This is a genomic window from Rhizobium halophilum (assembly GCF_021648825.1).
GTDB lineage: Bacteria > Pseudomonadota > Alphaproteobacteria > Rhizobiales > Rhizobiaceae > Neorhizobium > Neorhizobium halophilum.
Genome location: NZ_JAKJHS010000013.1, coordinates 1 through 54,891, shown reverse-complemented (window position 1 = coordinate 54,891; position 54,891 = coordinate 1). Strand labels below are relative to the sequence as shown.

57 protein-coding genes and 2 pseudogenes are annotated in these 54,891 nt (G+C 59.4%); 32 read left to right on the top strand and 27 right to left on the bottom strand.

The genetic code is table 11. The annotated features are described in order from the left end of the window. The first annotated feature begins 245 nt into the window (after window positions 1–245). From LXM96_RS19125 to LXM96_RS19100, 6 genes are all read left to right on the top strand, one after another. Complete coding sequence (locus LXM96_RS19125; protein ID WP_240000164.1) at window positions 246–725, top strand: Hsp20 family protein; 480 nt, start codon at window positions 246–248, stop codon at window positions 723–725. Window positions 726–813: 88 nt separating this feature from the next. After that, window positions 814–1,320, top strand: coding sequence for an Hsp20/alpha crystallin family protein (locus LXM96_RS19120; RefSeq protein WP_240000163.1), 507 nt, complete (start codon window positions 814–816; stop codon window positions 1,318–1,320). 132 nt (window positions 1,321–1,452) lie between these two features. Beyond that, window positions 1,453–1,974, top strand: coding sequence for a PDZ domain-containing protein (locus LXM96_RS19115; protein WP_240000162.1), 522 nt, complete (start codon window positions 1,453–1,455; stop codon window positions 1,972–1,974). Between the two features lie 132 nt (window positions 1,975–2,106). Continuing rightward, the gene (locus LXM96_RS19110) at window positions 2,107–2,397 is read left to right on the top strand and encodes a DUF982 domain-containing protein (protein WP_240000161.1); all 291 of its coding nucleotides are present in this window, start codon (window positions 2,107–2,109) and stop codon (window positions 2,395–2,397) included. A gap of 281 nt (window positions 2,398–2,678) precedes the next feature. After that, the gene (locus tag LXM96_RS19105) at window positions 2,679–3,764 is read left to right on the top strand and encodes a glycosyltransferase family 4 protein (RefSeq protein ID WP_240000160.1); all 1,086 of its coding nucleotides are present in this window, start codon (window positions 2,679–2,681) and stop codon (window positions 3,762–3,764) included. Between the two features lie 16 nt (window positions 3,765–3,780). Further along, window positions 3,781–5,988 carry an amylo-alpha-1,6-glucosidase gene (locus LXM96_RS19100; RefSeq protein ID WP_240000159.1) on the top strand — a complete coding sequence of 736 codons (2,208 nt, stop codon included), beginning with the start codon at window positions 3,781–3,783 and terminating at the stop codon, window positions 5,986–5,988. A gap of 418 nt (window positions 5,989–6,406) precedes the next feature. On the opposite strand, the gene LXM96_RS19095 is transcribed toward LXM96_RS19100, so the two are convergent. The 6 genes from LXM96_RS19095 to LXM96_RS19070 all read right to left on the bottom strand — a co-directional run bounded on the left by LXM96_RS19095 (window position 6,407) and on the right by LXM96_RS19070 (window position 13,318). Further along, window positions 6,407–7,237, bottom strand: coding sequence for a DUF3313 domain-containing protein (locus LXM96_RS19095; protein WP_240000158.1), 831 nt, complete (start codon window positions 7,235–7,237; stop codon window positions 6,407–6,409). A 214-nt stretch (window positions 7,238–7,451) separates the two neighbouring features. Continuing rightward, window positions 7,452–8,792 carry a sensor histidine kinase gene (locus LXM96_RS19090; RefSeq protein ID WP_240000157.1) on the bottom strand — a complete coding sequence of 447 codons (1,341 nt, stop codon included), beginning with the start codon at window positions 8,790–8,792 and terminating at the stop codon, window positions 7,452–7,454. Beyond that, entirely contained in the window at window positions 8,789–9,460 is a 672-nt protein-coding gene (locus LXM96_RS19085; RefSeq protein WP_240000156.1) for a response regulator transcription factor, read from the bottom strand. Before LXM96_RS19085 ends, LXM96_RS19090 begins: the two co-directional genes overlap by 4 nt. Window positions 9,461–10,572: 1,112 nt before the next feature. Continuing rightward, window positions 10,573–10,764, bottom strand: a complete 192-nt coding sequence (locus tag LXM96_RS19080; protein ID WP_240000155.1) for a DUF2783 domain-containing protein — start codon at window positions 10,762–10,764, stop codon at window positions 10,573–10,575. Continuing rightward, entirely contained in the window at window positions 10,752–12,338 is a 1,587-nt protein-coding gene (locus LXM96_RS19075; protein ID WP_240000154.1) for an FAD-dependent oxidoreductase, read from the bottom strand. The genes LXM96_RS19080 and LXM96_RS19075 overlap by 13 nt, the downstream gene beginning before the upstream one ends. Window positions 12,339–12,358: 20 nt before the next feature. Continuing rightward, window positions 12,359–13,318, bottom strand: a complete 960-nt coding sequence (locus LXM96_RS19070; RefSeq protein WP_240000153.1) for an MBL fold metallo-hydrolase — start codon at window positions 13,316–13,318, stop codon at window positions 12,359–12,361. Between the two features lie 117 nt (window positions 13,319–13,435). Here LXM96_RS19070 and LXM96_RS19065 point away from each other — a divergent pair, with 117 nt between their 5' ends. Continuing rightward, complete coding sequence (locus LXM96_RS19065) at window positions 13,436–14,164, top strand: helix-turn-helix transcriptional regulator (protein WP_240000152.1); 729 nt, start codon at window positions 13,436–13,438, stop codon at window positions 14,162–14,164. Between the two features lie 505 nt (window positions 14,165–14,669). Here LXM96_RS19065 and LXM96_RS19060 read toward each other — a convergent pair. Next, entirely contained in the window at window positions 14,670–15,098 is a 429-nt protein-coding gene (locus tag LXM96_RS19060; protein ID WP_240000151.1) for a MarR family winged helix-turn-helix transcriptional regulator, read from the bottom strand. Between the two features lie 143 nt (window positions 15,099–15,241). On the opposite strand from LXM96_RS19060, the gene hmgA reads away from it, so the two are divergent. The 8 genes and pseudogenes from hmgA to LXM96_RS21920 form a co-directional block, all read left to right on the top strand. Continuing rightward, complete coding sequence (gene hmgA, locus LXM96_RS19055; RefSeq protein ID WP_240000175.1) at window positions 15,242–16,576, top strand: homogentisate 1,2-dioxygenase; 1,335 nt, start codon at window positions 15,242–15,244, stop codon at window positions 16,574–16,576. 299 nt (window positions 16,577–16,875) lie between these two features. Continuing rightward, complete coding sequence (gene fahA / locus LXM96_RS19050) at window positions 16,876–18,087, top strand: fumarylacetoacetase (RefSeq protein WP_240000150.1); 1,212 nt, start codon at window positions 16,876–16,878, stop codon at window positions 18,085–18,087. 7 nt (window positions 18,088–18,094) lie between these two features. Further along, on the top strand, window positions 18,095–18,778 hold the full coding sequence (gene maiA, locus LXM96_RS19045; protein WP_240000149.1) for a maleylacetoacetate isomerase: 684 nt from the start codon (window positions 18,095–18,097) through the stop codon (window positions 18,776–18,778). Beyond that, the gene (locus LXM96_RS19040; protein ID WP_240000148.1) at window positions 18,775–19,776 is read left to right on the top strand and encodes a TRAP transporter substrate-binding protein; all 1,002 of its coding nucleotides are present in this window, start codon (window positions 18,775–18,777) and stop codon (window positions 19,774–19,776) included. Before maiA ends, LXM96_RS19040 begins: the two co-directional genes overlap by 4 nt. After that, entirely contained in the window at window positions 19,773–20,288 is a 516-nt protein-coding gene (locus LXM96_RS19035; protein WP_240000147.1) for a TRAP transporter small permease, read from the top strand. Before LXM96_RS19040 ends, LXM96_RS19035 begins: the two co-directional genes overlap by 4 nt. Beyond that, window positions 20,285–21,595, top strand: a complete 1,311-nt coding sequence (locus tag LXM96_RS19030) for a TRAP transporter large permease (protein ID WP_240000146.1) — start codon at window positions 20,285–20,287, stop codon at window positions 21,593–21,595. The genes LXM96_RS19035 and LXM96_RS19030 overlap by 4 nt, the downstream gene beginning before the upstream one ends. A gap of 72 nt (window positions 21,596–21,667) precedes the next feature. Beyond that, window positions 21,668–22,150, top strand: coding sequence for a MarR family winged helix-turn-helix transcriptional regulator (locus LXM96_RS19025; protein WP_240000145.1), 483 nt, complete (start codon window positions 21,668–21,670; stop codon window positions 22,148–22,150). Between the two features lie 40 nt (window positions 22,151–22,190). Further along, window positions 22,191–22,315, top strand: a pseudogene (locus tag LXM96_RS21920) (IS3 family transposase); the annotation flags it as partial. Between the two features lie 51 nt (window positions 22,316–22,366). Here the strand turns inward: LXM96_RS21920 and LXM96_RS19020 are convergent. From LXM96_RS19020 to LXM96_RS19005, 4 genes are all read right to left on the bottom strand, one after another. Next, a complete protein-coding gene (locus LXM96_RS19020; RefSeq protein WP_240000144.1) occupies window positions 22,367–23,878 on the bottom strand; it encodes a tripartite tricarboxylate transporter permease in 1,512 nt (503 codons plus the stop codon). A 3-nt stretch (window positions 23,879–23,881) separates the two neighbouring features. Beyond that, window positions 23,882–24,313 carry a tripartite tricarboxylate transporter TctB family protein gene (locus LXM96_RS19015; RefSeq protein WP_240000143.1) on the bottom strand — a complete coding sequence of 144 codons (432 nt, stop codon included), beginning with the start codon at window positions 24,311–24,313 and terminating at the stop codon, window positions 23,882–23,884. Continuing rightward, window positions 24,310–25,278 carry a Bug family tripartite tricarboxylate transporter substrate binding protein gene (locus LXM96_RS19010; protein WP_240000142.1) on the bottom strand — a complete coding sequence of 323 codons (969 nt, stop codon included), beginning with the start codon at window positions 25,276–25,278 and terminating at the stop codon, window positions 24,310–24,312. The genes LXM96_RS19015 and LXM96_RS19010 overlap by 4 nt, the downstream gene beginning before the upstream one ends. A 98-nt stretch (window positions 25,279–25,376) precedes the next feature. Next, the gene (locus LXM96_RS19005) at window positions 25,377–26,108 is read right to left on the bottom strand and encodes a GntR family transcriptional regulator (RefSeq protein WP_240000141.1); all 732 of its coding nucleotides are present in this window, start codon (window positions 26,106–26,108) and stop codon (window positions 25,377–25,379) included. A gap of 98 nt (window positions 26,109–26,206) precedes the next feature. On the opposite strand from LXM96_RS19005, the gene LXM96_RS19000 reads away from it, so the two are divergent. Further along, entirely contained in the window at window positions 26,207–27,172 is a 966-nt protein-coding gene (locus LXM96_RS19000) for a hydroxymethylglutaryl-CoA lyase (RefSeq protein WP_240000140.1), read from the top strand. Continuing rightward, window positions 27,165–28,400: a CaiB/BaiF CoA transferase family protein gene (locus LXM96_RS18995; RefSeq protein WP_240000139.1), complete on the top strand. Its 1,236-nt coding sequence runs from the start codon at window positions 27,165–27,167 to the stop codon at window positions 28,398–28,400. Before LXM96_RS19000 ends, LXM96_RS18995 begins: the two co-directional genes overlap by 8 nt. A 155-nt stretch (window positions 28,401–28,555) precedes the next feature. Here LXM96_RS18995 and LXM96_RS18990 read toward each other — a convergent pair whose 3' ends face one another. Both LXM96_RS18990 and LXM96_RS18985 read right to left on the bottom strand, forming a co-directional pair. Beyond that, entirely contained in the window at window positions 28,556–28,786 is a 231-nt protein-coding gene (locus tag LXM96_RS18990) for a hypothetical protein (RefSeq protein ID WP_240000138.1), read from the bottom strand. 141 nt (window positions 28,787–28,927) lie between these two features. After that, window positions 28,928–29,851: a LysR family transcriptional regulator gene (locus LXM96_RS18985; RefSeq protein WP_240000137.1), complete on the bottom strand. Its 924-nt coding sequence runs from the start codon at window positions 29,849–29,851 to the stop codon at window positions 28,928–28,930. 108 nt (window positions 29,852–29,959) lie between these two features. Here LXM96_RS18985 and LXM96_RS18980 point away from each other — a divergent pair, with 108 nt between their 5' ends. Next, window positions 29,960–30,229 (top strand): helix-turn-helix transcriptional regulator, encoded by a 270-nt coding sequence (locus tag LXM96_RS18980; protein WP_240000136.1) that lies wholly within the window; start codon window positions 29,960–29,962, stop codon window positions 30,227–30,229. Window positions 30,230–30,527: 298 nt separating this feature from the next. Here the strand turns inward: LXM96_RS18980 and LXM96_RS18975 are convergent, their stop codons facing one another. Both LXM96_RS18975 and LXM96_RS18970 read right to left on the bottom strand, forming a co-directional pair. Further along, entirely contained in the window at window positions 30,528–30,899 is a 372-nt protein-coding gene (locus LXM96_RS18975) for a response regulator (protein ID WP_240000135.1), read from the bottom strand. A 33-nt stretch (window positions 30,900–30,932) separates the two neighbouring features. Continuing rightward, entirely contained in the window at window positions 30,933–32,375 is a 1,443-nt protein-coding gene (locus tag LXM96_RS18970; RefSeq protein WP_240000134.1) for an ATPase domain-containing protein, read from the bottom strand. A 133-nt stretch (window positions 32,376–32,508) separates the two neighbouring features. Between LXM96_RS18970 and LXM96_RS18965 the strand changes: the two genes are divergently transcribed. Beyond that, entirely contained in the window at window positions 32,509–33,606 is a 1,098-nt protein-coding gene (locus LXM96_RS18965) for a sensor histidine kinase (RefSeq protein ID WP_240000133.1), read from the top strand. Between the two features lie 316 nt (window positions 33,607–33,922). Here LXM96_RS18965 and LXM96_RS18960 read toward each other — a convergent pair. Further along, a pseudogene (locus tag LXM96_RS18960) lies at window positions 33,923–34,340 on the bottom strand (DUF421 domain-containing protein). Window positions 34,341–34,467: 127 nt separating this feature from the next. Here LXM96_RS18960 and LXM96_RS18955 point away from each other — a divergent pair. Further along, the gene (locus LXM96_RS18955) at window positions 34,468–34,686 is read left to right on the top strand and encodes a hypothetical protein (RefSeq protein ID WP_240000132.1); all 219 of its coding nucleotides are present in this window, start codon (window positions 34,468–34,470) and stop codon (window positions 34,684–34,686) included. 478 nt (window positions 34,687–35,164) lie between these two features. Continuing rightward, a complete protein-coding gene (locus LXM96_RS18950; RefSeq protein ID WP_240000131.1) occupies window positions 35,165–35,353 on the top strand; it encodes a hypothetical protein in 189 nt (62 codons plus the stop codon). Here LXM96_RS18950 and LXM96_RS18945 read toward each other — a convergent pair. The 4 genes from LXM96_RS18945 to LXM96_RS21915 form a co-directional block, all read right to left on the bottom strand. After that, window positions 35,350–35,859, bottom strand: a complete 510-nt coding sequence (locus LXM96_RS18945; protein WP_240000130.1) for an HD domain-containing protein — start codon at window positions 35,857–35,859, stop codon at window positions 35,350–35,352. The two genes, LXM96_RS18950 and LXM96_RS18945, sit on opposite strands and share 4 nt — an antisense overlap. Window positions 35,860–35,876: 17 nt before the next feature. After that, window positions 35,877–36,506, bottom strand: a complete 630-nt coding sequence (locus LXM96_RS18940) for an SGNH/GDSL hydrolase family protein (RefSeq protein ID WP_240000129.1) — start codon at window positions 36,504–36,506, stop codon at window positions 35,877–35,879. A gap of 251 nt (window positions 36,507–36,757) precedes the next feature. Beyond that, entirely contained in the window at window positions 36,758–37,759 is a 1,002-nt protein-coding gene (gene pip, locus LXM96_RS18935) for a prolyl aminopeptidase (RefSeq protein WP_262913765.1), read from the bottom strand. A 94-nt stretch (window positions 37,760–37,853) separates the two neighbouring features. Then, window positions 37,854–38,129 (bottom strand): DUF982 domain-containing protein, encoded by a 276-nt coding sequence (locus LXM96_RS21915; protein ID WP_394802001.1) that lies wholly within the window; start codon window positions 38,127–38,129, stop codon window positions 37,854–37,856. A gap of 1,136 nt (window positions 38,130–39,265) precedes the next feature. Between LXM96_RS21915 and LXM96_RS18930 the strand changes: the two genes are divergently transcribed. Then, window positions 39,266–40,555 (top strand): SDR family oxidoreductase, encoded by a 1,290-nt coding sequence (locus tag LXM96_RS18930; RefSeq protein WP_240000127.1) that lies wholly within the window; start codon window positions 39,266–39,268, stop codon window positions 40,553–40,555. Then, window positions 40,555–41,046 carry a DUF2269 family protein gene (locus tag LXM96_RS18925; RefSeq protein ID WP_240000173.1) on the top strand — a complete coding sequence of 164 codons (492 nt, stop codon included), beginning with the start codon at window positions 40,555–40,557 and terminating at the stop codon, window positions 41,044–41,046. The genes LXM96_RS18930 and LXM96_RS18925 overlap by 1 nt, the downstream gene beginning before the upstream one ends. A 14-nt stretch (window positions 41,047–41,060) precedes the next feature. On the opposite strand, the gene LXM96_RS18920 is transcribed toward LXM96_RS18925, so the two are convergent. Further along, on the bottom strand, window positions 41,061–41,561 hold the full coding sequence (locus tag LXM96_RS18920) for a sigma-70 family RNA polymerase sigma factor (protein ID WP_240000126.1): 501 nt from the start codon (window positions 41,559–41,561) through the stop codon (window positions 41,061–41,063). Between the two features lie 272 nt (window positions 41,562–41,833). Next, a complete protein-coding gene (locus LXM96_RS18915) occupies window positions 41,834–42,118 on the bottom strand; it encodes a hypothetical protein (protein ID WP_240000125.1) in 285 nt (94 codons plus the stop codon). Window positions 42,119–42,329: 211 nt separating this feature from the next. Here LXM96_RS18915 and LXM96_RS18910 point away from each other — a divergent pair, with 211 nt between their 5' ends. The 4 genes from LXM96_RS18910 (at window position 42,330) to LXM96_RS18895 (ending at window position 45,326) form a co-directional block, all read left to right on the top strand. Further along, on the top strand, window positions 42,330–42,674 hold the full coding sequence (locus LXM96_RS18910) for a hypothetical protein (protein WP_240000124.1): 345 nt from the start codon (window positions 42,330–42,332) through the stop codon (window positions 42,672–42,674). A 106-nt stretch (window positions 42,675–42,780) separates the two neighbouring features. Continuing rightward, a complete protein-coding gene (locus tag LXM96_RS18905; RefSeq protein WP_240000123.1) occupies window positions 42,781–44,121 on the top strand; it encodes an NAD(P)/FAD-dependent oxidoreductase in 1,341 nt (446 codons plus the stop codon). Then, window positions 44,121–44,408 carry a hypothetical protein gene (locus LXM96_RS18900; RefSeq protein WP_240000122.1) on the top strand — a complete coding sequence of 96 codons (288 nt, stop codon included), beginning with the start codon at window positions 44,121–44,123 and terminating at the stop codon, window positions 44,406–44,408. The genes LXM96_RS18905 and LXM96_RS18900 overlap by 1 nt, the downstream gene beginning before the upstream one ends. Before the next feature lie 48 nt (window positions 44,409–44,456). Then, complete coding sequence (locus LXM96_RS18895) at window positions 44,457–45,326, top strand: SIR2 family protein (protein ID WP_240000121.1); 870 nt, start codon at window positions 44,457–44,459, stop codon at window positions 45,324–45,326. A gap of 171 nt (window positions 45,327–45,497) precedes the next feature. On the opposite strand, the gene LXM96_RS18890 is transcribed toward LXM96_RS18895, so the two are convergent. From LXM96_RS18890 to LXM96_RS18875, 4 genes are all read right to left on the bottom strand, one after another. After that, window positions 45,498–45,986, bottom strand: a complete 489-nt coding sequence (locus LXM96_RS18890; RefSeq protein WP_240000120.1) for a hypothetical protein — start codon at window positions 45,984–45,986, stop codon at window positions 45,498–45,500. 53 nt (window positions 45,987–46,039) lie between these two features. After that, on the bottom strand, window positions 46,040–46,531 hold the full coding sequence (locus tag LXM96_RS18885; RefSeq protein ID WP_240000119.1) for a DUF4142 domain-containing protein: 492 nt from the start codon (window positions 46,529–46,531) through the stop codon (window positions 46,040–46,042). A 111-nt stretch (window positions 46,532–46,642) separates the two neighbouring features. Further along, a complete protein-coding gene (locus tag LXM96_RS18880; protein WP_240000118.1) occupies window positions 46,643–46,963 on the bottom strand; it encodes a hypothetical protein in 321 nt (106 codons plus the stop codon). A 265-nt stretch (window positions 46,964–47,228) separates the two neighbouring features. Further along, window positions 47,229–48,101 carry a manganese catalase family protein gene (locus tag LXM96_RS18875; protein WP_240000117.1) on the bottom strand — a complete coding sequence of 291 codons (873 nt, stop codon included), beginning with the start codon at window positions 48,099–48,101 and terminating at the stop codon, window positions 47,229–47,231. 139 nt (window positions 48,102–48,240) lie between these two features. On the opposite strand from LXM96_RS18875, the gene LXM96_RS18870 reads away from it, so the two are divergent. The 4 genes from LXM96_RS18870 (at window position 48,241) to LXM96_RS18855 (ending at window position 51,826) form a co-directional block, all read left to right on the top strand. After that, window positions 48,241–49,659, top strand: coding sequence for a DUF2254 domain-containing protein (locus LXM96_RS18870; protein ID WP_240000116.1), 1,419 nt, complete (start codon window positions 48,241–48,243; stop codon window positions 49,657–49,659). Between the two features lie 81 nt (window positions 49,660–49,740). After that, window positions 49,741–50,241, top strand: a complete 501-nt coding sequence (locus tag LXM96_RS18865; protein ID WP_240000115.1) for a YciE/YciF ferroxidase family protein — start codon at window positions 49,741–49,743, stop codon at window positions 50,239–50,241. Between the two features lie 114 nt (window positions 50,242–50,355). Beyond that, window positions 50,356–51,168: an SDR family oxidoreductase gene (locus LXM96_RS18860; protein WP_317208277.1), complete on the top strand. Its 813-nt coding sequence runs from the start codon at window positions 50,356–50,358 to the stop codon at window positions 51,166–51,168. A gap of 463 nt (window positions 51,169–51,631) precedes the next feature. After that, entirely contained in the window at window positions 51,632–51,826 is a 195-nt protein-coding gene (locus LXM96_RS18855) for a hypothetical protein (protein ID WP_240000114.1), read from the top strand. Between the two features lie 232 nt (window positions 51,827–52,058). On the opposite strand, the gene ngg is transcribed toward LXM96_RS18855, so the two are convergent. Further along, the gene (ngg, locus tag LXM96_RS18850; protein ID WP_240000113.1) at window positions 52,059–53,867 is read right to left on the bottom strand and encodes an N-acetylglutaminylglutamine synthetase; all 1,809 of its coding nucleotides are present in this window, start codon (window positions 53,865–53,867) and stop codon (window positions 52,059–52,061) included. A gap of 336 nt (window positions 53,868–54,203) precedes the next feature. Between ngg and LXM96_RS18845 the strand changes: the two genes are divergently transcribed. Continuing rightward, the gene (locus LXM96_RS18845) at window positions 54,204–54,461 is read left to right on the top strand and encodes a hypothetical protein (protein WP_240000112.1); all 258 of its coding nucleotides are present in this window, start codon (window positions 54,204–54,206) and stop codon (window positions 54,459–54,461) included. Window positions 54,462–54,891 lie beyond the last annotated feature (430 nt).

The following is a 54,891-nucleotide window of genomic DNA, read 5'->3' as shown; positions in this document are numbered from 1 at the left end:
TGGAAGTGAGACCGTGGGCTTTGTCGGACTGGCCGGCACCACCTGTCTGAGTACCTGAAGCCAAGTAATGGTCCTTCTGTCGCCAAGCCGGCCGCACGCGACGCCCTTGAACGTAAAAAGCCGCTTTACTAGATAGTTTTCAGCCGGATGCACAATGGTGATCCGGTAATGCTGAGCTGGCGTCGAGGACGCTTCGGCCTTGGCGCTTGTCTTGTACCCATGTTGCTTCAAAGGAGGATGTGGCTATGAGAACCACGACTTTTGACTTCTCTCCCCTGTTCCGGTCGAGCGTTGGGTTCGATCGGCTGCTTGGCGCTCTCGAAGCGGCAAGCCGTATCGAAACGATCGACAACTGGCCTCCCTATGACATCGTCAAGACCGGCGATGACGACTATCGCATCACCATGGCGGTCGCCGGCTTCTCTCAGGACGAGTTGAGCATCACACAGGAGCAGAACATGCTCCTTGTGTCGGGCCAGAAGGAGAACGACCAGGGCGGCGAATATCTGCACCGCGGGATCGCGGGGCGATCGTTCCAACGTCGCTTCGAGCTCGCTGACCATGTGAAGGTGACAGGCGCCAACCTCGCCGATGGCCTGCTGACGGTCGATCTCAAGCGTGAGGTTCCCGAAGAAATGAAGCCTCGCCTGATCGAAATCAAGAGCGATCTGGCTCTTCCTGGGAACGACACGAAGCAGATCGAAGGCGACAAGGTCGCAGCCTAACCAACAACATCAGAGACGACGGCAGGCGCCGGGTGACACCCGGCGCCTAGGTCGGCGTCTGGGTTGAAGGAACAGAAAGGAGGAACTTATGACCATTCGTGATCTGATCCCCTGGGGCCGCAATAACGGCCACTCGACACCCACGGCTTTCAATGAAGGCCGCGACCCGTTCCTCTCCCTGCACAGGGACGTCAACCGGTTGTTCGACGACGTTTTCCGCGGCTTCGGTGCCGGCCTTACATTACCGAACGGCGGCTCTAGTCTCGGCAGGGCATGGCCAAGCGTCGAGATCTCCGACCAGGACAAGGAGATCAAGGTGACGGCTGAGGTGCCGGGTCTGGACGAGAAGGACATCGAGGTGCTGCTCAATGACGGTGTCCTGACACTGAGAGGCGAGAAGCGCTCGGAAACCGAAGACAAGGAACGGCAGTTCTCCGAGCGCTATTATGGGCGCTTTGAGCGAAGAGTTCCTCTCGGCTACGAGGTTGAGGAGGACAAGGTCGATGCTCAATTCAAGAACGGCGTTCTGACCGTCGTGCTGCCGAAGTCGGAGAAGGCGCAGTCGAGGATGAAGCGCATCACCATCAGGCACTGAACCCACACGCGGGCGGCCGCGCATCAGGCGGCCGTCCAGGTCCTTCGCCATCGCGGGAGGGATGAACCATGGAGAAAATCGTAAAGGAATACGCTACCCCTACTAAGTTGTTCGCCGGGCTGGGCCACTCAAATGATAATTGCCGAAGCCCTCCAATTGAGCGGCTTGCGAGGTGCCCTTATCGCAAATGTTGAGGCTGGTTCATCTGCGGAAAAGGCCGGACTGCAATCTGGCGACGTCGTGACGGCTGTGAATGGGCGCACCATCCAGAGTGCACGGGATCTCAGGAACCACATCGGCCTGACGCCTATAAACAGCAAAGTGGCTCTGGCTGTGAGGCGGGGAGATGAGCAGCTTGTCATAGACGTTGTGATCGCAGCCGAAGAGCTGCCGTCCATAGACGCAGCAGGGACGCCGTTGGATGGCGTCACTTTTGGCGCCGCGGCAGACGGGGCCGGGGTGATGATCGAGCGAATTGCTTCAGGTAGCCCCGCGGACCGCGCTGGATTGCGACAGGGCGACATCCTGGTTAGCGTCAACCGCAGCCGGGTGCGATCCGTAGAGGACCTGCAAAAGGCGCTTGATGCCCGGCCCGCCATTCTTGCTCTGGAGCTCATCCGAGACGGGAGGAACCTGCTCCTGATTGCCAAATGATGTCTTGGAGGGACCCACCGAAACCGGAAGGAGCCGCACCGGATCAGGCTGCGGAGCACCGGCTGGCTCTATGCGGATACACAAGAGGACTCATCTAGCTGATTTGCCGCTTCAAGAAACGGAGGTGATGGCATGTTGCTGTTCAATGAACCGATCTTTATCGACAGGGGTCGATATGTTCAGGAGATAGCGACGCTGGAAGATGCGCTGGACTTCCTGGAGGATTGGCCGAAGAGCAAGCGTGACCTTGCATATGAGACTCTGGCAAGCGCTTGCCTGAAGGCCTATGCTGGCGTCTTTCCGCAAGAAGCAGCTGAGACCGCGTTCCGTAAGTTCGCGCGAAGAAATGACATTCTCACCAGTGGGGCTCTGCTGCCTCTCCTTTCGCGCCGTGCCCACGGGCATAGTATCGGGGGACGCTAACTGGTGCCAGCGTGGAAGGGGGGCACCATCAACATCTTGATGCTTGGCCCCCGCTTTCCTAGATCAGAACTGCTTCCGCATCCCGGCAAGCTTCAAGGCATCTTGGTCCTGCTGAACAGGTGAAGGCACATGTCTTTGTCTCCTTGGCGCGACAAGTCGTGCGTCTCTTCTTCCTCATGCCGCACCAGCCCGTGGGCGTTCAACAGCGACCGGTGTGCTTCAGACACGGCCTGCGCGGGTTACTACTGATCCACCTTGCTTGTTGAAGGAGGTTGTTCATCATGAAGATCGCCCAAATCGCTCCGCTCGCTGAACGTGTTCCGCCCAAGCTTTACGGGGGAACTGAGCGGATTGTGTCATACCTGACCGAGGAGCTTGTTCGGCAGGGCCATGAGGTGACACTCTTTGCCAGCGGTGACTCGATCACCGCGGCTGAACTTGTTGCCACTTCTCCCACCGCGCTGAGGCTTGATCCCGCGGTACAGGATCCATTGCCACATCACATGATCATGCTGGAAGAGGTCCGCAGACAGGCGTTCAAGTTCGATATCCTGCACTTCCACGTCGACCTTCTGCATTACCCGATGCTGGCTCAGCTCGAAGTTCCGGCACTTACGACCCTCCATGGGCGGCTTGACCTTCCGGATCTGCAGCCGTTCTACGCTTACTTCCCCGACCGACCGCTGGTTTCAATCTCCGACGACCAGCGCAAGCCAATGCCGCCTGTACGCTGGGCAGGCACAGTTTATCACGGGCTACCGCGCGACATACTACCGTTCACAGAAAATCCAGATGACGACTACGTGGCCTTCCTTGGCAGGATTTCGCCGGAGAAACGTCCCGACCGAGCCATCGAAATCGCCAAACGTGCCGGCGTAAAGCTGAAGATGGCAGCCAAGGTGGACGGCGCCGACCGCGACTACTGGACTTCAGTGATCGAGCCATTGGTGCGCCAGAGCCCAAATGTCGAATTCATCGGCGAGATCGGCGAGCACGAAAAAGCAAGCTTCCTCGGCAATGCCAGGGCTCTAGTCTTTCCAATCGACTGGCCGGAGCCGTTTGGACTGGTGATGATCGAGGCAATGGCATGCGGCACGCCAGTGATAGCATTCCGCAACGGGTCGGTACCGGAAATCATCGACCACGGCATCTCGGGACTAATTGTAAGCGACATCCAGTCGGCGGTCTCTGCTGTGGAACTGGTTGATGAACTTCCGAGACGGGATGTTCGTGGCGCGTTTGAGCGACGGTTCACGGTGGAGCGGATGGCGAAAGACTACCTCTCGATCTACGAGCGCCTGGCATCGGGAACCCACTCGCATCAGGCCCCGACGAACGATAACGTCGACCTGCAAGGTGTTGCCTGAGGAAAGAGGTGGCTCCATGGACGTCGCAAACATTCAGCCCGATCCGGTGAACCTTCCCGGACTTCAGCTTAGCTCTGTTGGCCAGTTCTTCATTCCTGCCTCGGCGTCCTTGCAGGAACGCCGACCACGCACACTAAAACACGGCGATACCTTCGCCGTGTTTGATCACAACGGCGACGTAATATCCGGCCCCGGAAGCCCGGAAGGCATCTTCCACCGCGACACCCGCTATCTCTCGCATTTCTACATGACGATCGGCGGTGCGCGACCGATGCTCCTCAGCTCCACTCTGAGAGACGACAACGCCACACTGACATGCGACCTGACAAATCCTGATCTGTTCGATGGAACCGGCAAAATGGTTCTTGAGCATGATCTGGTTCACATCAGGCGGACTCGCTTTCTGTGGCAAGGCCGCTGCCTAGAACGTCTGGTAGTGAGGAACTTCGATGATCAGCCTCGCGAGATCTCGATCGAACTGGCCGTTGACGCCGATTTCGCGGATCTTTTCGAGGTGCGTGGAACGGAGCGTGGGAAGCGGGGGACACGACATCCGTCTATCACGACCAATGATGGGGTAGAGCTTTCATACACGGGACTCGATGAATGCCGGCGAAGCACATCGATCCGCTTTGAACCTGCACCAGAGATGGTGACCGCCCAACAGGCGGTCTTCCGTCTGCAACTCCAGTCCAGGCAAGCCCGCTCGATCTTTGTCGAGATCGCCTGCAACTGCGAACCCGACAGTTCGCCCACCGCCGCCTTCTTCAAGGGCCTGCGGGATGCCCGCAGGGCCCTGCGCCTGTCTTCGTCGAGAGCGGCAGCAGTTGAAACATCCAACGATATCTTCAACGAGGCGCTGCGCAGGAGCGTGTCCGACGTCTACATGCTTTTGACGGATACCCCCGAAGGACCGTACCCTTATGCTGGCATTCCATGGTTTAGCACGGTGTTCGGCAGGGACGCCATCATCACTGCGCTACAGACGTTGTGGCTCGATCCTACCATCGCGAAAGGCGTGCTGGGTCACCTGGCCGCCAATCAGGCGACGGACGTTGATCCGGTGGCGGATGCAGAGCCGGGAAAGATCCTTCATGAGGTGCGCTATGGCGAGATGGCGGAGCTTGGGGAAGTGCCCTTCCGCCGCTACTACGGCAGTGTCGACTCCACGCCGCTCTTCGTGATGCTTGCAGGCGCCTACCTCGAACGCACAGGTGACCTGGAGACACTAAGGGGGCTTTGGCCAAACATCGAGGCTGCCCTCATCTGGATCGAGGACTACGGTGACCGCGACGGAGACGGCTTCGTTGAGTATGGACGGATGACCGAGGAAGGCTTGGTCAACCAGGGTTGGAAAGACAGCTATGATTCCGTCTTTCATGCCAACGGCACCCTGGCCAAGGGACCGATCGCGCTGGCCGAGGTACAGGCATATGCTTATGCGGCCTTCAGTGCCGCAGCGATGATCTGTCGTCGCTTGGACCGCCGAGAGCTCGCCTCGCGCTATTGCGCGCGGGCCGCAGCACTTCAGTTCGCATTCGACGCTGCGTTCTTCGATGAAGCTCTGGGCACCTTTGTACTCGCACTAGATGGGAACAAGCGACCGTGCCGCGTCAGAGCGTCCAACGCCGGCCATGCTCTTGTGACAGGAATAGCCTATCCGGAACGGGCGGAAGCTGTTGTGAAGACGCTCATGGAACCATCATCCTTCTGCGGCTGGGGCATTCGTACGGTGCCATCGACCGAGGCGCGATACAACCCGATGAGCTACCACAACGGTTCGGTCTGGCCTCACGACAACTCGCTCATTGCATCTGGTTTTGGTCGCTATGGCTACAGAAAAGAAGCGGCGAACGTGTTTGAAGGGCTTTTCGCAGCATCGACCTACATCGATCTGCGGCGCCTACCGGAGTTGTTTTGCGGATTTAGGCGTCATCGCGCTCAGGGGCCGACCTTCTACCCGGTCGCTTGCGCACCTCAAGCCTGGGCGGCCGCAGCTCCACTGTGTTTGCTCCAGTCGAGCCTGGGACTGACATTCGACCCCGAGAACACCCAGATCACTTTCGAGCGGCCAGTCCTGCCGGCATTCCTGGACGAGGTTGTCATCCGAAACCTCACTGTCGGCGGTGGCGCCGTCGACGTCGCTCTTCGCCGCTCGGGCAAGCAGGTAACGGTTGAGGTACTGGATCAGAGAGGAGGCGTGCGCGTGGTATCCGTGAACTGAGCCCTTTTTGCATCCTCAACGACCTGAGGCTGATTGTCATCCATTCGGTTGGGCCTGTTCGCCGGCGGGCCCGGCCACGGCTTGCGCCTGAAATTTAACTAGGAGATTTGAGAGTATTCATTGCTTGAGCTAAAGCTCTGGCAGAGCGCGTGGCAAGATCATCCTGAGTTTCTGATCCTGCTTAGGGGAACAACGAGTCGGGCGGCGTTTCCGCCCGGCTCGTTCCCTTCAGAATTGAGCTCACGAACGATGACCCCTGGAGAGCGAGGCACCGAAGGTGCTAAAAACGATTAGGACGCTCCTCTTGACCCCGTGTAAGGGTGCAGGATTGCGTATTTCCATAACGGCCATCTTCTTTCACACGAGGATCGGCCTGGTGCAGACGCTGGTTCGGGGATCCAGCACCCCACCCTATCGGCTATGGCAATGGTCGTGTGGCCGTTTTTGCCGTTTTGTCAGCCCACTGTGGAGGCAGACCGAACTTCGCCGACAGAGCCCCTGGTAGGCCAGGAGCTCGCCCGTATGTCTCACATGCCTCGTATTTTGGCTTTCCACCAAACCATGACCGCACCCGATGACTTGATGGCAGGGAGACGTCGAGTAGTCTTGGCTCGCGGCCCTTGATGAGCAGTCGTGAGAAATCGCTGGCAAATTTTGTGGCCTGGCTATAGGCGTCACCCACCTCCGAATAGCGTGGCTTGTCCTGCAGGAAGTTCGCGCCGCGACCCCACATCATCGCTGCACGCTGGACATTTTGGCTGTCCACAGCTTCTGCCTCGACAGACAGGCCTCCCAGCCCGAAGGGGATACGTGGCACTCCAACAACCGGGATGTTCTCGGGAAGGGCGAAGCCTCCGCCGACGCTCACCACAGTAGCAGCGGCCGCCACACTTTTGTTCGTGGGAACTATATCTGTGATGACAGAACGTACCGTCAAATCGGCCTGTCGGTCAGGAGGGACCAAGCGATACCTGTCGCTGAGTGCAACGCATAGTGCCCGATCAAGCGCGTTGGTTACAAGTGCACGGTCCGCCGGCGTCTTGATTTTAGCCGCAGCGACGAAGGTATAGCTGGTGGGGATGATCCTCACCGTCTTGACCTGGGCCAAGTAATCGCCATCGACGAACAACCTTCGCTTCTTGCCCAGTTTGGACTTCTGAGCGCCGAGGTTGCTGTAAGAAGTGAGCGTCCCACTTTCTTTCATTGGCATCGTCGTACATCCCGTGGCGGCCAACACCATGCTGGCCATCAAAATCGTCGCCAAGCGCTTCGAGGAAGCGTGGGCCACGCGGCGGAAGAGAACAAATTGACTGGACACTATAGATTGCCTCCACAAGAAACTGTGAGGACATTCGCGGCGGAGGGTTGCCGCAGCATTACAGAAAGGTTCGCTTGGTTCCCCAAGAAGCTGAAAGGGCATTCTCGGAATGCCGGCTGCAGTTAACCCCGTTGGCAGCCAGCCCTCAAAGCTTGATTGTCACCGTCGTACCCTGTTGATCGCTTTTCATGAACACGCGGGCGTGGTGGTTGTCGGAGATCTGCTTAACCAGACTTAGACCAAGGCCTGTACCCTGACTTTTTGGAGCCACACGGTAAAACGGCGCGAAGACCAGTTCTTGATGCTCTGCGGGTATACCCGGCCCTTGATCTGACACAGCTATCGCACCATCACCTGAAACCGAAACCACGATCTCCCCCCGACCCTCGCAATGATCGATCGCATTGCGGATGAGATTGCTGACGGCCCTCGCTAACGCTACAGCGTTTCCCTTGCGCTCGAGGCCTCCGACTTCGCTGCAAAAAGAAATCTGGTAACCGGCTGCAATCGCCACGGGCGCGATGTCGGCCACGACAGTTCGTGCCATATCAACCAGATCAACGGTACCATTCAGCTCTTCGGCTTGGTTGTGACGCTCAAAATCCAGCAGTTGCTCGGCCGAGTCGGCCAAGCGAGCGACGTCGCACAACAGGCGCCGTCGCTCCGGCCCGTCCGGCATCCCGTCGATCCGCGTCTGCATGATTGCGATCGGTGTTCTCAGTTCGTGGGCTGCATCTATGAGAAAGCGCTGTCGTTTCTTGGCTTCGCCCTCAAGGCGATCGAGTACCTCGTTGAAGGCTACAACCAAGGGGACGACTTCCTTGGGTAAACCGTCCGTGGGAAGACGTGCGCCATGTCTGCGTGGTTCAATCTGTGCTGCTCGCTCAGCGACTTCGCTCACCCGGACAAGCGCGCGGCTAACGATCCGCGGGACGGCAAAGAATATCGCGGGCAAGGCCACGGCAAGCAGTGAGGCGTAGATTGGATAAGCCCTGGCGAAAAGGGCGAGAACGGGAGAACCTTGGTCAGCTACACCTCCGAAGAGAATCCGGACCTCGCCAACCACCGTTTCTACAGCGTCTATTGTTGCCACTTCGCTGCTTACATCGGAGCCTCGAATATCTGCATCCTGAAACAGTGGGACCAGATGTGCGAGCTCCGCATATACCACAGGTATAGTTCCATAGGATGTGGAGGCGCCGTTCGTGGTGGCGGCGATGTACCAGAGCGCACGGTTCTGGTCCTTGAGCGCGATCAGCTCCGGCGTTTCTTGCAGTTCAAGCCGACCTCCATCTTCGTCGGTCACGGCCCCGGCTATTGCGGCTTCAACGGTTTCTTCCATGGCAATATTGGGGGACATGATCGTAGCAGCCCAGACGCAAAGCCCGAAGATTACTGCGCCGATGACGCCGACGATTACCAGGCCAAGCTGCCAACTGAGTCTCCACCAGAGGGACGAAGCCGCGGTTCCTGCCGTGCCCATCATTCTTCCTTCAGAAGGTAGCCGACGCCCCGGATATTGTGGATGGAGACGCCAGAGTTTGCATCTGCCAACCTCTTCCGCAGTCGGGAGATATGCGCATCAATGGCGTTGGACTGAATTTCTTCTTCGTAATTGTAAACCGCCTCTTCCAACGTCGTGCGAAGGACCGTTTTGTTCTTCCGCTTGGCCATGGCGATGAGGATGGACAATTCTCGCCGGGGCAAGTCCAGTTGGCGCGACCCTACGGAGACACCGAGGTGCAACGGATTGATCACCATCCGCCCCGCAACAATCTCTGGCTCTGCGAGGTTTGCAGGCCGCCGAAGGACTGCTCGCACACGCGCCAACAGTTCCTCGACCAGAAATGGCTTACCGAGATAGTCATCGGCACCCATGTTGAGCCCCTCGACACGTTCCAGCGGCTCGTTTCGCGCAGTCATGACAATGATCGGAGTGTCTCCTTGCGACCGGCGCAGCTTCGAAATGAGGGTCAGCCCTTCCCCATCAGGCAGGCGCCTGTCCAGCAGGATGGCATCGTAGTTGTTTTGAAGCGTCAGTTCGAATGCATCGGCGAGACGGGCTGTGTTGTCAATGACGATACCGTGCTTGCTCAGAGCAACTGCCAGAGCCGCCGCCAGTTCTTTTTCGTCCTCTATGAGCAGAAGTCTCATCTGTAGCGTCACCTTCTACCTGGTCGTGTACATCATGGACATTGCAGCAGCATTACCAAGCGACTTCGGCGACGGTAATGCTGCTGCAATCGACGGACCCCAAATTCGAAAGCCAGGCAGTCCGGTGTGTTGCGGCGACCGGCCGCGCACTGATCTTACGAGGAGTAATTCACATGGCTCGAGAATGGACCAAGGGGATAACGACGGCGGCTCTATTCCTGGGAAGCAGCCTCGCCCTCCTGGACGCTGGCGGCTTCACTCTTGGGACTACAGATCCAAATGAGCGGCTCAAGGCTCTGGTGGCGGCGATCCAAGCGGAGCGCACGGTGGTCCCGCCCGTGTTGCCGCGAGCAGCCCAAATCCCTAGGACAGCTGAAGAGAAGTCGGCAAACATCTGGCCTGTGCGCGGGGCGGCTTCCCCGAACCTCGTGAATGGTGGCGGGACAAGCAGTAACCGTTTGGGGGTTGGAATTGCCATCAGATGCGGAGATTTCTTTCTCTTGGTCGATGCGGTAGAATCCCATTCGATCCATGAGCAATGGGCGCCTGACTGCCATTTTGGGGAATGGAAGACGTTCTCTGCAGAGCAGCTCTCGTCAGGGAACGGGCAACCGGTTCAAAAACCTTTCGCTTACCTGCCGGGTTCTCAACGCAGCAGGATAAGTACTGCAGCAGCTCCGTTTGATATTGTAACGAAGTTACTAGCCGAACCGAAAGGGCTGTCGAACGATTACGCAGCTGACCGGCCATGATTCGCAAGATGCTGACGAGGCATGTGGCCCGCCTATTCTACGCCGTGATCCTGCTCACAGCACTTTTGGGAGGCCCTCTCCTCCTACTTCTCTTCGTCGCCAGTCGGTTCCACTGAGCGACTGAACCAAAGCCCCCTCCATAGCTTCGGGCACTTACGCAGGCCTTGACCCAACTGGCTAAAGACCGCTGTCGCTCGCCCTATCCCACGCCTGATCCGCTGGTTCAGAGTCCGCCACTTTGCCGCCACCAAAAGCATGCGCTCCATTCGGTCGGGCTCCTCGCCCTCGCAAGCCGCTTCACAACGAGTTCTGCTGCGGCAGCATTAATGCTGTGATACGGTCTCCTCCCAGAGATGCTTTTCAGCCTTTTCGGGCCTTTTCCATGGCTGCTAAGAGCACATCGCGGTCGCCAATGTGGTTCATCAGGATCAGCGTCAGCCGCGCCCACAGCCTCAGGCTCTCCTCATCGCTAAGGCCGTCATGCAGGCGAACCAGTGCTTCATAAAGGGCATCATGATCGCTAAGATTGGTGCCAAGGTTCACTGCAGGCATAGCGTCTCTCCCTTGGCACGCCGCAAGGCGGTTTCGACGGCGGTGGGGGTCGGCTGTTGCCACCGCGCCGCAACATATTGATCGGGTCGGACCAGAACGCTAGCGCCGGGCATCAGTCCTAGACGCTGCGCCGCCAAGCCGTTGGGCTCCAGCGCAACCAGTCGAACACTCGGGGGTACGGGTTGATCTCCGCCACAGGCGAGCAGCACGAAATGGTTCCCGAGCTCATCCAGCAACCACCCGTCCGCCAAGGGGGCATCCAGCACCGGCATTCCCGGCGCCACTCCGCCTTCCCATGCATCCTCGTCGGGCGTCGACAACGGGCTTTCGGCATAGCTGACAGCTGTCGACAACCGCCCCGAGTTTACGAATGGACGGGCAAAAGCATGCTCCTTCGCCAGTTCGAGCACCGCGTCCCGCAGCGCCTGGCTCGCCTTCGACTTCGGCGTCAGGAAGTCGGTTGAGCGGGTCGAGTTTAGGATGTTCTCGTCCGCAGTGGCGACAGCCTCAAGGTTGTAGGTCTCGATCAGGCTTTCATCGGCCTCGCCATTGAGCACCAGATCGAGCTTCCAGCCAAGATTGTCGGCGTCGGCAAGTCCACCATTGCATCCACGTGCGCCAAAGGGCGAAACCAGATGTGCCGCATCTCCTGCAAAGATCACGTGGCCGTGCACGAAGCGCGCCATGCGTCGGCACTGGAAGCTGTAGACCGAGTACCACTCGCGTTCGAATTCCAGATTCTCTCCCAGCATGGCTCGAATGAATGGCTCAACGTTCTCCAGTCGAGTTGCAGCCTCTCGGTCGATGTTCCAGCCAAGCTGGAAGTCCAGGCGCCAGACGTCGTCAGGCTGCTTGTGCATCAGCGCGGACCGGCCCGGGTTAAAAGGAGGGTCGAACCAGAACCAGCGCTCCGCGGGCATCTCGTGCTTCATTCGAATGTCTGCGATAAGGAAGTTGTCCTCGAACACTCGCCCCTCGAAGTCGAGGCCCAGCTTGTCGCGCACTGTCGAGCGCGCGCCATCGCAGGCGACGATCCAATCAGCCCTCAGTTTGTAGCTGCCGTCGACGGCAGTGACCGTGAGTTCTGCGCCGTCATTCAACGCTGTTACTGCGTCCACGGTGTGTCCCCACCGGATATCGATGTTGGGCAAGGCCCGGCAGCCATCCAACAGATACTCTTCGATGTAGTATTGCTGGATGTTGATAAAACCGGGACGCTTCTGATCCTTCACCGGCAGCGTGTCGAACTGGTAGATCGGGCTCTCGCTCGCGCCCCAGAAGACCTTGCCCACGTTCCAGGTCACGCCTTTTTCAACGGCAGCGTCGCCGGCTCCGAGCCGGTCGAGAATGTCCAGCGAACGCTTGGAAAAGCAGATCGCTTTGGAGCAATGAGCCACGAAGTCCAGCCGGTTCAGCACCGTAACCGGTTGACCCCGACGGCCCAAGTCCAGCGCCAGCGCGAGGCCGACAGGCCCCGCGCCGACGATGACCACCCGCGCCTGGTCGTGCGCGGTTACCGGCACCGGAGTGGCCCCGATCTTCTTGTAGACCGGGATGCCCGTGACATTTGCCATGATGTCCTCCCTCGCACGTGTCAGTCTTGAAGCTTTGCCCAAACCTCGCGATCGCGCTCTGCCGTCCAAATGCGCGGATGCTCGATCCCATCGTACTCGTCCCACAGGCGCTGGACGTCAAAGGGCAGGCAATGCTCGAAAATGGGCCAGGACCCGAATTCGGGCGCCAAGGCATCGCGGGTCGCTTCGAAGGCTTCACGCAGGGACCCGCTCGCCTTATGGACGCGGCCAACATTCTCGATCATGCCGTTGAGGAACTTGCGGGTCTGCTCAACCGCCGCATCGGTCTCGGCCACGCCGCGCGCCACTGCGCCGCGTCCGCCCACCAGGTTCTCGGCCTGATAGGCCTTGACGTTGTCCAGCGTCTTGCCGGCCCATTCGAAGTGATAGGCGTCACCGGTGTACAGCGCGGCTTTGGCCTCGACCAGGTCGCCGGCATAAAGTGTGCGGGTCTTGTCGTGCCAGACCGCAATATCGCCGCCCGTATGGCCGCGGCCCAAAAAGCGCAGCTCCAGCTTGCCGCGGTCGCCACCCAGATCGATATCGTATTCGGCATCAAAGGTAATTGTTGGCCAGGTCAGGCCAGGAACTTCTTCAGCGTTCTTGGCCAGGCGCGGCATACGGCCGAACTCACTTTTCCAGTCCTGCTCGCCGCGCTCGGCCACGAGATCACGGGAAGCACCGGACATAATGATGTCGCCCGCATCAAAGGCGCTGGCGCCCAGAACGCGAACAGCATGGTAATGGGTCAGGACCAGGTAGCGGATCGGCTTGTCGGTCTGCTCGCGCAGGATCTTCAGCCAGTCACGCGAGGCCGAGGGGGTGGCGCGGGATTCGATGGCAACGACAAAGTCCTCGCCCTCGACAGCACCAACATTCGGGTCGCCTTCCGCAGTCAGGGCGTAAACACCCTCACCCATAATTTCAAAAGTGTCGGTTTTTTCTTTGGTATCGGTCGAAGAGGCAAATGGTTTGCTCATGCTCTCGCTCCCAAGCGTCTACAGTTAAATCCATTTCTATTGAAACGAACCGTGCCTGTATGTCATCAGGTCTATGGACAACGCGCTTACGGCGCAAATGAGCAAAGGGTTCGCCAGTTGCACAAATTCGGATTGATCGACCCGGACCTGGCGGTGGGTCTTCTAGATACGTGTGACCGTCAGCTGTTCGCGACCCGGCTTCTCGGGATCGCCCGTAGCGCTGCTGGCATCGAAGAATTGTTTGCCTATCGTGTCGGCCACGGTGCTCCGCAGGTGCTGGCTTCTGCCAGCAATCTTGGAGACGTAGCCGAACGTGCTGGCGCCTACGCTCGACGCTTTCACCACAGCGACCCGGTGGCGCAAGCGCTGGATGCTACACGACCAGGCAATGGCTTTGTCTGCCGCATCCCCGCCGAAGCGATCAGCTTGGGCGCCTATCGTAGGCTTTGCTTCGACCGGCCGCAGTTTGCCGAAAAGATTTGCTTTGGCTGGTGCAGGGCGGATGATGCGCTCGTTGTGTCTTTCTACCAGCGCCGCGATGCCGCCGAGCCGGACATGACGCAACTGGGCGCACTGGCTCAACTGGCGATGGCGGGGTTGACCCGCCTTGCCCAGGCTCCCGCGCCGCTCCTGTCCCAGGTGCAGCAGCGCCTGGCGCAGACCCACCCCATCCTTACGGTGCGGGAGCGCGAAATCTGCGCCCGTACCCTGACCGGCCAAACGGCCCGCGCGATCGGTGAGGAGCTAGTACTGGGGGTTAGCACCGTCCTCACCTACCGCCAGCGGGCATACCAGAAGCTCGGGATAAAAAAGTCAAATGAGCTTCTGGCGGCGATCATGCGCTGACAAGGGCAGCACTACACCTGTCCTGCAGATCAGGCTCCGCGAGACAGCTCCTGGCGACGCGAAGGGTTGTCACCTCCCCTGGGACCTGCGTTGCCATCTCTGCGAACCAGCTGTCGCCCACGCTGGTCATATCCGACTAAGGAGAACGATGTGAGGCAACGCGTTCGCAGCCTGGTGCGACAGCATCTGGGCAAGCGCTCTTGCACCACCTGCCCTGATCGCAAGCGGCTGGTCTGCCGCCACGCACCCTGCAACGACACCTCGCCGCCGCGGGCGTCTCGCATTGGCGTTGGAAGTTGTCTCATCACACCAGCTCCGCAACCGACAAGCTCGAACGCCATGATCGCCCGTCGCCTTCTGGCGCGCCTTCAAGAAAGGAACGGAGTGGCACCATCTAAGCGGACCTCGAGCCTCTTCCCATACCAAAGCCGCTGTTGACCGATGATGCCCTCTGCTCCCCGCATGGGTGACTGACCCGTTCTCTGCCGGATTGTGCCTGAGGTCGTTACCAGTCGGAGCGCTCCAGAAGCCGTGTTAGACCGGCCTTGAAAGCCTGGGCATCTTCACCCAGCAGCGCGAGCAGATCCATTTGAAAGCCATCTGCGACATGAGCGAGCCTCTTCATCAGCTCCTCGCCCTGCGAGGTCAGCTGTAGAACGATCAGCCGACGGTCCTTGCCATGGCCGGACTTGGCGACATAGCCCGCCTCCTGCAGTCGGGACGCGGCGCGGCTGACTACCGACTTGTCGAGGTGAACCCGCTGCGTGATGTCGCGCACGCTGACAGCTCCGGAGTGCCCAAGATGCGCCAGAACGCGCCATTCGGGGATGCTGAGACCTGCCTCGGCCGCGTAGCGGGCGGCGAAGCGGCTGCTGATTTCGGCCGCTGCGATAGATAATCGGTAGGGCAAAAACTGGTCCAGCTGGAATGACATCGCGATCTCCTCGCAGAAAGATCATCAGAAAACCGTTGCACGTGCAACAGATTGACTCCGTTGCACTTGCAACGTTATGAATGTTGCGAGGACAACGAGTTTGTAGGAGGAGCGCTGTGACGACCTATGACCTGCCCCGCGGAATGATCCGCGCTACGGGATCAACTGGCCCGCACGAAGGCTACATGCCAGGTTTCGGCAATGACTTCGAGACCGAGGCTCTTCCGGGCGCGCTGCCGCAGGGCCAGAACAGCCCGCAGAAATGCAACTATGGGCTTTATGCCGAGCAGCTGTCCGGCACTGCCTTCACCGCCCCGCGCGGCCAAAACGAGCGGACCTGGTGCTACCGCATCCGCCCCTCGGTCCACCACACGGGTCGCTTCACGCCCATCGAGGTGCCGCGCTGGAAGACCGCGCCGAACGTGCTGACGAACGTGACCAGCCTCGGCCAGTACCGGTGGGACCCGATCCCGGTGCCGGACGAAGACCTAACCTGGATCACCGGAATGCGCACCATCACCACGGCCGGCGACGTAAACATCCAGGTCGGGATGGCCAGCCATGTCTACCTGGTCACGCGCTCCATGGAGGACGAGTACTTCTTTTCCGCCGACAGTGAACTGCTGGTCGTCCCGCAGGAAGGCCGACTGCGCTTTTGCACCGAACTGGGTATCATCGACCTCGAGCCGAAGGAGATCGCCATCCTCCCGCGTGGCCTCGTCTACCGCGTCGAGGTGCTGGAGGGTCCAGCGCGTGGCTTTGTCTGCGAGAACTACGGCCAAAAGTTCGATCTGCCGGGCCGCGGCCCCATCGGGGCGAACTGCATGGCCAACCCGCGCGACTTCAAGAGTCCTGTTGCGGCTTTCGAGGACCGTGAGGTGCCGAGCCGCGTCGTCATCAAGTGGTGCGGTCAGTTCCACGAGACTCATATCGGCCACAGCCCGCTGGACGTGGTCGCCTGGCACGGCAACTACTGCGCCTACAAATACGACCTGCGGACCTACTCGCCCGTCGGCGCGATCCTGTTCGATCACCCCGACCCGTCGATCTTCACCGTCTTGACCGCACCTTCGGGACAAGAAGGCACGGCCAACATCGACTTCGTGCTGTTCCGCGAGCGCTGGATGGTGGCCGAGCACAGCTTCCGCCCGCCCTGGTATCACAAGAACATCATGTCCGAGATGATGGGCAACATCTATGGAATCTATGACGCCAAACCAAAGGGCTTCCAGCCGGGCGGCATCAGCCTGCACAACTGCATGCTGCCGCATGGCCCCGACCGCGATGCCTTCGAGGGCGCCAGCAACGCCGAGCTGAAAGCCGAAAAGCTCGACAACACCATGTCCTTCATGTTCGAAACGCGGTTCCCGCAGCACCTCACTGAATTCGCTGCACATGAGGCGCCGATGCAGGAGGAATATATCGATGTCTGGAACCAGCTGGAGAAGAAGTTCGACGGCACGCCCGGCGTGAAATGAGCGGCGAGCGGTGCGGGCTCTGCCGGCGCCGCTCCATTCGTTTACCTAACGTGCGGCCGTCAGACAGCACTGTTCGCAGCTCCTGCCATACTGACTTACTCCGGCACCAGCACATCAGTCATCGCCGCGGCCAATCGGGCATAAGCCCGCTTACCTTGATCCTGGGATAATTTGTCTGGCACTTCGGCGAACGCATGCAAGCCAGAAATTTATTGCAAATGAAACGATCCCCCGTTAGTTTCATCTGCAACCTTTCGGGAAGCCCCCGGATGCGTTGAAGACTTTTGAAGAGGCACCCAATGACCGACCCGTCCTTACGCAGCTGGGTTGCTGCTGCAAACGATGCTGCCTGTGATTTCCCCATCCAGAACCTGCCCTATGGCGTGTTCTCCGTGGGTGGCCAGGCACCACGTTGCGGCGTCGCGATTGGCGACATGATCCTTGATCTGGGGGACTGCGAGGCACGGGGGCTGCTGGACGCCCAGGGCGCATTTGGACGGCCGGCTCTAAATGATTTCATCGAACAAGGGCGCGGCACCTGGGATGACATCCGCGCCAAAATGACGGCTTTGCTTGCCGAAGATGGCGACCGCAGCCTGCCGCTGGTGCCGATGGCCGACGCCACGCTGCACCTGCCGATCCGGGTGAGCGAATTTACCGACTTCTACGCCTCCAAGAACCACGCCTTTAACGTCGGCGTCCTGTTTCGAGGCCCCGACAACGCACTACCCCCGCAATGGACCCATATGCCTATCGGCTACAATGGCCGCGCCTCCTCGGTTGTGGTGTCGGGCACCCCGATCCACCGCCCGATGGGCCAGGCCAAGGGCGACAACGGCCCTGTCTGGACCGCCAGCCGCCGGCTCGACCTGGAGCTTGAACTCGGTGCCATTGTCGGCGCCAACAGCCAGATGGGCCAGCGGATCAGCGTGGCAGATGCCGAGGACATGATCTTCGGCTATGTCCTTCTGAACGACTGGTCGGCGCGCGACATTCAAGCCTGGGAGTACCAGCCTCTTGGCCCCTTCCAAGCCAAGGCGCTCGGCACGACGATCAGCCCGTGGATCGTCACGCAGGCGGCCCTGGAGCCGTTTCGGAGCGCAGGGGCCGAGCGAGACAACCCTCTGCTGCCCTATCTGCAAGAGGATCGGCCTGGCTTCTACGATCTGACGCTCGGGTGGACCATGAACGGCACGAGGATGGCGCAGACGAACTACAACGTGATGTACTACTCGTCGGCGCAGCAGCTGGCGCATCACGCGGTGTCGGGCTGCCCGATGCGGGTTGGTGATCTTTTGGGGACCGGCACCATCTCGGGGCCGACCCTGGACCAGACGGGGGCGCTGCTGGAGATGACACAAGGCGGCAAGAGCCCGGTCCGGGTCGGCGGAGCGGAGCGCACCTTTATCGAGGACGGCGACGAGGTCGCGCTCTATGGCTATGCGCAAGGCAATGGCTACCGCATCGGCTTTGGCCCCTGTATCGGCAAGATCCTTCCGGCGCAGGAGTGAGAGCGCCATGTCCGTGACGACGCCACGCCCAGTCCTGCACGACTACTGGCGCTCCTCCGCCTCCTACCGTGTCCGGATCGCGCTGAACCTCAAGGGCATCGGCTTTGACCGGGTGCCGGTGGATCTGGTGGCTGGGGACCACCGGCACCCGAAGCATCTTTCGGTCAACCCGCAAGGGCTGGTGCCGGCGCTGGAGATCGACGGGCTGGTCCTGACGCAGTCCCTAGCGATCCTCGAGTATCTGGAGGAGAGCCGGCCGCAGCCGGCGCTGCTGCCGGCCAACCCCGCCGCGCGAGCTCATGTCCGCGCCCTGTCGCTGGCCGTCGCCTGCGAAATCCATCCGATCTCGAACCTGGCGGTGCTGGCACGGGTTGGCGCACTTGCCGGCGAAACGGCGCGCACAGGCTGGAATCGGGACAACATCGCCGGCGGCCTGCAAGCGATCGAGACGATGTTGAACGATTCCGGCTTCACCGGACGCTTCTGTCATGGCGACCTACCGACGATGGCCGACTGCACGCTTATACCGCAGCTTTACAACGCCCATCGGTGGGATGTCAGCGTCGCGCACCTGCCTCGCATCTCGGCCGTGGCGCGCACCTGCTCCACGCATCCGGCCTTCGCGGCCGCCCATCCAGATCAATTCGACCCTTCGCAGGAGGCGAAGGCTATTCAGGGAGAGAAAGCATGAGATCGTTACGGTTGGCCCTTGCAGGCTTGATTTTGTCCACGACGCCCTTGGCAGCTCAAGAGCTGATCATGTCGTCCTGGCTTCCGCCCAAGCACCCCATAGTCGTGAACGCCTTCGAGCCTTGGGCCGAAGAGGTCGAGCGTGTTACCGACGGCCGCGTGAGTGTGCGCATCATGGGCAAGCCGCTTGGCAGCCCCCCGGCACATTTCGACATGGCCCGCGATGGTGTCGCTGACATCACCTATGGTCTGCACTCTTTCACCGAAGATGACCGCTTCAACCGCGCCCAGCTAGGCCAGTTCAGCTTCCTCGGTGACGATGCCATTGCCAACTCGAAGGCCTACTGGTCGATCTACGGCGGCGAGCTGGACGCGGCCGAGGAACATGCGGGTACACATATTCTAGGCCTGTTCATGCACGGGCCTGGCCTGTTGCACAACAACGTCCGCAAGATCGAAGCCCCAGCCGACATGGGGGGCCTCAAGATCCGCGTCCCGGGTGGTTATGTTGGAGAACTGGTCTCGACGCTTGGCGCAACTCCGCTCTTCATGTCCTCACCCGAGGTTTACGAGAAATTGTCGCGAGGCGTGATCGACGGTGTGGCCTTCACCTATGAAGCCATGACCGCCTTCAACCTAACCGACTACATCAAGTATTCGATGACGGTTCCCGGCGGCATCTACAATACGACCTGGTTCTTTGTGATCAACGAGGCCAAGTGGAACAGCCTTTCGGAAGAGGATCGTGCCGCCATTGACAACATCTCTGGCGAGGCCTTCGCCCAACGTGTGGGGCAGGCATGGAATGATGCCGACACTGCCGCCAAGGAAGAGGTCGGTGATAAAGTCGACTTCCACGAGGCAAGCCCCGAGGTTGTCGCCGCCCTGCGCGACGCGGCATCCCAGCTGGAGAAGGCCTGGTCGGAAGGTCTGGGTGACTATGACGGCATAGCCGCCCTTGCCCAGTTCCGCGAGATGACGGGGGTTCAGGCGGAATGACCCGTCCCGGCCCGGTTTCACAAGAGCCCGCTCGGCACATGATTCCGGGCCGGACACCCCACCGGCAGACCGGGTGGTATCGCGCCCTGGCCGGCGTCGCCGCGCTGCTGATCGCGCTGCTGATCGGGGTGACCTGCGTCGACGTTGTGGGCCGCTATTTGATGAACCGTCCCTTTGGCGGCGCCTATGAGCTGACGCAGATGCTGCTCGGTGCGCTGGTCTTTGTCGCGCTGCCGCTGACGACGGCAGACGGCGGGCATGTCGAGGTCGACCTGGCGCTACACCTTATGCCAATTGGCGTACAGCGCCTCTTGGGCCGGCTGGCGGGGCTGATCTCGGCCCTCGCCCTTGGTTACTTCGCCTGGCGGCTGGCGCTGATCGGCACGGCGCAGCTACACGAAGGGACGCGCAGCGCGTCCCTTGCGCTGCCGATGGCACCCTTGGCGTTCGTGGGGGCGGCAAGCTGCGCCCTCTCCGCTGTTATCATGCTGTTTGCGCGGAGAGAGCCATGACCCTGTCGCTGATCGCGTTGGCTCTTCTGCTGATCCTGGTCTTTGCCCGCGTGCCCATTGCTTTTGCCATGGCCCTCGTCGGGGGAGTTGGCTTTGCCATCATGCGCGGCTGGGGGCCGGCCGGGGCGATGGTCGGCAACGCCGTCTTCGAAACCGGCCTGAACTATTCGCTTTCGGTCGTGCCGTTATTCATCTTCATGGGCAACGTGCTGGCCGGTTCCGGCATCGCGCAGGGTCTATTCGCGGCCGCGGACCGGGTCTTCGGACGCATGCGCGGTGGCCTTGCAATGGCGACGGTGCTATCCTGTGGTGGCTTTTCGGCCGTCTGCGGGTCGTCTCTGGCGACAGCCGCGATCATGTCCAAGGTAACAATGCCGTCCATGCGTCGGTTTGGCTACTCAGACAGCCTAGCCACCGGATCGATTGCGGCGGGCGGTACGCTTGGTATCCTGATCCCGCCCTCAGTGGTGCTGATCATCTTTGGCCTGTTGACCGAAGCCGACATCGGCAAGCTGTTCCTGGCGGGCATTATTCCCGGCATCCTGGGCATCATCGGCTACCTGCTTGCCGTTATTGTCGCCGTGCGCCTGAAGCCGGACCTGGCGCCCAAGGTGGCGGAACCTCATCCCTTGAGCCGTCGGGACGCGGTCAGCGTGTTCGCGGTGCTGGGGCTGTTCGTCTTCATCATGAGCGGCATTTATGGCGGGTTCTTCACGCCTATAGAGGCCGCCGGCATGGGCGCCGCCGCAGCTTTGCTCATTGCCCTTGTGACCGGCGGTCTAAGCCGGCAGGCGCTCTGGATCGCGTTTCTGGACAGTGCCACCGCATCAGCCATGATCTTCGCCATCATCATCGGAGCCGAGATCTTTGGCAACTTCATCACCTTTGCTGGTCTGCCGGACACACTGTCCGACATCGTCGGTACTCTCGGCTTGTCGCCCTGGGTGGTCCTGCTGGTCATCGTCGCGATCTATCTCATCCTGGGATGCTTTCTCGAGAGCCTGTCGATGATCCTGCTGACGATCCCCGTCTTTTACCCGCTGGTTGCGGATCTGGATTTCGGGCTGCAGATCCTTCAGGACCCGGACATGGTGCTGATCTGGTTTGCGATCATCGTGGTGGTGGTGACCGAAATAAGCCTGATAACGCCCCCCATCGGCATGAACGTCTTTGTTTTACGCTCCGTCTTGCCGGACGTGTCGCTGGCTACGATCTTCCGCGGGGTCTTCGTTTTCTGGGTAGCAGACATCGTCCGGCTGGCGCTCATCATCGGACTGCCCATCCTGTCACTGTATCTTGTCGCCTAACCGACGCTCTTTCCGCTTGCCTGCGAACGGCGGCGGGGGCATCAGGAGAACCGCCACCAACAGAGGGCCGCCATGCGCATAGAGACCTTCTTCCCCTACCGCCTCGCCGTCATTGCCGAAGCCTTCTCGCGTCAGCTCGTTGAAGTCTATGGGCGCGAGCATGGCCTTTCCCGGGAGGAATGGCGGCTGCTGTTTCTGCTGGAGGATGCCGGTTCGCTTAACTCACTGCAGATATCGCAGCGCACCTCCCTGGACAAGGTGCAGGTCAGCCGCGCCGCGACGCGTCTAGAAGCGAAAAAACTGATCACGCGCGAAATTCTCAGCACCGACCGCCGCTTGCGACAATATAGCATCACGGACAGTGGAAGCGCCCTGTTCAAAGCCGCCTTTTCCGGTGTGGCCGCGCGTGCGGACGAGATTCTTTGCGCCATGCCAGAGGCAGATCTGGCGGCCTTACAGAAAGGTCTTGCAGCGCTCGACAAGGCCGTTGCCCAACTCTCGAATGGAAAAGCTGACGGGCTTCAATCGGGACTTGCTTCACGCGAGGATCACTAGCGGGATCAAGGGCATCCGTCTTTGAAAGCATCAACGAGAGAAGCAAAGCGCGGACGAGAATGGGCGACCCAAGAGGATCGTCGCTGACCTGACGCTGGACCGTGAGATGCTCAGGACGTCATTTGCCAAAGCTCTAACGCTGCTCGGAAGCGGGAGGTGGTAAGGGCATGCGCAAGCCGTAAAATCGCTCCGGATCCGGCGCACCGCCTGCCCCGGCTAATCCTCGCCCAGTTTGCGTTCCGCGCGCCTCGTATTGAACGCGATGTAGAAGGCGGCGGCGAGGATTGCGAAGGTTACGAGGTAAAGGCCGATGGCGATGGGGCTTGCCACCAATATTGACGGGTCGCCGCCTGAGATGGAGAGAGCCCGACGAAGGTTATTCTCCATGTCGGCCCCCAAGAGGAGTCCGAGAATGACCGGCACCAGGGAGATATTGAGTTTGCGCAGTATAAAGCCCAGCACGCCAAAGCCGATCATGACGAGAACGTCGAAGCTGGAATTGCTGATCGAATAGATCCCAAGAAAGCTGACCATCACGACAAACGGCATCAAAACCCACTGTGGCATGGCGAGCATTCGCGTAAACAGCCCGACCATGGGGATGTTCATGATCAACAGCACGACATTGGCGATGTAGAGCGATGCAATCAGGCCCCACACCATTTCAGGCTCGCGCGAAAAGAGCAGGGGTCCCGGCTGGACGTTGAGGGAGATCAGTAGCGCAAGCATGACGGCGGTGGTCCCGCTGCCGGGAACACCAAGTGTCAGCATCGGGATCAGCGCGCCGCCCGACGCGGCATTATTGCCTGCCTCGGGCGCGACAATGCCTTTGGGGTCGCCATGGCCGAAGGTGCCGTTCTTGTTGCTGACGCGCTTTTCCACGACGTAAGACATGAATGCGCCAAGCGAGGCGCCAGCACCTGGAAGAATTCCGCAGATAAAGCCGATGACGGAGCCTCTCAAATGCGCCCAGCCGCCAACGGCGATGTCGCGCAGCTTTGGAACCGCACGGCCGAGCGGCACCATCTTGCCGTCCGACATATGCATGGTTTCCAGGTAGAAAAGCACTTCGCTGATTGCAAACAGACCGACGATCGCCACGATCGGATTGAAACCGTCATACAGGTGGTAAGAGCCGAAGGTGAAGCGCGCCGTCCCTGTTGCCGGATCAAGACCTACGCTGGCAATCATCAATCCTATCATCGCCGCAAGCAGGGTTTTGATAGGATTGACGCCGGTAATGCCGCCAATGGTCGCGAAGGCCATGACATAAAGGGCAAAGTAATCCGCCGGCCCGAAATAGATCGCAGCACCGGCCAGAAGTGGCGCAAACAAGGTCAGGCCCACCGTCGCGAACGTCGCGCCCACGAATGAAGCCAGCGCCGAAATCGCAAGTGCCTCTGCAGCCTTGCCACGCTGCGCCATGGGATAACCGTCGAGCGTCGTCATGATCGCCGGCTCGTCACCCGGAATGTTGAGCATGATGGAAGAGATGCGCCCGCCATACATGCAGCCGTAATAGATGCAAGACAGCATGATGAGGGCGGAGACAGGTTCCAGGCCGAGAGAGAAGGCAAGCGGGATCAGGATTGCGACGCCATTGACAGGACCGATACCCGGCAAGGCGCCGATGATGGTTCCGACAAAACAGCCAAAGATCGCGAGAGCCATGTTCGTCGGCGTCAAGGCGACGGCAAAACCCTGTCCAAGCAGCGCGATCGTTTCCATGAGCTAGCCCAGACCTGCGGGAAGGGCACGCAGGGGCAATCCGAGCAGCGTGTCGAAGGTGACAAATAGAACAAGGGTCATCAGAACCCCCGAGAGCGCCGATTTCAGCCAGCCGCTGAGCAGGATGCGCCCCAGCAGGGTCACGGTGACAAATGTGGCGAGCAGGAAGCCGAGCGGATCGAGAAGCAGGGCATAGGCGATCAACAGGACCACGGCGGCGATTTGACGAAAGAGCGGCGTGCCCGTCACCCAGACCGGATCAGGATCCGGTTTGAGGACGAGGCACAGGCTCAATAGCACTGCCGGTATCGAGAGCATGACCGGCAAGGCAGCCGGGCCAAGAGGATCGCCAAAGCTTGCCTCATAGCTGCTTGCCGTGATGCCGAACGCAATCGAGACGATCAGCATGACAATGCCGGCAATGCGGTCACTCACTTGATGACGCCGATCTGGCGGGAGATTTCCTCCATCTGTGCGGCCTGTTCAAGCACATAAGCCTCGAACTCCTCGCCGCCGCGCCATACGGGAACAAGGCCGCTGCCTTCCGCCGCCGCTTTCCACTCCTTGCTGTCATAGAGTTTGTTCAAGGTAGAAACCCAGCGCTGGTAGTCCTCGTCGGATACGTCCCCGCCGGTGTAGAAGCCTCGCCAGTTGTAACCGGTGACATCAAGCCCCTGCTCCGCTGCCGTTGGTGCATCCGGGAATGCCGGGATGCGTTCATCCGACAGGGCGGCAAGGATGCGAATGTCTCCCGATTCCACAAAGCCTGCGATTTCACCCAGATCCGTCGTCACAAGATCCACCTGACCGCCCAGCATCTGCGTTACGGCCGGGCTGCCGCCATCGAACTGGACCCAGCGGATACCCTTGTAGTCGTCACCGGACAGACCGGCGGCCTTTGCCACCATCAAAAGACGGATGTGATCCCAGCCGCCGGCACCCGAAGAGCCCGCCGCCGTCACCGATGCTGGATCCTCGCTCATGGCGTCGGTCAGGTCTTTCAGCGTCTTGAACTCAGAGTCCGCCGGCACCACGATGACACCGACATCCGTCCCAAGCATGGCAAGCCAACGCATGGCATCGGTGCCGGCAGGAAAACGGCCCTGTGCGATCTGAGTGATGCCGACCGTGGACGTCGCGACCAGGAGAGATCCATCATCATTGCGCTTCGACGCAACATTTGCCCATGCCACGGCGCCGACGCCGCCCGGCATGTTGGTAATCTGGACCGGGTTCTCCACGAGTTTGAGATCATAAAGAAGCTTGCCGACGGTGCGGCATGTGAAGTCCCAGCCACCGCCCGGATCTGCCGGCGCTATGCATTCCTCAGCTGCCGACGAGCCGACTGAAAGCGACAGCGCCAAAGCGCCAAGGCTTAAGAGTTTGGTCAATTTCCTCATTACTGCACTCCTCCCTGAATGGTTGTTTCCTGCTTCAGCCCCTGACGTGTCCGCGCCAACTAGGAACAACGAGCCTCCAACCCGTTGAACCCGGGTCCTTATGCCCTCACCCTCCCAACCTGGTTTGGCTTTACGGGGCTCTTTGGTTCGCCGGCAAACCCACGCGCGCCCAAGAGGCGGCGCGCATCCTCCAGCGCCTGGACGATCTGCTGGCGGACGTCGCGGGCATGGGCGCGCACGGCATTGGCCGCGTCCTCTGCGCGGCGCTCGCGCACCAATTCGACGATTTCACAATGTTCACGGTGGGCGACAGCACGCATTTCAGCGCAACTGGCAACAAGCCAGCGCGCCCGCATGGTCCGGTTGACGGCGTCCTGCACGGCATCGCGCATGAACCGGTTTTCGGAAAGCGCAGCGAGCTGCACATGGACGTCCAGGCCGATCTCGAACCATGCGTCCGGCGTAAAATCGGTCAGCCCGCGGTCGATCGAGACGCGGATTGCGTCAAGGTCTTCAGGGGCCGCCCGTGCGCAGGCCAGGCGGATGGCGGCATCCTCGACTACTTCCCGGTACTCGAAGATCTCGTCAAGCTGCCTCAGATCGAAGGGCGCAACGGCATAGCCGCGCTCGCCCTTGATGACAAAGCCGTCGCGGATCAGTTCGGTGAGCGCCTGGCGGATGATGGTGCGAGACACGCCGTGTTGGGCTTCCAGGAACCGTTCCGTGATCGGTTCACCCGGCGCAAGGGTGAGCGTCAGGATCTGCGAGCGGATATCCACCATGACCCTGTGCCCGAGCGAGCGTTCGGCTTCGCCGGTTGCCTCAGCCATCGCCCCGCTTCTCTGTCTCAGCACCTGTGCCATTGACCCTCCACCCGGCGACGGTATACCAAAGTGGTCGACCAATGCAATCCACGCGGGAGGCGATTATGTACGAGAGCAGGTTCAGACGAGATCGTGGTCTCCCGGAGAAAGTCAGCGTCATTGATGTCGGACCGCGGGACGGCTTGCAGTCGGAGCCCGCCTATGTTTCGCCGCAAGATAAAATTGCCCTGGTCAACGGCTTGATCGACGCAGGCGTCCGTCATCTTGAAGTGACATCTTTCGTTTCACCCCGCGCCGTGCCGCAGCTGCGCGACGCGGCAGACGTGCTGAAGGGTATCGATCGAAGCCGCGGCGTAGTGCTGACGGCGCTCGTTCCCAATGAGAGGGGGGCCGAGCGCGCCATCGAGGCTGGGGTTGATGCCATGGTCGTCTTCATGTCGGCGTCCGAGAGCCACAACCTGAAGAACGTGAACCGCACGCGCGACGGGTCGTTGGCCGGGTTCAAAGACATCTGCAGGACAGCAGAAGCTGCCGGAATCGATGTCTATGGAGCGATTGCCACATCCTTTGGCTGCCCCTTCGAGGGTGACGTTCCCGTCGGCGAGGTGGTCAGGATCGCTCGGGCCTACCGGGATATGGGGATCACCAAGCTGTCGCTTGGCGATACCACCGGCATGGCCACGCCCCCGCTCGTGGCCGAGCGGGTCCAGGCGCTGAAGACTCACGTGCCGGAGGCCGATATTGCGCTTCACTTCCACAACACCCGGGGCCAAGGGCTTGTGTGCGTCTACGCCGGCTTGATGGAGGGCGTTACGCGTTTTGAAGCGAGCGTCGGTGGGCTTGGCGGTTGCCCATTTGTGCCACGGGCGACGGGCAATATCTGTACGGAGGATCTTGTCTACATGCTTGATGAATGCGGTATCGAGACTGGTATCGACCTAAAGAAGCTGATCGAGGTTTCCAGGCGCATTGAAGGCGTGATCGGCCGGTCATTGCCTGGGCAGGTGATGAAAGCTGGCCACCGTCTCGACCTGCACCCGATGGATTCCGTCAGGACCGCAAATGGTTGAGGAGGGCAGCCTAAAACACGACTTCGATGCAGCCGGCCTGAAAGCACCGCTGGCGGGTGTCCGGGTGATCGACCTGACGCGGGTTTTGTCGGGGCCTTTTTGCTCGATGTTGCTTGGTGATATGGGCGCCGATGTCGTGAAGGTGGAGCCCGACAAGGGGGATCCGATCCGCCAACAGGGCGCACTAAGGGACGGGCTGTCGTGGTACTATGCCTCTTTCAACCGCAACAAGCGCTCAGTGGTCATCGATCTCTACCGCGCTGAAGGCCGTGACGTCCTGTCCCGGCTGATCGAGACAGCGGATGTTCTGATCGACAATTTTAGGCCCGGCGTCCTGGCGCAGATGGGGTTTGACAAGGCGCGGCTGGCACAGCTCAATCCACGGCTCGTCACCGCCAATATCAACGGCTTCGGCAGCGCGGGCCCTTATGTCGATCGTCCTGCCTTTGACTTCATCGCCCAGGCGATGAGCGGGCTAATGAGCGTCAACGGCAGGGAAGGAGAGGAGCCGATGCGTGTTGCCCAGCCGATCACCGACCTCCTGGCCGGGCTCTACTGTGCCTTTGGCATCGTCAGTGCCCTGAGGGCGCGCGATCTCAACGGTCGCGGCCAGCACGTCGAGACTGCCATGATGATGAGCGCGGTCTCGATGATGGCCTATCTTGCGACGGAATTGTTCGCGACAGGGAAGAACCCGGAACGCACCGGAAACGACCATCCGCTGGTCGCCCCTTATGGTCTTTTTCAGACGGCCGATGGCGAGATTGCCGTGGCACCCTCCAACGACGTCATCCTGAAGCGCTTTCTCGATGTCCTGGAACTTGGAGCGCTGATGGATGACGAACGATACAACACCAATGACAAGCGCTTTGCCCGACGTGGCGAACTCAATGCCCTGCTGAACGCGCGCACCCGAATGGGATCCCAGGAGACCTGGATCACCAGGCTCAACGCGGCGGGCGTGCCTTGCGGACGGGTGCAGGATCTGGCGGAAGCCCTCAGCGACCCGCAGGTTAAGGCGCAGGACATGGTGATCGAGGTTGAGCATCCTGGGCATGGGAACGTGCCGATGCTGGGCTTCCCGGTCAAGCTCACCGAAACCCCGTGCCGCGTTACCCGGCCCGCTCCGCCGCTCGGAGCGCATACTGCCGAGGTCCTGGCAGAAGCTGGATACGGCGCCGACGAGATCGCGGCGATGAAGACGGCAGGCATTGTCGGCTACGAGTAAGGTTGGCCAAGTGGTGCTCAACCTACTCCATCATCCACCTCGTCGGGCAACCATCCCGAACTGCTGCTCCCCAAGGCTCACGTCGCACGCCGCGCGCGCATTGACATCCCGACCTGATGATAACGCGCGCCCCGCTGATGCGACGAATTCGGAGATCAAAGCATGCCGGTGAAAAGCTTGCTGCTGCCAAGCAGAAACGCCGCGTCAGCGAGCTTTTGTGGATCTACCATTCCAGCCTCATATAGTAGCGAGACAATGCGCAGGATCATGTCGTGCTCCAGGTCTGATGCTCCATCAGGATTGGCTGCGACACGTTCGGATGCGGACCGGATGATGTCGATCTCGTCGAGGCCGCCTGTTTCTCCCCCTCTTCCAATACCGGACATGGAACCCTCCTCCGCAGCGACGTGCTCATGGGTGGGCTGGCTGCCGATCCATCGCCAGTATTGGATTGAAAATGGTGTGATGCGGTAGTGATCGACAGGATATAAGGCTTCCTGCCTAATCTGCCTTCCAGACAAGCGTGATTATTGAGGCACCAGTTCCGGTGACGCGTGAGCCCTTGCCATTGGCCGCGCCAGCGAGCGTGCAATATCGATGATATCGTCCCGGCCTGCGGTGGGATCCTCCTTGTTCCAGGCGACACCGAGCCCGATCTTGAAGTCGACGCCCCTCACCTTCTTCAGTTCGAAGTTGCGATCGGGAAGATCCCGCGTCCACTCCGGCGCGAAGCCGACGCCAAGGCCGGCAGACACCAGCGACACGAGCGAAAAGGTGTCGTCGCAGGTGTAGCTGACATTGCCAGCCAGATCATGCTCCTCGAATTTCTCCGCAAAATACTGCTCCGTATAGGAGAGATTGGAGCGCGAGAAAGAGATGATCTTCTGATCGCGGAGATCCTCAATGCCGACCTCCTCAAGTGCCGCAAGTGGACTGTTCCTGCAGACCGCCAGCAGATAGCGCTCATGGGAGATCGAAAAGAACCTCAGCGAGCCGATGGCCTCAACCGGCCGGATGAAGCCGAGGTTGAGCTGACCCGCCTCGATACTGCGGATGATGTCGCCGGTGGAGCCACTGGCAATATGCATACGGATGCCGGGGCACTTCCTGGCGATGCGTGACAGAAACGTCGGCAAGACGCCGATGGTGGCAGGATAGATCGTCCCGATGCGGATCTCACGCGCTCCCTTGCCGTCGGCCGAACGCGCCATTTCGGACGACAGCTTGATATCGCCAAGGATCCTGATGCAGCGATCGTAGAAGACCTCCCCTGCCCGCGTCAGCTCCACGCGCCGTGTGGTGCGATGAAGAAGCTGCACCCCCAGATGCTTCTCCAGCGCCTGCACCTGCGTGCTCAGCGCCGGCTGGGCGATACACATGCGTGCTGCAGCCCGACCGAAATGCAGCTCCTCAGCTACGGCCACGAAGTATGAGAGCTGGCGTAGTTCCATCAGCGCTTATTCTTCCGTTACAGATCACTGGATCCTGAGAAGGCCAAGAAGTCATTATGTCGGATATATCCCATGGATTAAAGCGAGGCAAGATGGTGGCCATGACCAATGGACACTCGCGCCCGTATTGCCTGGAATCTTCGACGCCTTCGTTCCGCGCAGAAAATTACGCAGGAGCAACTGGCGGTAGACGCTAGCGTAGATCGGACGGTGATCAGCGATATTGAGCGTGCTAAGCACAATGCATCTGTCGATCTTCTGCACCGATTGGCCGAGGCGCTTTCAGCTGATGTCGCGGAATTCTTCGAGATACCTGCTCACGGAGAGGCTCCACCGGCCCCGCTTCTGCCAGGACGAAAACCAACAAGTAGGCGGTAGCTTCGGAACGTCGTAGTTAGCAGATAGATGAGACTTCGCAGCAGTTGCATACGAGTGCACCGCCTTGAACCGACTCGAACCGGCGACCCTTCGTGGAAACTTCCTCTCCACGCGAGATTCACAGGCTCGCCAACGCTTTAGCCTGAACGGCTGATCAGGAGAAAGGAGCCGCTTGCCAGCTTCAAACTGTCGAGGATTAGCAGTGTCCGCAAACGCTAGCGTAAAGCCGCAGCCCAATTGGTGATAACGGTTCCCAAGCAACTCAGCGGCCTGGCTGCACCTTCAGAGAACCTTTCGATCACACCGTAGACCTTCCCGCCAAAGCGCCCTCTACCGCATTTAGGAGGCGTGTCTCGTCGTAGGGCTTGTCCAGCACGGCATCGAACATGTCAGGATGTGCTCGTCCGATGCTTGCCTGTGCGCCACTCACCAGGATGATCGGTATGGCTGATAGCGTCTCATCTGCCCGCAAGGCCTGTGCCAATTCCAATCCTGTCATAAGGGGCATCATGAAGTCGGTGATCACTAGGTCGGGGCGCTTCTCCTTGACGAGCGAAAGCGCTGCGGCGCCATGCGGTGCGGCTGCCACCTGGTGGCCAGCGTCCTCAAGCATGATGCTCAAAACATCTGCTATCAGAAACTCATCTTCCGCGATTACGATCAAGGCCATGTCAGATGCTCTCGTTTCCTCGATATGACACGGTCATGTTGAAAGGGGCGTTGCCAGTCCCGTAGCGGCGTTTGCGACCGGTGGAAGCGGAACATCGATCCTTATCCCGGTGTTCCCGAAGCTCACCTCGTGGATGGCCGGATCAAAGGCGCTGTCTCTGACCTTCAACACTGACAGCGCCTTCGTGTATCGAGACTCCGCCTCGATGTGCCGTAGCATGACAAGATTGTCGATCAGGCTGGATAGTTCCGATCCCGGCGCCGTCAGCGTCGGCCCAAACAGGTCGCGGAGTTCCCAGGTGGCTATCGTCGTGACTCCGAGTGCTCGTAGCTCGTTGGTCAGAGCAGAGAAGAACTCGGTCATACGCGCCTGATGTACGGCCGCACGTTGAAAGCCACCCAAGCCGTCAAGGAAAAGCCTCTTCACCTTGCGCCGTCTGACCGCCTGAAGAAGCTGGTGCCCCAGCTTGTCCAGCAGGTTCTCCGTCATTGGCTCCCAAATGATTTCCAGATCACCCGCGTCAATAGGACCGTCAATGTCCACTCCCAGCGCCCTAGCCTTTGCCCGGAGGCGGGTGGGGGTCTCATAGAACCCGAAATGAAGTGCCGGTTCATCTCTGTTGGCCTTGGCCAGGAAGCTGACGCCGATGGCGGTCTTGCCTGCTCCAGAAGGTCCGAACACCAAGGTAACTGAACTTGCTGGCAGCCCGCCGCCCAGCAGTTCATCCAGTCCTTCGACACCTGAAGCTACTGCCGCCAACGAAGGCTCATCCTGGGTAGATGGACTTCGTAGAACCGCCTCAAGACGAGGGTAAGCGGTCACGCCGGATGATGTAATCTCAAATTGGTGGAGCCCTCCCAGCGCCGGGCTCCCTCTGGACTTCTTCACCTGAAGCCGCCTGACCGAACGTACCCCCGGGACTTCCTCGTGGAGTTCGATGACACCATCAACCATCGTGTGTTCTGGGCTGTCGTCCGCGAACCTGGTGCTGGTCAGGAAGAGCACGCTGCATCCTACGAAGGCTGCCTGGCTCTGAATTTCCGCGACAAAAGTCTTAACATCAAGCGGGGAGTCTGCCCGGTCTCTGGCATTCAGCAGTCCGTCGAACACCAGCAGCGTCGCACCTTGGCGGGCGATCTCCTTGCGCACCAGTTCGACCACAGCAGACAGTCCACTGTCACGAAGCGTCTGAAACACGCTCACATAGGATATGGTCACTCCGAGCTGATTGCGGTCGAAGAAATCCAGCGTCCCCAGCACCTGGAAGAGCCTATCGTGGGTCTCCGCCAAGAGCGTTATGTACAAGACTTTGCGTCCTGCCCCGACGTTCGCAAACGCCACTTGGTTGGCCAGGATGGTCTTGCCCGCCCCAGGTTGACCTTGAACAATGTAGGACGCGCCTTCGACAAAGCCGCCGCCCAATATCTGATCAAGGCCGTCTACGCCGCTGATGATCCTCGGAAGAGATTGTGTCACTTGAATTTCCCGCCTGTTCCCCGCACTACAGTAGGGTGACGGGCCTGTTTTGCAACGGTACTTGTCTATCTTTCCCCCTGCGTCTGTTCTATGTACTGCTTATTCAATCAATCAGCGAAGAGGGCACAGACCAATGACATCTTCGCCCGGCATCCGTGATGCGAACTCGGCTTCTCCTAACGAGGCCGGTGGGAGAAACGTCGTTGGCGCAACCGCACTTGCTATCGCGCCTTACGATCCCAAGGATTTGTTGGCTTCCATCGTTGAGTCCTCACAAGACGCGATCATCAGCAAGACCATCAACGGCATCATCACGAGCTGGAACCGGGGTGCCGAGCAGCTCTTCGGTTATCAGGCCGAAGAGGTCGTTGGAAAGCCGATCACGATCCTCATTCCTGAAGATCGCTTGGATGAAGAGCCTGCCATTCTTGCAAAGCTCCGCGCTGGGCAGAAGGTTGATCACTTCGATACAGTACGTCGACGGAAGGACGGCTCGCTCCTCGACATCTCGCTGACGATCTCGCCAATAAAAGACAGCGACGGCACCATAGTCGGCGCTTCCAAGATTGCACGCGACATATCCTCAAGGAAGCGCGATGAGGAGCGGCAACGCCTGCTTCTGGGAGAAATGCACCACCGGGTGAAGAACCTGTTCGCTCTCACGAGCGGCTTGATCACCATGGCATCAAAGTCCGCTGTATCGCCAGCAGAGCTGGCTCACTCGATGAGGCAGCGGCTTTCGGCACTTGCTGCTGCTCACGATCTGACTCTACCCAGCCTCGATGGGCCGCAAGAGCGCGATGAGGGTGCCACTCTGCAACAACTGCTGGAAAAGGTCGTGGCTCCGTACCAGGATGAATCGCGGCATCGCATTTCTTTGCTGGGTCCTGATTTCCCTGTAGCGCAGAGCAATACAACGAAGATTGCGCTCCTATTCCACGAACTGGCCACCAACGCTGCCAAGTACGGCGCGTTGTCGATCCCGGATGGTCGAGTAGCCATAACGATCAAGGCCGACGATGATCAGATCATTCTTGCCTGGAAGGAGATAGGCGGTCCCCTGGGTTCGGAGGGGAAGTCCTCGCCTGGGTTTGGCACAAGACTGATTGACTCGATTGCCAGAGGCTTCCCCGCCACCGTGGATAGGGAGTGGGGACCGGATGGTCTGTGCGTTACGTTTGAGATTGCCGTTTCTACTCTTCAACCGGAAAGGTCTATCGATCCAGGTTGAGGACGGAACGGAAGGGCAGGCGCGACACCACTTCACCGTCCTCCATCGTCATCTCGAACAGCATCCGGCACTTCCCTCCAAAGGATTTTTTCGGCGAGTGTTTCACGGGCCGCCTCTTCGGCATCTGGTCGCGCTCCCTCCAAGCTGTCGAACTCACCGCCCTCCGGATCATGGAACAGCTTGTAAAAAGATGGCGCGTTAGTTCCGCTGGCCAAAGCGGCAGCGCTCGACCCATCAATGGTACCAGAAGGCTGTTCAGAACTGAAACTACCAGCGCGTCGGGAAGAGCGGTTTGTCTCGGGTCAATGAAGACGTTCTACGACTCAGTTGGGAGGATGCTCATGTTACCGTCGGCTTCCGGGACGGCGAACTTGATCTGCGTAAGCTGCTCCAATCCGTGCTGCCGGGCGGCAACGAGGATATCGTCCAGGTTGACCCGGGCCTTGTGCATTGCGCGGTTATCCGGCGTGCCTTTGGAGATCAGCACAGCCGGAGCGCTGTCCAGGAAGAGCGCAAGCCGGGGAAACCAATCCTTCAGGTAGGATAGCAGGATGTCGAGTGAAAACAGCAGGATGATAAGCAGGAACCAGTTCGTCAGCGAAAAATCATGCCCGAGAAAGGCGTGCTGCGTCGTCTCGGCAACGACTAGAAGAAGCACGAAGATCAAAAGGTGTTACCTGCGCGAGCACGATCGTCAGTAAGATCAACCCGAACAAGGCGGTTTTGGAACCCATGACTGTTTACCTCACTTTCGGGGATTTTCCCTCTTGAACAATCCGCCGAGCCAGAAAGTTTCGCCGACAGGCAACTCTACCACGCCGACGTTGTTCGACCTCCAAACATCAGACGTGAGGCGAGTTGATGAGACCGAAAAAACAAGCCCTTGTTATCGTGGCGGCTCTCCTACTGGCAGTCTCGGCGGGTTCCTTCTTCTTCTATGTGCAAGATTTCGCGTCCACCTCTTCAACCAGGCTCGAAGAGCCGTACAAGCGGACAGAGGACGCACCTCCGGGCGCCATCACCGATGAAATGAGCCATCCCGACCTTGCCAACGGCAACAGCGAGGCCCAAGCCCAGTAGATCTCCGTCTTCCGTATAGATCTTCCTGGAGAGGCAAATGACGATTGAGGTGGCATGATGCAGGGTACGGACGATAGCACCGATCCCTTGCCGGACCGGCTAAACATTCTGAAGCCTCCCCTCTCCGGAAATATTACGAGCTATCAAAGGTTGGTCGATCTCCTGCGCGAATTGCAGGGGATGATGGGGAGCCCAATCGACCACGCCGCGTTACGAGAATGGGAAGCACGAGCTTGCGCTCATCTTGAACCGCATGAAGTTGACCTACTGTTCCTGCGCGCGGAGGACGATGATTTTCTCGCTCCGGAACTGCCGGGTGAGCGCCTTCGAAACCTGCGCAGGATCCTTCTTCGCCGAAAAGGGATACGTGCTTAACGTCCTAACCTTCAACTTACTCCGCGCCTAGGCTGACGAATCTAATCTGGGCGGAACATCGCCTACCCGCCCGTTGTTGTGGCGCAAGTCAGAGGAGATGGCGATGATAAGCGACAACCAACCTGCCGACGGGGCGCAAAAGTTGCTGCCGGGTGACGAGACAGCGCCCGGTACGAAGCAGGCTGCAGAGGGTATCTGCCCAGCTTGCGCTGGCACCGGCAGACTTGGCCGCCAGACCTGTCCCGACTGCGGTGGGACGGGAACGATCACAGTGATCGTCGGTGACGCTTAACGTCGTGTCGTCTGAGCCGCTGCAGTTCTCCATAAGGTAGCATCACCCTCCTTCAGGACTTGGAGGAGAGCGTCCTTTTCGCGGCGATAGACCTTCCAGAAGCTCGGGTCGTGTTTGGATATCGTCAACGTGTTGTCGATCAGGTCCGCAAGCTTGATGGTCTTGGCCGCCGGCAGCGCCTCTGCAAGGTGCATCAGATCCCTGTGCTTGCGCACCCGTCTATTACCATCAGCGGGCCTGGAGACATCCGTCAGCCAATCAACCAGCTCAGCGACATCCTCGCCAAACTCGGCTCTGATCTCATCAATCGACACTGGAGTGTCTTCAACCACATCATGGAGAAGGGCCGCGGCGATCATCTCCTCTGTATGCGGTACGGATTTAACAAGTTCAGCCACCGCTATGGGGTGCACGATGTAAGGTTCGCCTGTGTATTTTCGTCGCTGATTGATCGAGCCGTGGGCCTTGGTGGCAAACTTCTTTGCTCGTTCCTCTAAATCCGGCATTGCACTGTTGCCTTACTTTACAATCCGGTGTGGATCGTTGATCTGCCTGAAGGAGCTTTGTGCATCGCCTCTACAACGGCCGCCGCGATTAGTTCGCTCCCTTGTTCAGACGGCTCGATGGCGTTCGCGTAGTGTCGCTCCTGTGAGAACATCACCCGTAGATCAATCAAGGGCAGTCCCCGCCTCGCCGCTTCGCGTATGATGACGTCGTTCAGCACCCCAAGAGCAAGATTAGCTATACGGCGCTGTTGCAGATCTGGCAGCATCACGTCGTAGATAGTGCAGATTGCCGTGGGACGATCATAACGCCCCACTTCATTGAGTAGAGTTCGGTAGCGATCCCGAAAGCGGTCACGGATAACCCGCACCTTTTCAAGCGCCTCCGCGACCGTGCGTACCGACTCAAGCAGCACACCGATCGACTGCAAGGCGTCGTTGCCGCCAGCGCTGACCACGAGAAAGGTTGCGCCATCGGGAACACTGTTCAGTTGGCCGATAGCGTCCTCGATAACCGCGCCATCACGAGCCAGAAGAGTGACCTGACCATCCCCAAGCTGCTTCATCAGGATGAAAGCAACGTCTCCGCCTCGTGGCACATAAGCAGCATTATCCAGGATCGAGTCACCAATAAGAACAACATGAACCATGCGGGGACACCTCTTCATGGTGCTGAAACGACGAGAGCGGCTTTTGTTCCCGTTGCCGAACCAGGCCTGTCTCACCTATACGCGGAGCAGCCGCAACGGCGGGGCATCCTCCACCTTAAGCGCCTTCTCCACCGACTGGCAGGCGAGGCGACGGCAATCTGCGGCCAAGCGTCTACGCATGATGATTGCGGGCCAGCGGCTGCTGGTTTGCTCCGAACTGGCCTTGGGTCGGTTTCGCCCACAAAAGGAGCCTATGAGGCCGATTCTGAAAGCTGGTCGAACCGGCCATGCTGCTTGAAATGCTCCGTCGCCTCGATCAGGCGACTCAAGGTACCGCTTTCCATCGGAGAGTGGCCAGCATCCGGAACCATATGAATGACTGAATTCGGCCAAGCCTTGTGAAGCCTGTAAGCCGAATTGGGCGTGGCAATCATGTCATGCCCGCCCTGGATGATAGCGCAGGGAAGATGGCTGATCCGATCAATATTCTGCAGGATCTGGTTGTCCTCAAGAAACATCCCGTTCTTGAAATAGCAGGTATCGATCCGGCCCATAGCGAGCACCACCGTCTCGTTGGCAGCCATCTTTTCAACCGCTTCCCGATCATATTCGAGGGAAGAACATGATCCCGAATACGTGACCCAGCGCCGGCATGCCTCAAGCCGTAGGTCGTGCTCCTCAGCCGTCGCACGTTTGGCGTAAGCGGTCAGGAGATCGTCCCTCTCCTCCTTGGGGATCCAGGTCGAAAAGTCCTCGAACGCTTTTGGAAAAAAACGTCGCATTCCATAGACGAACCACTCGATCTCATCGCTGGTGCCAAGGAAGACGCCGCGAAGAAGAAAACCGAGACATCTTTCCGGATGGCTCTCTCCATAGGCAAGCGCAAGCGTCGTCCCCCACGAACCTCCGGCGATGAGCCAACGGTCCACGTCAAGATGCCTGCGAAGAGCCTCGATGTCACGGATCAGGTGGCTTGTCGTGTTGTCCTTCAACTCGGCGAGCGGCGTAGACCGCATCGAGCCCCGCTGGTCAAAGAGGATGATTCTATAGGCCTCAGGGTCCCAAAACTGGCGTTTTCTTGGGCCCGCTCCTTCTCCAGGCCCTCCATGAAGATAGACAACAGGGATGCCGTCTGGATTGCCGCACTCTTCCCAATACAGCGAATGTAGGTCATCGACTTGTAGCATTCCGCTACGGTTTGGCTCTTTGATTTCAGGAAAAAGCGAGTAGGTCTTTTTGCAGGGTGCTTCCATGGCGGATAAAATGGCTTCTCTCTTGCAAGATGCGCGAGAACTCCAACGGGCAAAGCCGTCGAGTCAGTGGCGAGGACTGTCGGGGAGGGCAGAGCTAGTGAAGCAGCCCCGTTTCAGCGGCGGCAACGAGAAAGGCACGACGCACTTGAGCGGGTGACGCCTGTCGCTTCAAGAAGGCCAGACAGGCGCGACGAGCCTGGTAGTAGCTGTCTCCGCGCTCACCGGGCCACTCGCTTGACATCAGTTTCAACGCCTCTTGAGGACTGTGCACTATGTGGGTGCTGCTCCTCCCAAGCCTGAGGCTGATAGGCTTGTCCCAGTTCCCCCAACTAGAGTCGACAAGGGGCCGGTATCTGCTTTGGAACGGCATAAGGTTCTCCTGACCATGCAGGAATGCTAAGGGTGTCTTGCATCCGCGGTGGTCTGAGAACTTCCGCCTCTCATGGCTGTTCCCCCTCTGTACGCTTGCGGACTGTGAGACATCACCGCCATTGGTGATGAACGCCACGGCCTGGGGAGCATAGTCGCCCGCCCCCATCAGACGTGATGAGGTAGACACTGTCATTGCAAGGTAACTCCATCTTAGCGGTGGGTACGCGACACCTGGCTAAACCAACCGCTCACGTGCACCTCGAGACAGCATCTTCTGGCAGCAGCGAGGTCTTGTTCGACTTCATGCGATGGATCATCCCAATGGTGGTCGTGAACCACCGGCGGATGAGAAAACCGCCGTCCTCACCATGCATGCCTCCTTTGCGTCTGAACGTCACGCGAGCGTCGGGATTAGCGGCGTGGAGCGGTTCGATCTTGCATGTCGCCATCGGCAAAACCCGTTGCTTGTGCAGCTTCCAGTTCAAAGGTCAGACGCGACAACACGCTTCAGCACACAATATGTGCGACTAACATTAGGAGATTTCGTCGCATCGGATGTCCCGTTGCTGCCCTAAGAAGCCCTAATGCCGGCAGCCATCCCAGATAGCTTGCAGCCCATACTGAGGCGCCATACGCACCTCCGCCGGTCCTGACAGGGAGAACAGCATAAGACGGCGCCGGCTACCGAACCAAAGGCCGCGTGCAACAACAGTGCCTGGTCGGGCAAATGGCCCTTTGGTGTCCCAAGTCCGGAGGCTATTTCGGCTGGCGGCAATGGATATCGTTGTCTTTCTGGCAAGAGTTCGAAGCCACGCTTCATCACGAAGGTCATCACCATCGTCGCACAGATCCCTGCCATAGCACCGACCACTAACCGCGGAGCCTGCTGCGCCGCGGCACTAACAGCATTCGCAGCAAAGGAGCCGACATCAGGATCTTGCGCTACGCTCAGCAAAGCCATCAACGTTCTCTAGAAGATCTGCTTCAGAGCTCTATCTGCCATGTTTAGTTTTCCTCGACTCACATTCCGGAACGATCGCAACAGGATGGTGTTCCATGCACTGAGAGTGCTGGATGCGATGCCGCCCTTGGCGGTTCCGCGGCCGCGTCAACGCTTGCTGGTAAGGAAGCGACATGAATATTCTGGTCATCGGCGCGGCAGGACTGATTGGTTCCGCTATCTGCGCCAGGCTCTCGTCAGACGCCCATCATGTTGTTGCAGCCGTTCGGGGCGGCGCCGCTTTTCTTCCCATGGGCGTATCAAGGCAAGTTGTGCTGGATCTGGCGAATGCTACCAGCCCCTCTGATTGGCTGCCGCACCTTGAGGGGATAGACGCGGTGGTCAATTGCGCAGGCGCACTCCAGGACACAGCTCGCGACCGGGTCCGCACGGTTCATGTGGAGGCTCCAGCAGCTCTCTTCGTCGCATGTGAGGAAGCTGGTATACGGCGAGTCGTCCATTTCTCAGCACTAGGCGTTGACCGGGAACAGCCTTCGGAGTTTTCTCAAACCAAGGCCCTTGGAGACGATCTGCTGATGGCGCGCGAGCTGGACTGGGTGATCCTAAGGCCATCGGTTGTCCTCGGCCCTGCCGCCTATGGCGCCAGCGCCCTGTTCCGGGGTGTTGCGGCGCTTCCGGTTTTGCCGCTGATGCCTCACACAGGTCAACTGCAGGTCGTCCAACTGAGCGACGTCGTGGAAACGGTCGTAGCCCTACTTCAGCCCACGGCGCCCTCGCGGCTAGCACTCGAATTGGTCGGTCCAGAGCGCTTATCCTTTGCCGATGTCGTTGCCACCTACCGTCGTTGGCTCGGCTCGCGTCCGGCACCTCAAGTAAACTTGCCGAGCCCATTGTCACGCCTGCTATACAAGCTGGGAGATCTGGCCGGACATCTGGGGTGGAGACCGCCCATGCGGTCCAATGCCCAGAAGGAGATTACACGAGGAGCCGTGGGCGATGCCGGACCATGGTTGGAGGCCACAGGCATCCGGCCCATGTCACTTGCGGCAGCCTTGGCATCTCGTCCGCCAAGCGTCCAGGAACGATGGTTCGCAAAGCTGTACTTCCTGAAGCCGCTGACGTTCATCGTCCTTCCTTTGTTCTGGATTGCTACGGGAATAATCTCCTTAACGAACGGATTCAGGGAGGGCGTGGATTTGATGCTTCGCACACCTGCAGCTGAGCTCGCCGTGCCAGCAGTGATTGCCGGAGCTTTGGCCGACATTGCGATCGGAGCAGGAATAGCCTTCAGGAGAAGCGCACGATGGGGCCTCTACGGGGGCATCGGGTTGTCCTTGTTCTACGCAGTCGCCGGAAGCCTGCTGCTCCCGGCCCTATGGGATGACCCTCTTGGGCCACTCCTGAAGATCTGGCCCATTCTCGTGCTGCATCTCCTGGCACTCGCAGTCCTGGAAGACCGATGATGCTCTACTTCCTGCTTAAGTTTGTCCACATCATCGGGGCCGCAGTCCTTCTGGGCACCGGCGCCGGGATCGCTTTCTTCATGCTGCTCGCGCACCGGACCCGCAATGCCACGATCGTTGCTGCGGTGGCAAGAATCGTCGTAATCGCGGATTTCCTGTTCACGACGACTGCCGTCATCCTGCAGCCGATCACCGGCGTCGCCCTCGCATGGCACGTGGGCTATCCGCTCGCGGAGGGTTGGATCGTGCTGTCCATCCTCCTCTACTTGTTTACCGGGGCATTCTGGCTCCCGGTTGTCTGGATGCAGCTCGAGATGCGAAATATCGCCGTCTCTACCGTCTCCACTGGCGAAGATCTGCCCCCTCGTTACCACTCCCTCTTTCGCCTGTGGTTCATCTTTGGGTTCCCGGCATTCACGGCGGTGCTGGTCATATTCTGGCTAATGATTACGCGACCCGACCTCCCCTGGTGGAGCAGTCTGTTCGGCTGAAGACTTCCTTGCTCTTAGCCTGCTTCGCCCAATCTCGTTTCAAGCATGGTTCGAGCTCGGTTCACGCGACTTTTGATCGTGCCGACAGGGCATCCGGCTCGGTCGGCGGCAGCCTCGTAGCTGATCTCCTCAATAAGGATGAGTTGAACAGCAGAGCGGTAGTGCAGCGGAAGGCGTTCGATCTGGCGGGCGACCTCCTTGGCGCGCAGCGACCATTCTTGTGGAGCGCTGATCGAGGGTTGTGCGGCCACACAATCATCCGATCCCAGCGGCTCACGCTTTGCGACGCCGTATTTTGTGCAAAACGTGTTGCGCATGATGGTGAAGAGCCAGGACTTAAGGTTTGTCCCTTCTCGAAACTTGTCGCGGTTAGCCAGCGCTTTAGCTAGCGTCTCCTGTACGAGATCCTCAATGTTGTAGGGATTCGGATCAAAACGCCGCGCGAAGGAGCGCAAGCCCGGCAAGAGTTCCACCATTTCAGTTGCCGTACGTTCACTGCCTCGCCCTTCGGTCATGTCATTCTCCCCTCTGACGGGAGACAAATCATCTTCGCGCGAGCAATGTTCCGAAACTCCAGCCGGCTTAGCGTTTGCGTCCGCTGTCGTACCGTGGGATCCACATCTCACCTTGATTGTAGCGTCAACGCTCGTCTTCGCTCGAAATCCAGATGCCGCTCGATGAGAGTGCCGGAGAGCCTCTCTGTCAATCTTCGGTGCACGAGGGGCCCGCATTTAAAGCAAATTATCCTGACCGTCTTTAATGGAGAAAGCTGGATGATGCCCCTGCATCACCGGTTGTCGAGCCGCTCCGCCGGCGACCCCGGCGAGGAGGCCATCGTTGCCGCTCGCCCGTCCACGTTCTCCCCATCCTCCATCTGCTCCGGCAGCAGTCCCTCGCGAATAACACGCTCCAGGAACAACTTCGCCTGGCTGACCGCATTGGTGCGATTGACTTCTGTTTGTTCGCCGCTGAAACGAACGGCCAAGACGGCGCCGCTGTCGAAGACGTATTCGACCGTATGCCCTGCCGTACCGCTTCCTTCGGCTATGGTCTGAATTCCCGTGATCTTCATGGTGTCTCCTGTATCCGCCGGGCCAGTGAGCCTAGCGCTTGTAAGGATTTGTTGTCGCCGTAGCCGAACTAACCATCACTGCCCAATGTTTCGCGCGCTGAGCATTTTTCGGGAGGAAGGGTCCGCTGCCGTACATTTGCAATTGCCATTACTCCGCGGCAGGAACCCGCGGCGCCTCCAGCGGTTGGCATGGACTTGGAGACCGAAACTCATGCCCAGCAGATCACACGACCCGACGCCCAACCCCGCACAGATCAGAGGCGACATCCAGCGGGGTTTGACTGGCGATAAGCGACCTGGCTTCGATCCGGCCATGGCACCGCTCGAGACTGATTCAGAGGCTGGCGGTGTGCCGCTGTCGCCCGAGCAGATAGAGACCGCCACCGCGACACAGCGAAAGCAGGGCTCCCACCTGAAGTCCCGGAACTTCGACGTGGCAATGACCTCGTCCTTTAAAGGGACGCTGGAACGCAAGCCAAGCCTCCCAGCCCTTCTTCCACTTATCGCCGTCATAGTGGTCGGCGCTGCAGTTCTGCTCGGGGCATTCCTACGATGATGCTCTATCCCCTGAGTCACGTTATGGACGCCTCTTGCCTTGAAGCTAGCTTCCTCGCCTCCGTGCCAGTCGGCGCGGGACCCGCCAATTGCAGGGGACAAAGATCATGAGCGGCGGGATCAGGTTACGGCGGTGCGGTCACAAAGACACCGTTGTATCGAGGCGCCATATCGTCATTATCGGAGGCGGGTTCGGGGGACTAGCTTGCGCCCGCGCACTAGGAAATTCGGAGGTCGATGTCACCTTGATCGACCGCCGCAACCACAACCTCTTCCAGCCACTCCTTTACCAGGTCGCTACAGCTGCGCTGTCGCCCGCTGATATCTCTGAGCCGATCCGGCGCAGCCTCGGACGTTACCGGAACATCCGCGTCCTGATGGCTGAAGTCGTTGGTGTCGATAGTGGAGCCAAGCACGTCCGGCTCGCAGACAGGGGCGAAGTCGCTTATGACCAGCTCGTGATCGCCACAGGCTCGCAGTACAACTACTTCGGCCATGACGACTGGCAGTTCCATGCTCCCGGACTGAAATCGATCCACGAGGCTCGACAGATCAGGCAGCGCCTGCTGCTGGCATTTGAGAAGGCGGAGCTTGCGCATACGGAGCGGGAAAAGCAGTCGCTGCTGACCAGCATTGTCATTGGCGGTGGCCCGACTGGTGTGGAGATGGCGGGCGCTATTTCCGAGCTTGGCCGCTACATGATCAGTCGGGACTATCGCACGTTGGCACCTAGCCAGATGCGCGTGATCCTTCTTGAGGCGGGCCCAAGAATCCTTGCCTCCTTCCCCGGACATCTCAGCAGCTACGCTGCCACTTATCTAAAAAGGATTGGCGTCGAGATCAGGCTGGGTCAACGGGTTTCTGCCGTCGGGGAAGGCCACGTAATAGTTGGGGAGGAACGCATCGATGCCGGCTGCATAATATGGGGCGCGGGTGTGAAGGCTTCGCCCGCCTTTGCTTGGCTGGGCATGAAGGAGCCGCCCGGAGGCCGTATCCCTGTCGATGCGAATCTGCAGGTGGTTGGCCTCAGCGACATCTATGCGATCGGCGACACTGCTATGGCGCTTGACCCAGAGGGGAAACCGCTTCCCGCACTTGCGCAAGTGGCAAAACAACAAGGAGAGTTTCTAGGGCGAAAACTGCGCCAAGGTGGACCTCCAGCACCCTTCCGGTTCAGGAACCGCGGGAATACCGCAGTCATCGGAAGACACGCGGCCGTATTCGACTTCGGCAGGTGGACCCTTAAGGGGCGGCTTGCCTGGCTTCTGTGGGCAATAGTCCACGTGTATCTCCTCGTGAATTTTGAAAAGCGCGTCCTGGTCACCGTCCAATGGATCTGGCGCTACCTTACCCGCCAACGCGGCGCGCGGATAATCGACGAAGATGCTGCGTTGATAGGTGATCAGAAGGATGTAACCCAAATCATTGCGCTTGGCAGGAGGCGGTGATGGATATGGAGAAGGCGTGGAAGGAGTGGTGGGAAAGTCTGGGACACGTCGCTCGGTGCAATCGAGACACGGCACGGACCCGTGAAGCTTTCGAGGCTGGCTATCTGGCAGCGTCGCGGACAGGCGGGGCAACCGCATCGCGATCCCTCGAAGCGGCTGAATCCTCGCGCAGGAGGTCACCGGATGAGACGCCGCCTCCCGCTTCAGCACCCGCCGAGGTCGATCAGATCTCGATGGAGGAACTTGGCGCGCAGCCGCCACCGCTCGCCGGGAAGCAACAGACTTAAGCAGGAGAAGGCTGCCCGATATGTATTGCCACAAGATGTTGAGTTGACATGGGAGATAATTGGGGGCGGCATGAAAGCCTCGCGGCGCTGGCGCAAGCCATCATCGACCGCCGGGCAATCCTGTTTGTGGGTGCTGGTGTATCCATGCAGGTTGGCCTGCCTTCCTGGCAGGCATTGACGGAGTACATGGTCGATGAACTGGAACTGGACCGCGATCTTCTTTCGAAACCAGACGTCCACTATCAAACAGTGGCGGAATATTACCGCCTCAGGGGCGGAAACATGGACCTGCTTGGCCACTGGTTACGAGACAACTGGAGCATCTGCCAGGAGCAGGTCGCCAAGTCCCTTGCCCATGAGTTGCTGGTCAGCCTCGACTTCCCCGTCATCTACACGACCAACTACGACCGGAATCTTGAAGCAGCTTTCGAACATCACGGCAAGCCATACGCCAAAATCACAAATGCGCGGGATCTGACGGAGGTGTCGGAGGGGGTGACGCAGATCATCAAGTTTCATGGGGACCTGGACGATCCTGCCTCTCTCGTTCTCGCCGAATCCGACCATTTCGAGCGCCTATCCTTCGATACGCCACTCGACGTCAGGTTCCGAGCGGATGCACTGGGAAAGACCGTTCTGTTCATCGGCTACAGCATGTCCGACATGAACATCCGGCTTCTGCTCTATCGGCTCTGGCAGACATGGCAACGGTCTGGCTTTGCCGAGGATCGGCCTCCATCCTTCATCTTCATGCCGCGTGGGAACGAGGTGCAGGAGGCGGTGTTGAGACATTGGGGAATTTCAGTCTTACGCGACGAAAGCGACGACCCCGGTCTTGCATTGATGGATTTCCTGCGAAGGCTCATCTCGGAAGTGGCCCGTCTGCGCGCGGCAAGGAAGGAGCCGTCGATCGACTGAACGCCTACGGGAAATCTGGCTGTGCCAGTCTGGGGGCAATGGACTTGGCGCTTACCATGCCGGCGCCCACGAGTCTTTGGCCGCTGCAGGAGTCAGCAAACTATGCTGCCTCCGCTTAGCTTCCTGGCACCACGTATAGGCGAGTGTGTTCTCGTTGTTGCAGACGATCGCCTATTGGCGGACGGGCCTGTTTCGCAGGATCCTGCCGAACCTGCTGCCGCTCTTGTCAGGCACCCGCTCGTCGGCACACGTGTTCGACACCTCGCCGCTCCGCAAGACCCTAAGTGAATTGGTGAGTTGGGGCGGCTGTCGGATGGCCCGTGCGACTGCTTGCAAACAGCCGTCGACGTGGAAACAGGCGAGGACGTCACCTTCGACAGCCATGCGGGCGGGATCGAACTCGATCATCTGAGGCAAGTGCTGCTTTCCGTTGCATTCCCGCCTGCTGGCCTCGATCGACGTGTCTATGCCGACGTCTCTGCCAATCTTCCTGTCGCGCCGGTGTTTGTGTCCAACTATGCAGACGAGGTGCTTTGCCTCGCGCTCAACCTCGTACCGGCTCCCAGTAAGCCACCGAAGTCTTTCGATGATGCCGTGAAGTGCAGAGCTGAGCCGCCGAGCCTTCGTGAGCAGCGCGCCCACCATGAGCAGCGGGCACATCTTAAGTCTGCGCCCGCTGTCTATTCCGGCTCACCAAGAGCTGTGGGCCGGTCTTACCCGATCATGCTCTTGATGCCCTTGAGCATGGCGAGGTGGCTCTGGATCCCTGTGACGCCGACGAGCGAAGCTCCACGCGCCATCGGGTCGTCGCCGTTGCGGGCATACTTCTTATGGATCGCAAGAAGCTCCTCGTGGCCGTCAATCTGGCCCTCGATATACATGGCATCGAACTCGGCACCTTCTGCAGCCTCAAGTTTTTCGAGCATGGCGGCATGCTTCTGGCTAATTCCGGCGGCGCCGGGTCTGGAGCCGAAGGCTTCGGCGACTGCGGCCTGTTCCGCAATCTCCAGTTCCGCAAATGTCTTCACGGCACGGTGGTTCGCTTTCTGCAACGCAAGCTGACTGGTCGCCGTTGCAAAGTCGCCGCCCATAAGAGCGGGCAGTTTCGCCTCATCTACCGCTGCACCCTGGGCGAAAGCAGAGCTTGTCAAAGGAAGCACCGCCGCCGTGGCTGCGGTGCCGATCAAGAGGTTACGTCTGTTCATTGGCTTTCTCTCCTTGCCCCGCGGGAGATCGAACAAGACGCAGGGGAGCGAGTTCCACGGATGCTCCATTCGGGACTGCATTGTCTGGGATGGTACAGACTTCCTTCCCGCTTACGCCGATAGGCCTTTCCGACGGAGCAAAATACGGCGTAGGTTCTCGTAGCGCTCGCCGGGCAGCGCAGACATATCGAAATCGTCGTGGTCCGGCCGAGCGAAGAGCAAGTCCACTTCATTGGAATCGAGGGAGAGGCGCGCGCGCCCCTCCCACTCTCGCAGCGTGGCGGGACTAATCTTCTGGCGCATCATAGCCTTCAATTCCAGAAGCAGACTGAGCAGTCGTTCATAACCCTCCTTATCGCCAGAGACCGGTGACTTCAGAATGTTCAGCCGGTCCGGCAGTTGGGGGGCAACATCGTGCGGATCTGAGCTCATCGGGTGCTCCCAAGTCGTCGTAGATGATCATACCGGCAGTACAAAGCTCGTATTCAGCGAGGCACGCGAGCTCCGGAGGACGGGCTGAGCCAGCCGACGCCGGTTCGCTGGAACGCGAACCGGAGCGAAGGGCGTCAGTTCCTCAAATGGCCTAGCTGAACGTGCGCCCTTCGCGCCTGTTCAAGGCCACCTTTGGAGCTCGCGTGCCGAAACCACGGCAACAGCGCGGCGGCAGCATTTGCGCCGCCACCGTCTGGGCTCAGGACTACATTGGCGGCATGGGCTTCTTCGGGGTGCTGTGTAGGCGCGGATCGAGCTGAGAAAGCTCCGTCACCTCTTCGCCAAGCGGCTGCGGATCGGCAAGATATTCGAACTGGCCTTTGCCATCCGGCGTCGGACCTTCGGCCCATTGTCCTTGGCGGCTTTCGGTCCCTTCCGAGCAGTTCCAGAACTGATACGCCACCTGGGACAGCTCATTCTCCTGGGGGAAGCTCATCGGCGCCGGCGTCTGGTCGAGGCCGTCTTCCTCAAGTTCCTTGATAGCTGCCAGCCACTGGTTCTGGTGCATGGTGTCACGCGCGATCAGGAAGGACAGCATGTCGCGCACACCTGGATCGTCCGTCATCTCGTACAGGCGGCATACCTGCAGCCGACCTTGAGATTCTGCCGTCACGTTGAAGCGGAAGTCGGCCAGCAGATTACCGGAAGAGATGGTGTAGCGTGCATTCCAGGGATAGCCGACGCTGTCGGTTGGGGTGGCCCCCATGCCTGCTACGATCGCATGCTGCGGGTTCATGCCGCCGACAATGACGTCCTCCACCCGAGCACCGCCCATGACAGCGCCGATGACGGAGTCCTTCGCGGCGTCCTCGCGAACTTCCACCGGAGAGGTCTCCAGAAGGCGGGCAATCATCGTCGCCAACATTTCCACATGCGCGATCTCTTCCGTGCCGATGTCGAGGATCATGTCGCGATGCTTGGCCGGGGCGCGACAATTCCAGCCCTGGAACAGGTAGGTCATCATCACGCTGATCTCACCCCATTGGCCTCCGAGTACCTCCTGCAGCTTCTTTGCGTAGACTGGGTCGGGGGCTGCGGGCTTGGCATGATACTGAAACTTGTTCGTTCGAAAGAACATGGAAATCTCCTCATGGTTTTGGTGAACTGCAGACCGCGAACTGGAGAATGTGATCAAGTTCCACAAACTGAGCACGTCTCCCGCAGCCTGACATCTGAAACCTTTTGATCCGGCTCAGGTTCTCGCGACGGAGGTGGTGATGTTCAACAGTGTTTCTACGGCCGGCAGATCTAGTCCAGGCTTGAAGGTGGTGCGGGAGAAGCTGCGGACGAGCCTCTGGCTGGTCCCGACGCTGATGGCGGTCACGGCCATAGCAATCTCGGCGGCTGCTACCTGGGCCGATGCTGTCCTGGCCGACCTCGATCCTGCTAAAGTGCAAATATTTGTCTTCGTCAGTACATCGAGCGACGCCCGCGACGTCCTATCCTCATTGCTGACCTCAATGATCACCATGACCAGCCTGGTTTTCTCCATCACCATGGTCGTGCTGTCACTGGCAGCAAATCAGTTCGGACCGCGGCTGATCCGCAGCTTCATGTCTGCTCGGCACACGCAGCTTGCGCTGGGCACGTTCATCATGACCTCCGTGTACTGTCTTCTTCAACTCGCCTCCGTCGGCTCCAGCATCAAGAACGACGCTGAGGCCTATCCTAGTGTCTCCTTCGGCATCGCACTCACCCTGATGAGCGTTCTGGTTCTCGTCGCCTATCTTCACTTCCTTGCCCGCTCGATCGTGTCGGAGACGGTGATCAAGCGCCTGGGCATCGAAATCACCAGTATGCTTTCTCAACTCGATGATCTCGCCGAGGATCGCAATCACGATCCAGAAAAGGCTCTACCAGAAGGCTTCGATCAGGATGCTCGCTTCTTTGGGCCAAGTGTCGACGGCTACGTGCAAAGCATCGACGTTGAAAGGCTGTGCGAACTCGCTCAGAAGAGCGATGTCGTGATTGGATTCTTGTTCAAGCCGGGGGACTATGTCATCACCGACGGTGGAGGGATCGGTATCTTTCCCGACTCTCACTGGACTCAAGAGCTTCAAGATCAGGTCTGTGGAGCCGTGGTGGTCGGGTCGAGGCGCACTTCCACCCAGGATCCGGAGTTTGCCATCCGGCATCTCGTGGAAATGGCGATAAGGGCACTGTCACCGGGCATAAACGACCCCTACACGGCGGTTGCCGTTCTTGCGCAACTATCGGCTGGGCTTGCTCACCTCATGCGGCGCGCGCTTCCCTCTTCCGTCATAACGAGCTCGGCGGGGGAACCGCGTATCGTTCTTCCCCGCGCCACATACGCCTCTTTGGTCGGTGCGGCCTTTAACCAGATTCGCCAGAACGCCATGGGAAAGCCTTTCGTCATCATGCATCTGATGGAAGCGATACAACGCATCGCAGACCATGCCCAGCTTCCACAACAATGCGACCTTCTGGATGAACACCTGTCAGCCGCCGTGGAGGCTGTCGGTGATGTTGACACCCTCGATCAAGAGGCCATTCGATCCCGAGCAGAGGCCGCACGCGCGGCGATCGCCAAAGCGAAGACCCGGATCACGCGAAAATCTCCAGCTTCAAGCTCCGGGATCGGCGCTGGTTCGCCCAACAGCGTCATCAGTGCATAATCGGAGTCACCCGCTCCCGGCTGCGGGAACTCTGGCGCCTCGCGCAGGTTTGTCTCACTGCAAACGCAGGAGGACCTGGCCTTGGCTAACAAAACACTCGACGATCTTTTTTACGAAACACTCAGGGACGTCTATTACGCTGAACGGAAGATCATCAGCGGCCTGCGGAAGATGGCCCGCGGTGCGCAGGACGAGCAGCTCAAGGCTGCATTCGAAAAGCACCGGGAGGAGACGGAAGAGCAGGTTGAACGTCTGCAGCAAGTCTTCGAGCTGATCGGCAAGCGAGCACGTGGCAAGACTTGCCCTGCGATCGAAGGCATTCTGGACGAAGCTGAAGAGATCATTGAAGAGTTCAAAGGCTCGCCTGCTCTTGATGCTGGCCTTCTTGCCGCAGCTCAGGCTGTCGAACATTACGAGATTAGCCGCTACGGCACGCTCAAGAGCTGGGCAAGCCAGCTTGGCATGGACGATGCCGCAAAGCTTCTGGAAACGACACTTAATGAAGAAAAGAAGACGGACGAGTTGCTGACCGGTTTGGCAGAGCAGACGCTCAATGCAGCCGCTGAACAAGCGACCGGGTGATCGACCTGCTTGGTGCTGCGGTGGCTCCCGAAGTTATCCGCCGAGGGCGCCCGCTGCAACTACGAACCAAGAGCCGGTCCGGTAAATGGGTCAGGGCTCGGAGCAGGAGACGTCATGTCCATGTCCGCGGGCCGACTTGCCAATCATGTAGCTATCGTCACAGGCGCGAGCTCCGGTATCGGGCTAGCCGTCGCGCAAGCCATGGCACGGGAGGGTGCCAGCGTCGTTGTCAATCATCGATCTCATGATGAGCCTGCGGAAGAACTGGTTGAGGGTATCATCAAAGCGGGTGGCAAGGCCGTAGCGGTCCAGGCTGACGTTTCTCGAGAAGAAGACGTCGTCCGGATGTTCGCTGAGACAGTGTCTGCCTTTGGGCGCGTCGATGTTCTGGTCTCCAATGCAGGGGTGCAGAGGGACGCCGCGATCGGCGACATGACCCTGGAGGACTGGAAGACAGTGATCGAAGTCAACCTTACGGGTCAGTTCCTGTGCGCCCGTGAGGCAGTTCGCACATTCCGTGCGCAGCGGCGGAAAGATGCTCCAAGCCGGAGCGCTGGCAATATCATCGCGATGAGCTCAGTCCACGAAATCATCCCCTGGGCGGGACACGTCAACTATGCCTCCTCCAAAGGCGGAGTACGTATGTTGACGCAGTCGCTTGCGCAAGAGGTTGCGGCCGACGGAATACGCGTTAATGCGATCGCTCCTGGGGCTATCAGGACGCCCATTAATCGGGAGGCATGGGAAACAGAGGAGGCCCTGACAAATCTTCTTCGGCTGATACCGTATGGCAGGATCGGTGAGCCCGAAGACGTGGCAAGGGCGGCCGTGTGGCTGGCCTCGGATGAGGCCGATTATGTGACCGGAATAACGCTGTTCGTCGACGGCGGCATGTCGCTTTACCCGGAGTTCCGTGACAATGGGTGAGCCTCTCGGATCGTGGCTCGTGATCGTCAAGTGGCGGTGTTGGTGAAATGGCCAGCCGCTCAATTGATCACTGATCGGCAGCCGGAAAATCGAATTGACCACTCAACTACCAGGGCGCATTGGCTCATGCTACCCCAACATACGCTGGGCCACTGGCTTCTACAGCCAGAACTTCCTCAGGGAGGCGCGGCGTTCTGAGAGAACTTCTTCCCACGACGTGAACGGAAAGAAGCTCCCTAAACTGGGATGTGTTCGGTTGCCCTCGCGGAAGGGGTGGTCGGCGTGAAGCGGCAGAGCTTCCACGGCGGTCAATTAGGTACTCGCAAGGCGACCACGCACCATACAGCCTATCTGCTGCAAAATAGAACCAGGAAGTCTCTCGCCGGGAACTTCGCTGCAATGAGCTGGTTCATCACCATCAGCTGCCGGTGCATGATGAAAGCAGCCGGTCGAGGAGGCAGAAATGCATGGCGAAAGCAGGCAAATTTCCGGTGGTGATGTCATCGCCTTTTCGAAGGCGGCACTGACCATTGAACACACGGACGATGACGCAGAGATACCTACCCGTGAAGCAGAAGGCGAAGGAACGGTGGACCGGAGATCAGATCGCGCACGGCGTTGGTTTGCTCCCAACGACTGGACCAGATTTGAAGTCTGAGCTGAGGCTGGCCATCTGAGGACTTGCCCTTTTCTTGGGCAGCGCGGGTTTCACTAGACACGCTCTGCGCATCCTTGACCACCTAGAACGCGTGGCAGGAAGAGCCAGTGTTATTCCTCGACTGCGGTTGCCAAACGCGGTTCTTAATGGTCGAGTTCGGCGGTGGCCTGGAGAGAGGACAATGGCTACCTCAGGCTTTGAATGTTTAGAAAATTGCGCCTCGAGCTGAGAGTCAGATCCTGCCTCGCGCACAGTCGGCGGCCCGGCTTCCAGAAAGTGGAAACAGAAGATCTAGGAACCGCTCGGCAGTCGGCTGTGGTTCATGATTGGCTAGTCCCGGACGCTCGTTTGCCTCGATGAACACATACTGAGGCTCCGTCGGACTGTTGACCATGAAGTCAATCCCGACCACCGGAATATTGATGGCGCGAGCCGCGGCGATAGCCGCCTCCACCAGGCGCGGATGCACAATCTCGGTGACATCGTGAATTGTGCCCCCGGTGTGGAGGTTGGCGGCCTTGCGGACCAGAACCTCCCGCCCCTTTGCAAGCACGTCGTCAAGCGCCAGATGGCTGAGCCTTAGGCAGCGCTCGGTTTCGGCGTCGATAGGAATGGTGCTCTCTCCTCCCGTTGCAGCGGAACGTCTCCTTGACTGCGCCTCAATTAACCTGCGGATGGTCGTGCGGCCGTCGCCGATAATGCAGGGCGGACGTCGAACGGCGGCAGCCACCAGCTTGAAATCAATAACGACGAGACGAAGATCCTCCCCCTCGAAATAGCTTTCGACTAGGGCACGCCCGCCGACTGCCTCGGCTTCCGTAATGGAGCGCTTAACAGCACCTAGCTCATCAAGCCCCACGGCCACTGCACGACCCTGTTCGCCACGCGCCGGTTTCACAACGACACGCCCGTGCTGGTTGAGAAAAGCGGAAAGCGACGCCTCGTCGCCGGTTGCGGCCATCTGCGCCGGAACATGGAGACCGGCTCGTTCGACCACCCGACGGGTGACAGCTTTGTCATCGCAGATAGAGACTGCAACCCCGGAGGTAAGCTCGGAGAGACTTTCGCGGCAGTGGACGGAACGTCCTCCATGGGACAGGCGGAAGAAGCCGCCTTCAGCGTCGGTTATCTCGACCTGGACGCCACGGCGAAGCGCTTCATCCACTATCAGACGGGCATAGGGATTGAGTGCAGCATAGCCTGCCAGCGGAGCCGAATAGAGGCGTTCGTTGAAGGAGTTCTTCCGTTTGACGGCAAAAGCGGGAATACGTCGAAACTGCAATTTCTCATAAAGGGCAACAGCCTGCTCGTTATCATGAAGGACTGACAGGTCCATGAATGCCGCGCCGCGACCTAGGAAACACTCCGCAAGCCGTCGAACCAAAGTCTCTCCGATACCTGCATGACGTGCTTGCGGATCTACAGCAAGGCACCACAGAGAGGAGCCGTGTTCGGGGTCATTGAATGCCTTGTGATGGTCGATGCCGGTCACAGTACCCACCACCTCGCCAGTCGCTTGATCCTCTGCGACGAGATAGGTGATGGCTCGGTTATCCCGATTGCACCAGATAAAGTCCGGCCGAACCGGCACCATGCCGCGGGTGTTGTAGATCCGGCTGACGGCACAAGCGTCCGCCCTAGAGGAAAGACGGCGGACCCGGAAGCCACTGGCCTGCCTGCGGCTGCCGCGGTAGGTGGAGAGGTGAAGCCGAAAGGTGTGCGAAGGGTCGAGAAACAATTCATGAGGCGCTGCTGCGATTACGACGTGTGGATCACCGACATAGATGGCGATGTCTCGCTGCTCCGGCGCCTCTTCGCGCAGAGCCGTCACAAGTCGCGCAGGCTGATCAAAGGTCTGGGCGAACAAAAGCCTTCCCCAACCACAATCAACTTGAGCCTCCTTCGGAGCCGCGGCCATAATCGAGGCGTGTGCATGCTGGGCGCAGCAGGAATGATCCACCCGCCACCGCCTCATGCGATGGGCAACGGCCTTGGCTGCGCGAAGACGACCAGCCTTTTCGTCCGTCGGGGGCTTCATCATTCGCGGTACCTCTTGGAGCTCCAGGTCAGACAAGTGACTGTCTTTTCAGCATGATCTTCATCACGGACGTCCAACCGCCTGAAGACATGGGGGTTCCAGCCTGGCAAGGTGCGCTAGCGTACTGAGGGGGCGGGACAAGCTTGAGCTCCCGAGGCCTGATCGGATAGAGCTACTGAAAGGTCGCTGCCTGCCCCTTCGAAGGCTGGTCCACCTTCGACTGGCCGTTCCCGTATCATATACCTGTTGCCTGGGGACATCGTCAGGTTCCGTACAGAACCTGCAATGGTTCTGCGTGCTTGCTATACTTCGCCCTTGGTCATAAGGCGGAGGTAACTGATGCCTATGCAAGGGGATATTAATCCTACTATACTCGATAAAGCTTGTCTGGCGACACTGCGAGAGGCCGTTCGACTGGCAGGTGAAGCCGCCGGGGCAATCAGCGAGCCGGAGCGATGGCATCTCGCCAGTATCGTCTTCAGCTTCTACAAACGAGGTCTGGTAGATCCGCGGCGCTTGGCTGAGATTGCAGTACTGGCCTCCAGTTCGCGCATCTTCAGGAGCGAGTATTCGGTTCGTGACGCGACCGTTCCATGACCACTTGCGGCGACTAGCTACCTCTACAGCTCGGCGCCTCCTGTTGGGAGAGTACTACAAGCTTTCCCCATCAGGCGGTGATATATTCCTCCGGCCCGCCGACAGTGCTGCGCCTTTGTGAAGCGGCGGTCAGCTTCACAGGCTGCAAGCGACGCGTTCGTCGCAGCGGCGAGGGAGGCCGGCTTTCTTCAGTGACGGATGGAGCATCCGCTCGCATTAGGAGGCTCGCGTAGCATGCCGGAAGAGGTACGGGAACTTTGGATGGAAGAGGTTGTTGAATCTGAACTCGTGGCAATAAAGGACGCTTTGAGATGATCGACACAAAGACTCACGGCATCATCGACTACCTGACCGGCGCCCTTCTGATTATGGCGCCTTACGTCTTCGGATTTGCGAACGGCGGCGTGCAGCAGTGGCTTCCGCAGGTTCT

Bases quoted from the DNA above. Each gene is read 5' to 3' on its own strand.
- LXM96_RS19125 (WP_240000164.1), top strand. From the start codon at position 246: ATGAGAACCACGACTTTTGACTTCTCTCCCCTGTTCCGGTCGAGCGTT.
- LXM96_RS19120 (WP_240000163.1), top strand. From the start codon at position 814: ATGACCATTCGTGATCTGATCCCCTGGGGCCGCAATAACGGCCACTCG.
- LXM96_RS19115 (WP_240000162.1), top strand. From the start codon at position 1,453: ATGATAATTGCCGAAGCCCTCCAATTGAGCGGCTTGCGAGGTGCCCTT.
- LXM96_RS19110 (WP_240000161.1), top strand. From the start codon at position 2,107: ATGTTGCTGTTCAATGAACCGATCTTTATCGACAGGGGTCGATATGTT.
- LXM96_RS19105 (WP_240000160.1), top strand. From the start codon at position 2,679: ATGAAGATCGCCCAAATCGCTCCGCTCGCTGAACGTGTTCCGCCCAAG.
- LXM96_RS19100 (WP_240000159.1), top strand. From the start codon at position 3,781: ATGGACGTCGCAAACATTCAGCCCGATCCGGTGAACCTTCCCGGACTT.
- LXM96_RS19095 (WP_240000158.1), bottom strand. From the start codon at position 7,237: ATGGCCAGCATGGTGTTGGCCGCCACGGGATGTACGACGATGCCAATG.
- LXM96_RS19090 (WP_240000157.1), bottom strand. From the start codon at position 8,792: ATGATGGGCACGGCAGGAACCGCGGCTTCGTCCCTCTGGTGGAGACTC.
- LXM96_RS19085 (WP_240000156.1), bottom strand. From the start codon at position 9,460: ATGAGACTTCTGCTCATAGAGGACGAAAAAGAACTGGCGGCGGCTCTG.
- LXM96_RS19080 (WP_240000155.1), bottom strand. From the start codon at position 10,764: ATGCCTGCAGTGAACCTTGGCACCAATCTTAGCGATCATGATGCCCTT.
- LXM96_RS19075 (WP_240000154.1), bottom strand. From the start codon at position 12,338: ATGGCAAATGTCACGGGCATCCCGGTCTACAAGAAGATCGGGGCCACT.
- LXM96_RS19070 (WP_240000153.1), bottom strand. From the start codon at position 13,318: ATGAGCAAACCATTTGCCTCTTCGACCGATACCAAAGAAAAAACCGAC.
- LXM96_RS19060 (WP_240000151.1), bottom strand. From the start codon at position 15,098: ATGTCATTCCAGCTGGACCAGTTTTTGCCCTACCGATTATCTATCGCA.
- hmgA (WP_240000175.1), top strand. From the start codon at position 15,242: ATGATCCGCGCTACGGGATCAACTGGCCCGCACGAAGGCTACATGCCA.
- fahA (WP_240000150.1), top strand. From the start codon at position 16,876: ATGACCGACCCGTCCTTACGCAGCTGGGTTGCTGCTGCAAACGATGCT.
- maiA (WP_240000149.1), top strand. From the start codon at position 18,095: ATGTCCGTGACGACGCCACGCCCAGTCCTGCACGACTACTGGCGCTCC.
- LXM96_RS19040 (WP_240000148.1), top strand. From the start codon at position 18,775: ATGAGATCGTTACGGTTGGCCCTTGCAGGCTTGATTTTGTCCACGACG.
- LXM96_RS19035 (WP_240000147.1), top strand. From the start codon at position 19,773: ATGACCCGTCCCGGCCCGGTTTCACAAGAGCCCGCTCGGCACATGATT.
- LXM96_RS19030 (WP_240000146.1), top strand. From the start codon at position 20,285: ATGACCCTGTCGCTGATCGCGTTGGCTCTTCTGCTGATCCTGGTCTTT.
- LXM96_RS19025 (WP_240000145.1), top strand. From the start codon at position 21,668: ATGCGCATAGAGACCTTCTTCCCCTACCGCCTCGCCGTCATTGCCGAA.
- LXM96_RS19020 (WP_240000144.1), bottom strand. From the start codon at position 23,878: ATGGAAACGATCGCGCTGCTTGGACAGGGTTTTGCCGTCGCCTTGACG.
- LXM96_RS19010 (WP_240000142.1), bottom strand. From the start codon at position 25,278: ATGAGGAAATTGACCAAACTCTTAAGCCTTGGCGCTTTGGCGCTGTCG.
- LXM96_RS19005 (WP_240000141.1), bottom strand. From the start codon at position 26,108: ATGGCTGAGGCAACCGGCGAAGCCGAACGCTCGCTCGGGCACAGGGTC.
- LXM96_RS19000 (WP_240000140.1), top strand. From the start codon at position 26,207: ATGTACGAGAGCAGGTTCAGACGAGATCGTGGTCTCCCGGAGAAAGTC.
- LXM96_RS18995 (WP_240000139.1), top strand. From the start codon at position 27,165: ATGGTTGAGGAGGGCAGCCTAAAACACGACTTCGATGCAGCCGGCCTG.
- LXM96_RS18990 (WP_240000138.1), bottom strand. From the start codon at position 28,786: ATGTCCGGTATTGGAAGAGGGGGAGAAACAGGCGGCCTCGACGAGATC.
- LXM96_RS18985 (WP_240000137.1), bottom strand. From the start codon at position 29,851: ATGGAACTACGCCAGCTCTCATACTTCGTGGCCGTAGCTGAGGAGCTG.
- LXM96_RS18980 (WP_240000136.1), top strand. From the start codon at position 29,960: ATGGACACTCGCGCCCGTATTGCCTGGAATCTTCGACGCCTTCGTTCC.
- LXM96_RS18975 (WP_240000135.1), bottom strand. From the start codon at position 30,899: ATGGCCTTGATCGTAATCGCGGAAGATGAGTTTCTGATAGCAGATGTT.
- LXM96_RS18965 (WP_240000133.1), top strand. From the start codon at position 32,509: ATGACATCTTCGCCCGGCATCCGTGATGCGAACTCGGCTTCTCCTAAC.
- LXM96_RS18955 (WP_240000132.1), top strand. From the start codon at position 34,468: ATGAGACCGAAAAAACAAGCCCTTGTTATCGTGGCGGCTCTCCTACTG.
- LXM96_RS18950 (WP_240000131.1), top strand. From the start codon at position 35,165: ATGATAAGCGACAACCAACCTGCCGACGGGGCGCAAAAGTTGCTGCCG.
- LXM96_RS18945 (WP_240000130.1), bottom strand. From the start codon at position 35,859: ATGCCGGATTTAGAGGAACGAGCAAAGAAGTTTGCCACCAAGGCCCAC.
- LXM96_RS18940 (WP_240000129.1), bottom strand. From the start codon at position 36,506: ATGGTTCATGTTGTTCTTATTGGTGACTCGATCCTGGATAATGCTGCT.
- pip (WP_262913765.1), bottom strand. From the start codon at position 37,759: ATGGAAGCACCCTGCAAAAAGACCTACTCGCTTTTTCCTGAAATCAAA.
- LXM96_RS21915 (WP_394802001.1), bottom strand. From the start codon at position 38,129: ATGCCGTTCCAAAGCAGATACCGGCCCCTTGTCGACTCTAGTTGGGGG.
- LXM96_RS18930 (WP_240000127.1), top strand. From the start codon at position 39,266: ATGAATATTCTGGTCATCGGCGCGGCAGGACTGATTGGTTCCGCTATC.
- LXM96_RS18925 (WP_240000173.1), top strand. From the start codon at position 40,555: ATGCTCTACTTCCTGCTTAAGTTTGTCCACATCATCGGGGCCGCAGTC.
- LXM96_RS18920 (WP_240000126.1), bottom strand. From the start codon at position 41,561: ATGACCGAAGGGCGAGGCAGTGAACGTACGGCAACTGAAATGGTGGAA.
- LXM96_RS18915 (WP_240000125.1), bottom strand. From the start codon at position 42,118: ATGAAGATCACGGGAATTCAGACCATAGCCGAAGGAAGCGGTACGGCA.
- LXM96_RS18910 (WP_240000124.1), top strand. From the start codon at position 42,330: ATGCCCAGCAGATCACACGACCCGACGCCCAACCCCGCACAGATCAGA.
- LXM96_RS18905 (WP_240000123.1), top strand. From the start codon at position 42,781: ATGAGCGGCGGGATCAGGTTACGGCGGTGCGGTCACAAAGACACCGTT.
- LXM96_RS18900 (WP_240000122.1), top strand. From the start codon at position 44,121: ATGGATATGGAGAAGGCGTGGAAGGAGTGGTGGGAAAGTCTGGGACAC.
- LXM96_RS18895 (WP_240000121.1), top strand. From the start codon at position 44,457: ATGGGAGATAATTGGGGGCGGCATGAAAGCCTCGCGGCGCTGGCGCAA.
- LXM96_RS18890 (WP_240000120.1), bottom strand. From the start codon at position 45,986: ATGTGCCCGCTGCTCATGGTGGGCGCGCTGCTCACGAAGGCTCGGCGG.
- LXM96_RS18885 (WP_240000119.1), bottom strand. From the start codon at position 46,531: ATGAACAGACGTAACCTCTTGATCGGCACCGCAGCCACGGCGGCGGTG.
- LXM96_RS18880 (WP_240000118.1), bottom strand. From the start codon at position 46,963: ATGAGCTCAGATCCGCACGATGTTGCCCCCCAACTGCCGGACCGGCTG.
- LXM96_RS18875 (WP_240000117.1), bottom strand. From the start codon at position 48,101: ATGTTCTTTCGAACGAACAAGTTTCAGTATCATGCCAAGCCCGCAGCC.
- LXM96_RS18870 (WP_240000116.1), top strand. From the start codon at position 48,241: ATGTTCAACAGTGTTTCTACGGCCGGCAGATCTAGTCCAGGCTTGAAG.
- LXM96_RS18860 (WP_317208277.1), top strand. From the start codon at position 50,356: ATGTCCATGTCCGCGGGCCGACTTGCCAATCATGTAGCTATCGTCACA.
- LXM96_RS18855 (WP_240000114.1), top strand. From the start codon at position 51,632: ATGCATGGCGAAAGCAGGCAAATTTCCGGTGGTGATGTCATCGCCTTT.
- ngg (WP_240000113.1), bottom strand. From the start codon at position 53,867: ATGATGAAGCCCCCGACGGACGAAAAGGCTGGTCGTCTTCGCGCAGCC.
- LXM96_RS18845 (WP_240000112.1), top strand. From the start codon at position 54,204: ATGCCTATGCAAGGGGATATTAATCCTACTATACTCGATAAAGCTTGT.